Origin of the sequence: Rufibacter roseolus (assembly GCF_017916365.1) — a bacterium.
GTDB classification, from domain to species: Bacteria; Bacteroidota; Bacteroidia; order Cytophagales; family Hymenobacteraceae; genus Nibribacter; species Nibribacter roseolus.
This window is the reverse complement of the sequence record NZ_JAFMSU010000003.1, coordinates 1-57343: the sequence shown is the minus strand read 5'-3', so window position 1 is coordinate 57343 and position 57343 is coordinate 1. Positions and strand designations below refer to the sequence as shown.

Below are 57343 nucleotides of genomic sequence, written 5' to 3'. Positions count from 1 at the left end.
ACAACCGGGGCGGCGTGACCACGGCCGCCTGGCATTTCTCCAACCCTGTGTCTAAGGGCGGATTCTACTGGGTAGACTCTCTTTCTTTACCGGCGGTGAAGTACATTATCCCCGGCGGCGAGGCGCATGAGCAGTACAAGGAGATTCTGCGCGGCATTGGCGATTGGGCGCACAGTGTCAAAGGCGCCGACGGTAAACTGGTGCCCATTATTTTCCGGCCTTTCCATGAGTTTGACGGCGGATGGTTCTGGTGGGGCAAGCCGCACACCAGCCGCGAGGAGTTTATCTCATTATGGCAGTTCACCGTCTCTTACCTCCGCGACAGCCTGGGGGTGCACAACTTCATCTACGCCTTCTCCCCAGATAACAGGTTCCACTCTGAGGCCGAGTTCCTGGAGCGTTATCCCGGCGACAAATACGTGGACATGGTGGGCATGGACAATTACGGTGACATGGGCCGCGACCGCTACGCCATTGATACCGCCGCCTACAAACTCAAAATCCTGTCTGATTACGCCCGCAAAGCGAATAAACTGGCTGCCTTCACCGAGACCGGCCTGGAGTCTATCCCCAACACCACCTGGTGGACGAACACTTTGCTGGCGACCATGAAGAAGTATCCCATGCGTCTGTCTTATGTATTAGTCTGGCGCAATGATACCAGCAGCCCCACCCACTACTATGCCCCCTTCCCCGGACAGGTGAGTGAGCAGAATTTCCTAAAGTTCTACCAAGACCCTTACACCCTGTTTGAGAAGGACCTGAAGAACATCTACAAGCGACGAAAATTCCTGGGCGTCTTCTAGTCACCCACGCTTGTCATCAAAGAAAACCCGTTTAAGGGCCGTTTTGAAGAAATCGGCCCTTAAACGGGTTTTTTGTTTTCTGCCTTAAAGGAAAGGGGGAAGGAGATTTGGTGAGCAGAATTCAACCGGCAGCGGGCCACCGTTCCTTTGGAGTTCCAGAACCCGTATTTTGACGGCATCCCTTCCATCATCATCATCGGGCTAATCCTGATCTCCATTTCCGTTCTGCTGGCCAGGGAAAGCCGAAGCCTGTTGATGGGCGAGAGTGCCGATGCCGAGAACCTGCAGGCCATTGTAGCCCTGGTAAAAGCCGATGAGGCCACCTGGAAGGTGGACAAACCCATGTCTATGTATATGGCCCCGGAATAGAATATTCTGCTGCTGCCCCTGGTATTTCAGGAGAACATCTTCAGCGACGAAGTCTCCGGCACCATCCAAAGGTTGAGGGAGAAGATCCAGGCGCAATTCCCGGCGTACAAGCAAGTCTTCTTCCAGCCCGAGGTAAGAGGTTCCTAGGGAAGACTCAAGTGCCTTTCCTTTTTAGATACGTTTTGCTTAAAACAGCCTCAAAATAGAGCTTGCTATACTCCGCTTAATCACAGAATTGGTAGGCTTTGGAGCGTTCATTGGTTTTGCCCGTGGATACAATCAAGTGCTCCTGCGTTTTCTGGCCGGCCAGTACACTATCCAGAAAATCAACTAAAATCTGCTGGTTCTTGTGGAACAGTTCTCCGCTGAACTCGTGACCGCCGCCACAATAGGTAACCAGGCGAGTGCTGCCGTTCAGTTTCACCAGATGCTGATAGATAGAGTAGGACCCGTGCAGCAAAAGCCAGTTAGAAGCGTTGGTAGGGCAGTAATGGTGGGCGGCGGTACCGTAGGGCACCACGGGATCGGCGTTGCCATGGAAGAAAAGTGCCGGTATCATGTTCTGGGGCGTAATCAGGTTCAGGTCCATAAGCGCCCCGGACCCGGAGATAAGGCCTTTGTATTTGAAGTTGGCGGGCAGCGGGTTCTTGGGGTACAGGTTCATGGTTTTGTAATCCCAGAAGGCGGCGTGGAGGGCGGCCTCGGCCCCGGCGCTGCTGCCGGCCAGGAATATTTTGGAAACATCCAGGTTGTATTTGTCAGCGTTCTGGAGAAAGAAGGCAGTGGCCAGCCAGAAGTCATTGGCCCCGTATTGGAAAGCTTTGATCTTCTCGGGCAGTTTGCCGTCGCAGCCGAAGTTCTTGTTCTTCATGTACAACGTGTAGGTGAGCGTGGCCGCGGCGTAGCCCTTTTCTGCCAGGTAAGCGCTGAAGCTGTGCCCGCTGCTGCGCTCCCCACCCGAGAAGCCTCCGCCGTGCTCAAACAATACCAGCGGCAATTTCTGCTTGCCTGGCTTTTTGGGCAGGAAAAGGTCCAGTTCCAGTTTCAGGGTGTCATCCTGGTAATAGGTGAGGGTGGTGAATTTCTGGTTCTGGGCTGTAGAAACCAAACCGGTTAAAAGCAGGGCTAGGAGCAGCAGGGCAAATCTCATGTTGTTTATAGGGCATTTTTTTAAAACCAGGCCCTGAACGGTAACAAAAGACGCCACCTTCGGGGAAGCGCCGGCATTTTTCGATCAGTGCGACGTGCCAAGATATAAACTTTTGCGGGGTTGGCCTTATGTTCTTCTGTTGTGGCAATGGGTTTGGCTTTGAAACAAAAAGGCGGCTACCCATGGGCAGCCGCCTTTTTATCTTATAATGACCTTTCCCCTTAGATAAGGGTTGGGTCTTTGGTTAAGCTGTCACTGTCGCGGTCTGTGTTGGTGAAGCCGGTTCCCGTGGCACCATAGCCTTGACCAACCCCAGTACCAGTGCCAGTAGTACCGGTACCGGTTGTTCCAGTGGTGGTATTGGTGGTAGTATCAGTAGTGCCGGTGCCGGTACGGTTGCGGTCGGTGTTCCGGTCATCCACGTCTACCTCGGTGGAGCGTACGGTGTCTCTGACCACTTCATCGCGTTCCTCTACCTCTTTGCCCAGGGAAACTTCTTCTACCACGCGGGCTTCTTTGTTTACCACAGGCACTTCGGCATGCTCAGTCAGTTCAATGTCTCCTTCTCTGAAGCTGTTGAAATCTGCATCTGAGGCCGGGCGGTCCACAGAGCGGCGTTCTACGCGCACGTGCTCAGAGCGGAGCCGCAGGTGTTCTTCCACGGGGCGTTCCACAATTCTGCTGCGCAGACGGGCGCCGCCGGTTTCTATTTCGCGTTTGCCTACTTCCAGGTTTTCCTCAATGATGGGAATAGAGGTGCCTGAGTTGAGGTCATCGCGAGTTGTATCTGCGTAATCAGAACGCGTGGTGTCTGTATACCCTGTGCCGGTGTCTGAAAGCGCAGTGTTGGTAGTGGAGCCGGTATAGGTGGCATCTGAGCCGCCGCCAAAGGTGCCGCCTGAACGGTAGCCGTACTCATTTGCGCGCTGGTCTACGTCAACAGAACCGTATTGGTCCAGGATGCGGGCTGCGCGTTGGGCTTCCTCAGAAGACTGGGCATGCACGGTCACAATGCAATCGCTGTGGCGGGCCACGTTGGAGTAAGTACTGGCGTTATCGTCATCGTCAGAGAACAGAGACCGGAAAAATCCGCCGATACCATCGTATTTATCACTGTCACGGTCTCTGGTGGTGGTGCCACTGGTATATGTAGAATCGGAAGTGGTGGTGCCGCTTCCGTATGAAGAGCCGGTTGTGTTGCTGCCTCTGGATATATCAATCCGGTCATCACTGATACCCAGCGATTTCAATTCTGATACCGCGCGATCAGCTTCTGTTCTGTTGTCGAAAATTCCTATTACTGTTTGTGCCATAGTTTTAGATGTGTGTTAGTGAATGTTTGAATTTTAGGTTATAGGGGTGTTGTAGAGGGTGTCAGCTCTGGGCTGGACCCTGCGGGGTGGACTGGTCGGCAGAAATGCGCTCCACGCGTATTTCCTCTTTCCGGAGATTCACTTGCTGCACGTCATGCGTCTGCACCCGGTTTTTGGTGATGTGCAATTCCTCCACCACCATGAGCCGTTTTTCTACCACCATCACCTCCTGTACAATAGGAATGATCATGGTATCGCCTTCGTACCGGATGGGCGGGGGTGGGGTATCTACGTATTGGTTCACGGGTACCCGCTGAATGTCATGTTCTTCCTGGATCAGGGGAATATTCACCGGGACCTCCTGCTCATTAACCACTTTGATAATGCGCACACTGCCTTTCTCCACTACCTGCTTGTCTAAGTGCACGCGTTCCTCAATGACCGGAATGGTCATGGATTCTCCTCTCTGGGTGTTAACTGTGCCTTGCGGCCTGGGATTATTGGGGTCGTATGAACCGGTATTCAAGTCTCTCGTCTGATCCATAGGTCTGCTGTTTGGTTAGTAACCGCGGTTGGGACTATAGTAAACGGGCCTGGGGTGGTGGGGTTTCTGAAAATGTGTTAAAAAATTGTATTCTTTAAATCTGTGGCCCAAAAAGAGGAAGTGGGTTTAAACAGGGGGTGTCAATAAAAGCTTTGGTAAAAAGCTGAAAATCAAAATAATTAAAAATTTAAACGGGATTTGAATCTATTTGTAGCTGTATGTAATAATTATAATATAGTAAGAAGATGATTTCTGAGTATTTGGCTGTATGCAGCGTATTTAAGAAGTTTATTCGTTTAAGATCCTTAAACCGAAGGCTGAAGAATGTTTTTTTACTCAGAAGGTACACGCTGTGAGAGACTTGGTTTTGAGAAACCTGTTCTTGTATCCTGCTTTAGTTATGACTTTTAAAGAAGGTCAATATCTTGATAGGTCTTTTACAAGTCAACAAGGCTTTTCAGTTGCTGAACCAAGATTACTTCCTTTCTTGTTTTCGGCTGATTTTCATAAAAACGGTCCTAAACTGTCTTACTTAGCGCAAAAATAATTTTTCAGAAGCTATTGAATTCCATAGGCAACTATTAGGCTCCTTTTTGTTAGTCTGCTTCTGAAAAAAATCAGCTATGAGACAAAGCTGTTGTTTCTGGCTCAGGTTTGTCTCATAGCTGAGTAAAAAGAATTGACCTTAAAAATGTGAGTTCCCTGGCGGGTTGGTCCGAGGGTTGTCATTTCTCAGGTCCTCAATCTGGATTTCGGTTTTCTTGACGGTGTCCTGGATAATCTCTTCCCGTATTTCTACATCCTTGCCAATGGTAATCTCTTCCACCACGTTGGCTACTTTGGAGATAATGGGCACCTCACCGTATTCTTTCAGTTCAATGACGCCATCCTGGAAACTGCGGAAATCTACCTCGGTGGCGGAACGGTCCACGGGAATGCGCTCAATCTGGATGTGTTCTTCCTGCTGCTGCATTTTCTCCTCCAAGGGTCTTTCCACCCTATGACTATGCGTTTGGCCGGTTCCCACTTCCTGTTTGTCAAGGTGAGATTTATCCTCTACCACCGGAATGGTAGTAGCATCCTGGGAATACGCCCTTGCTGGGGATTGCTCTAAGGCTCCGTCCGTTAAGGGGGAAGCTGGTGAGGCCCTCTCTACCTGAATATCCAGTTCTGAGGTGGGTGGGGAGTCTAGCAAGTGGGCGGCGCGATTGGCCTCGTCTTGGGAGTAGGCGTGTACCACTACCAGCGCATGGCTGTTCTGCATCTTAGCCTCATGTGCTCTTGCCTCCTCGGGGCTGGCGAAAAGGGAGTGGAAGAACTGCTCGAAATTAGGGGAGGAGTCACCCTGCTGATTGCCCTCGCCGTGCCGATAGGCCACTTCAACGGCCTCTTCAGGAAAGCCGCTATGAAACAGTTCCTGCGTTACCCGTTGCGCACTAACGGCATCCGGAAAAAGCCCGATCACGTTCTTGGGTTTACGGTTTCGGTAGAGGTTGTTCTGGTTGAAATGCTCGTTGCTGTAAAAGTCAGTCGTTTCCGGGTGCCGGGCCGGAGAAGTACCGTGCACATGGTCGCCCACAAAGATCCGCTGTACAGCCCTTTCAATCTCCTGGGTAAGGTTATGCTTGTCATAGGTAGGCAGGGCCTGCAGCTGGGCTGGGGAAATGGATGGCACCATCACCACATCGTCGGCTTCATGCAGTTCTGCCAGCCCAATAGGGATGAGAATATCGCGGGACTCCAGGTCCAGGACGTTTCCTTCCAGATCAACGATGAGGTAGCGCACCTTAAGGGCCTGGGGATCACAGAGCAGGTCCTTTACCTTGCCCAGGATGTTGCCAGTTGAATCATTTACTTTCCAGCCCCTGATGTCTGAATCACCTTTGGCCACCGTGAACCGGCTGTCGCCTAACTCTTTCAGATGATAGTTTGATGCAGGTTGATCTCTTCTTTCCATAGTTAAAGGTCGTTAGGCCGTTGGGTTGACATTGCGTTTCTTGGGCAACCTTAACCGAGACTGCTCAGCTAAAGGTCACCACCTGGTAAGGTACACTGGTAATGACCAATGGCCCACAAAAGGTATTGAAGTTTACGTTCCCTCCGGAGAGATGTTAGAGCAAGCCTGTAACTCTCATGTCTGTTGTTAACATTTTAGTTTACTGCTGATTACCGCAAACCTGAATTAAATAATACAATTTAAAGTGAAGAATTGAGGAAGTGTATGATTGGAAAAATTATATATATCCTTTGTTGTGTTTTATTCTATTTTGATAAAAACGTGCTCTAAACCTTTAAATGACACCTTGTTGTTGAATGATCATACTTATGGTATTAAATAAATACTTTTTTGGTTTTTAAATAGTATGATATTTAGCTACGGTTTACCCTATTTGTATTGTGGTAAATACTGTAAATGGTTGATTAGTAGTATTTTTCCTTTTGGTTTTGGAATTAAAATCTCCTAAATTGGTTTGAACGTGTAAGCAAAGAGAGCAAACTATATGGAGAAAAAGATACCTTTAGAAACGGTGCTTCACATCATAAGCAAGGCAGATTTAGTGGCTTGCTCAGACGCTGTAGACTTCATCAATAGTCTGGATTTTTACCTGTACTCACAGGATGAGCTTAAGGTCATCAGTGACACCTTGAGCGAGCGGATTACCATGCTCATTCGCCTGGAGTTGAAATCTAACCGGTACGGCTATACAGCTTAAGCCCTGCACTGCGTTTCACAGCCTTTTTTTCATATCTGGCTTGAAACAATCCCCTAGAACTTAAGAAAGCCAACCCTTCGCCCAAAGGCGGTAGGTTGGCTCCCAGATGTGGTTCAGTTTGGTATTACTTAAGGGTGGCGGCTAAGGAAACCGTATTGGAGACCAGGCCATTGCTGCGGTTGTAGTGGCCATAGCGTAATTCCAGCGTGTTCAGTTTTTTAATCCCGAAAACCCCATCCACTGAGGTGATCCTGAAGTTGAGGCCGGCGTAATGGCTGGTGAACTTGGACAGATCATAGTCACTGGTGTAGCGCCGCTCACCGGGCGAGTGCTGCTGGTAGCCGGCAAAATAGTCGGCGGCGCTTTGCGCGTAGAACCGATAGTAAGGACTCAATGAGATAAAGGGCGTGACCTTAAACGGGGTCTCCAACTCAGCGGTATGCGCCTTGATTCCCCAGTTGTCTGAGTAGAATCGGTAGAAAGACCGCAGTATAAGTTTGTCGGTGACAAAGTAATGCGCCCTTACGCCCACCGGAACCTTGAACCGGGAAGAAGGCAGCCGTTCCACATCCAAAGAGTTATCCTGAAAATACACCCGCTGATACAGCGTGCCCAACTGGCCTTGCTGGTAGGTAAGGTCCAGCAAAAGCGAAAGCTGCAGCCGTTTATTGATGACCTGGGCCAGTGACAGCGAGGTGTTAAAGGTGTTGCGCGGTTTGGAGCCGTGCGCCTCGGGGTTGTCCACGCGGGTGCCGTTGGTTTCTATCGTGCGCAGCTCAATGGGGTAGATCACCGTCCAGGTGTCCAGGTAAGCGCTTAACCCCACCCCAAACTCGCGGTTATTGTCTTTGGAGAACTTCGCGAAGTTCACGTTGGCCCCTTTAGAGAAGTAGTCATACTCAGTAGACAGAGAAAGCCCGGCACCCACGGCGTAATGCTTCTCCTGGTCCCGCATAGACCACTGCACCGATGGGTAAATGCGGTTATCGGCTGCCGAGGCCGAGGAAATGGTGGTAGGGTCAATAAGGTCTGACGAGGCCGAGGAATAATGGTCAAAGCCCACGGCCACGTTGAGCGTATGCGCCCGGTTTTTGGCGTCTGACCGGGTGAAGGTCAGGTCAAAGTTGGTGGCTACATCGGTGAGTTCCTCTGTGCCGATGCCGCCTGTCACCGCCGAGTTATTTCCGTCCTGGGTATAGTAACTGGATACAAAGTTGACTTCCTCCAGCTTCAGTTTGCGTCTTCTGAAAGTGGTGGTGTCTTTGGGCGTGGCGGTCTGGGCAAAAGAACCCAGGATGGAGAGAAAGAAGAACGAGGCGCTGAGGTAAATCTTCTGCATGGTGGCTCCGCTTGATTAGTTACAGCCACATCCTCCGCCCGAAGTACCGCCGTTGGCCCCCGATGCGCCCTCGCGGTACTGCATGAAGCTCATCTCGGTCTTCTGCACTTTCCTGGCGGAGAGCACCATCTCAGAGTCATTGAGGTACATCTTGTTGTACTCCTTCACCGATTGGCAGGAAGCCAGGCCCGCCCCCGTGACCAGCAGCACCAGGATTTTACTTTTAAGGAAAGTCATACGGTTAACCTTATGTTGTCTGAACAATGCACGTTGTTGTGGTCATCTATCATCACGCAGGCAATGCCTTTCATTTGGTTGATCAGGTTCAGGCCCACTTTTACGCCCATCACCATCATTGGCGTGGCCATGGCATCGGCGAGTTCTGCGTTGGGGCAAATGATAGTGGCGCTTTTCACTCCTGTAACGGGTAAACCGGTCTTTGGATTGATGGTGTGGCTGTATTTTTTTCCGTCTATAACGACGTACTTCTCATAGTTGCCCGAGGTGGCCACGGCCATGTTGGTGATGTTGAGCCGGGAGAAAGGCTGGTGCGCCGCCTCCGGATCGGCGATGCCGATGGTCCAGACCTCGCCGTTGGGCTGCAAACCCCAGGCAGTGAGGTCACCGGCCGCGTTCACGATGCCGCTTTTCACGCCTATTTTCTGCAAAACGGCCTTAGAACGCTCCGCGGCGTAGCCTTTGCCAATGCCCCCAAATCCGATGCGCATGCCTTTCTCCCGCAGAAAAACACTGCGGTCCTGAGGGTTCAGCACCACGTTTCTGTAGTTCACCAACCGTACGGAGGCTTTGGCTACCGCCGGGCTTGGCAGGGCTTTCATGTGCAGGTCAAAGTTCCAGAGGCTTTTGTCCACGCCGCCGTAGGTGATATCGAAAGCGCCTTGGGTTAACTCTGAAAGCCGCAGCGACCGCACGATGAGGTCATACACTTCCGGCGAGGTTTGTACCGGCGCTATGCCCGCCATGGCGTTGATCTGGTTTGTGAGGCTGTTGTCTGAAAAAGTAGTAAGGGCCGCCTCTATGCGCTGGATCTCCGCTACGGCGGCGTCCAGGCAAGTGGCGGCCCTATGCTCGTCCTCGGCCAGAATGGTTAACTCAAAACGGTTGCCCATCAGTTTCTGGACACGGCGGTAGAGTTTTTCCCCGGTTCTGGGCGCAAGGTCTGGGTTCATTATTTGCTAGTCTGTAACAGGGCAATGAAAGCAGTTGCTTCTTTGGCCGGAATGCCTTCCCATTTCCTGATCACGTTCCCGTTGGCGTCTAAAAGCAGGGTAAGCGGGAAGATACCGTTTTGGTTGTATTTCTCGGCCAAGGCCTCATTAAGGGCGGTTTGGCGCTTATCCAACTGGTTTTTCTTCAGGCGCGGGAAATCGGCGTTCACCAGCACCAGGTTCTGGGCCGCGTACGCCTGGAAAGCCTCGTTCTCAAAGATGTCTTTCTCCAGTTTGATGCAGGGGCCGCACCAGTCTGAGCCGGAGAAGTTCAGCAATATGGTCTTGTGCTCTTTTTGCGCCAGGGTTTTGGCTTGGTCAAGTTCCTTCAGCCAGGTAGGGGAGGAGAAGGACAGTAACGCACTGAAAAAAAAAACCAGGAAATTCATAGCGTAAGGTAGTTTTAAAAACCGAAAAGAAGGAAAACAGGATCTTGGCCTCCGCCTAAGACCATTTTCTTTAAGACTGTTTTAAGCTTTGTTTGGTTCCGGTAGGGGTGTTTAGAGCCTGTTTTCCCAAAAAACGGGTTATTGCGGAAAAGCGGAAAAGAGAATTAGTTAAAAACAAACCCAACTTGCCCTCGTACAAAATTGAAAAGTAAAAAGCTGTGGTTTAACAGCTTCCATGTTTCATCTATAAAATCTTTAATTCTATGTGGCAACCCATCACCCGGCCCATGCACGGCATTGCTGAAGTGGCCTATATTCCCGCAGTGGCCTCGGCCCCAGAATCTGTGGGCTTTACCGAAGAAGAAACCGCAACCACGCTTTGCCGCGCCATTGCGGGCGGTACCCTAGTTTCTGCGTTAGTTACCAAAGCCGAGTGGGGCGCCGTGCAGGTGATGCCTTACAAAGCGCACCTGGCCATTGACTTTGCCACCAGTGTCTTCTCTCTGGCTGCCCCCTGGATCTTTGGGTTTGCCCAAAACACCAAGGCGCGCAACACATTCCTGACCATGGGCTTGGTGGGTTTAGTGGTAGGCACGCTCTCCAGACCAGAGGAAATGGAGCCAGCCCGGGTGAGAACCCTTAGAAGAAGAGCCGGTTCCCATCCAGATTTATAAGATCAGTTTTTCTCAAAGCTAGACTTCAGCTCCCGTTTAGGGCCGGTTCTTAGGAAAACGGGCTCTAAACGGGAGTTCTCTTTAGCGCCCCACCAGTATGTGATGCTGGTTTCTGGAATAAGGCTTATAACTGAAAGCATAAGGCGTTGTGTGAAAACCGGGTGGAGAACATCTGAGTTTAATTGATAAAAACTTATAAACTATTGTAAAACAACCTCTTGATAAAGGCGTAAGCGGATAAATACCAACTCTTAAGGCTATGAAATCATGTACTTATACTAAGCTGGCATCGGCGGTGCTGGTGCTCGTTTTTCCCTTGGTCACTGGTTGCGCTATCTTGCCGGGAAATAATTACTCCAGTGACCCCATAGTGGCAGAGCAGCAGCGCCAGATTGAGAGCCTCAAAGCCGAGTTGAAAAGGGCCGAGCAGGATACCAACGATGCCAAGCAACGGGAAAAAGCCGCCAAGAGCCGCCTCAAAGCCGCCCAGGATGAATTAAAAGTTATGCAAACCGAAGCCAAAAGGAGAGCCAGTTAGATTCTATGAAGCAAGACCTGCTATTAGGTTTTTGCTGTGCATTTACCATTGAGGTTTAGGTTTAAAATGAAGCCCGGCCCTGTTTTTTGTTGGGCGTGTAAAAACCCTGCGGTTTCTTTAGGCAAAAGAAACCGCAGGGATTTTTATGTCTTGCAATTTGCTTCTGATCTGTAAAACTGAACAGCGGCGCCTGCCACACGTAAACTTTACCCGTACCAGGGGGAGGAACAGAAATCTGCCGTACCTTGGTAGGGAAAGGCTTTCTTTCCGCACCACAATTGGGAGTTAATCTCTTGACAGAGGACCATGGCAACATACGCACGAATCAAAAATACCGGTAAACCAAAGGTAGTCATCATAGGCGGCGGCTTTGCCGGTTTGGAACTGGTGAAATCCCTGAGACACGCCGATGTGCAGGTCATCCTCATTGATAAGCAGAACTACCACACTTTCCAGCCGCTCATGTACCAGGTGGCCACGGCTGCCATTGACGCGGAGTCCATCATTCACCCCTTCCGGAAGGTATTTGAGGAGCAGGAGAATTTTTATTTCAGGCTAGCTGAGGTGCAGTGCGTGAACACCCAGGAACAGCTCGTGGAGACTAACATCGGGCTCATCCGGTACGATTACCTGGTCATTGCCACCGGCGCCACCACCAATTACTTCGGGGATAAGCAGATGGAGCAGAATGCCCTGTCCATGAAAAGCGTGGAAGATGCCAACTGTCTGCGCAATACAATCCTAAGCAACTTTGAGAGTTCCCTGCAACTAGACGACCACGAACAACTCAACAGCCTCATGGACTACGTGATAGTGGGCGGCGGTCCCACCGGCGTAGAACTGGCGGGTGCCCTGAGCGAACTGCGCAAGCACGTGTTCCCCAAAGATTACCCGGAGCTGGACTTCAAATCCATGGACATTCACCTGATCCAGAGCGGCGGCGAGTTGCTCAAAGGCATGTCTAAGGAAGCCTCCCTTAAATCACAGCAGTTCCTGGAAGAGATGGGCGTGCAGATCTGGCTTAACCGGCGCGTAAAATCCTACGATGGCTACACAGTAACCCTGGACAACGGCGAAACGCTCATTACCCGCACCCTGATCTGGGCCGCCGGGGTTACGGGCAACCCGGTTTTAGGTCTGAAGCCGGAAAGCCTCCTCAAAGGCAACCGCCTGCAGGTGGATGCTTGCAACCGGGTAGTGGGCTATGAAAAAGTCTTCGCCATTGGCGATATCGCGGCGATGGTCACCCCCGAGAATCCGCAGGGGCACCCCATGTTGGCCCAACCGGCCATGCAGCAGGGCGAGTTGCTGGGCAAAAACCTGGTGCGGCTGTTCAAAGGCGAAACGCTGCAGCCTTTCGTGTACAAAGACCAGGGCTCTATGGCCACCATCGGGCGGAACAAGGCCGTGGCAGACCTCAAACTTTTCAATAAGGAAATCAAGTCGCAGGGCTTTGTTGCGTGGCTTATCTGGATGTTCATCCACCTGGTGTCTATCATCGGTTTCCGGAACCGTTTGACCGTGATGGTGAACTGGTGCTGGAATTACTTCACTTACAACTCCGGCAACCGCCTTATTGTGGGCAAAAAACAGGAAAACATTCCCATCACCGAAACTATTTCCCACAAAGCTGTTATTTAGGCAGAAGAGGAAGGCTTTATGCCTACCCCAGAATTATTCTCCACCCAAACTAACTTCCACGCGGATAACTGCCTTCCCTTCTTGGTGCACGCATATCGTACTCCTTGAGCGTTGGGGATGATTATACCTGCATATCATGGCGTACCCGCAATGTAGAGGCAATCCCTTGTGGTTGCCTTGAATATGTTGCTTAGGCTTTTGATGCCTAAATCCACCTACCATCCTGCGCCCTCAAAAGATCCACTGTTCACGGCCCAGCCCTATCAAATTCTCAAACACCTGAATTCTTCAATATCTGGATTTTACAAACGCGGGGTCTGGGGTAAGTCTTCAATCAGTACAAATCAAACCCTGGGTAGTCTCTATGAAAATCCACCCAGGCTTATTTTATTAAAACCGAAGTGAAGTATTGGTCCAAATCTTCAACTAAATGAAAATGAACTCGTTGTAGATATAGTATAACTTATTATTAAAATTATGAAAAACTATGTACTCACTCTTTTTCTGGTGATGGCTGTAGTAGGTAGTACTATGGCTCAGACCGTATCTCCGCCGCAAACCACCGCTCCCGTGCAAGCCACGGCTATAAGACAAGGAAACTGGATGATCGGCGCCGATCTGGCTTCCATTGGACATAACTTCAGATCTGAAACCTTTACCCTTGATGTAGAACCACGGGCTGGTTATTTCATCAGCGATAACGCAGCCATCGGGGCCCAGGTACAACTGGGTTTGCAGCTTTATGACGGAGGCGAAACCTTCAGCTATGGCTTAACGCCTTTTGTGCGGTATTACTTTCCTGAAGGCGCCGCACCTACCCACCGCTGGTTTGGTGAGGCGCTGGTAGGTTTTGCCGGAAGTAACCTCAAAGACAATGAAGGGGATGCTTTCTTTTCTACCGTGTATGGCGTGCGGGCCGGCTACGCGCACTTTGTGGCCACCAACGTGTCTCTGGAGGGTACCCTTAACCTGGTGCGGAGCCATGCCAACATTGACGTAGACTCAGGTACCACCGGCCTGTCTTTAGGCTTAGGGTTCCAGATTTACCTGCCTTCCCGGGCTAACAGGTAATCCACTCTTGAATACCTCTGGTGGATAAGGGAAGCTGTGCTTCATAGCTGCGAAGTGGGATTTGAGATAAGCGATGACTGGAAACTTAAAAGTAATTTAAGATTGAATTTGGGCAGAAAGCCTGTTTTGGTGCTGTTTTGATATAAACGGCACCAAAACAGGCTTTCTGGTTTTGGCAGCGGGAAGAAAGCCATTTTGAAAGGAGGCAAGCCCTCATAAAAAGAAAGAGCCCTCCCCAGATCATTAACTGGAGAGGGCTCTTTTATGAAGTAAATGGAATACTCGTGTATGAAGTAAATGGAATACTCGTGGCCGGAAATGATCAACCGCCGTGGTACAGCACTTTCAAGGCTTCATCGTTACCTATTTTCTCGGCCATTTCCAAGGCGGTAAGTCCGCGGCTGTCTCTGATGGTCTGGTCTGCTCCGTATTCGGTGACCATTCGCATGAGTTCATGGCGGCCGAACATAACGGCAAACATCAGGGCGGTGCCGCCGCTGTAGTTCTGGATGTTCAGGTCGGCGCCGCGCGCAATCAGCAGCTCGGCAATATCGGCGTAGCCTTTGAAGCAAAGACCCATTAAGGCGGTATTGCCGCTCAGGTCCTGTGCATTTACATCTGCCCCCGCATCTAAGAGTGCTTTGGTGGCCTCATAGTTTCCCTCATAAGAAGCCAGAATCAAGGGCGTGAAGCCTCTTCCGTTCTGTATATTGATGTCTACCCCTTCGGCAATCAACTCCTGAATGGTCACGACATCTCCTTTCCGGGCGGCGTCAAACAGGATATCCTCAATTCTTGTTGATGTAAAGTTCATGTTATGGCTTTGATTGAAGTACACTCACTTTTGTCCATACGTAAAACATTCAGGATTGACTATGTTTTACGGCTTCTTCATTCGTTCTCTCTGATCCTTAGGCCGAAAAATTTACGTTATTACGTTTTCGACCGGTTTTTAGAGCCGGTTACGTCATAAAAAGAAGATGTTTTCTGGAAAACAGACCATAAATAAGGTGGCTTCTTCCTTGAAAAGGGCTTATATGCTCATCTTTTCTGAAAAAGCATGGTCAGGATCCTGGGGATGTTGGTGGAGTCATTGTCGTCAAAATACTCGTTCAGGTCTGCCAGGCCCAGGCCGTGCCGTTTGGCAGTCTGGGTGAATTCAGAGACCGGGTGCACAAAGCATTCCACTTCCTGCCTGCCATCCAGGGTATCAAAACGGGCTTTGGTGCCCATGTACTGTTTAAAGGGATGCAGCTCGCCCACATACACGTACCCGCCCCTGAGAAGGCTGGCCGCGGCTTGTTCAAAGGCGTGGTCCAGGTATTGGATATGCTCCAGCACCAGGCTGAAGGTAACCAGGTCATAGTGGCCGTTCCGGAAAGTCCAGTCGGCCAGGATATTGGCCTGGGTGAAATGCACGTGGGGCGCCTGCACCTTTTCTCTGGCTTTACTGAGCATTTCCTCAGACAGATCAATGGCCGTAACGTCACGGGCTTTCTGGGCCAGGAAGACCGTGTTCTTGCCGGTGCCGCAGCCAATCTCCAGGCATCTTGGAAAAGAAAGCGGGCTCAAGGTGTTGCGCAGTGCCAAGCCCTCCAGATCGCGGGTGCGGTTCTGGTTAGTGTCATACTGGGCGGCCCAGGTGTTGTAGGCTTCTCTTGTATCCATGCGGGTGTTTTAAGGCCGAAATGTAGGAAACAGGCTTAAACCATGGTGTTGAAACGTTTCTGCGTCATTTCCCACCTTTTCACGGGTTGCTCAAAATTGATCCAGCCCGGGGTGGTGGTGTACTCCTTTACCAACTGGAAACCCGCTTTCTGCAGGGTTCTGTGGGGCGCGGGGTTCAGGGCGTAAGGCTCAGCGTAAACCATCTGTAACCCTAGGTTACGGAAGAAATAGGGAAGGGTCATTTTCACGAAGGTGGTGCCCATACCCTTTTGCCGGAGTCCGGAAGACCAGAGGTGCAGGTGCATAGAGGCTTCCTGGCCGGGCACTATCTTGTTCACGTTTGAATGTCCCACGGCCTGGCCATCGGCTTGCCAGATGATGCAGTAGGAGGGTTTTTCATGTAACGGGGTTTGCACCTGGCGGAGGAGTGTTTCGCGCCATTCTGCCTTGTCCGGCATTTTGGCTAAGTCAACGCCCATGCCTTCTAAAAAGGCTTTGTCAGCGCTAAACCAGTAATGCATGAGCGCGTCTACATCCTGCTCCTCCAACTCCCTCACTGATAAAACCAGATTCTCCATAGATGCCAGGGTTAAGAAGAGAAAGGTAGCAAAAGCCTCTGGTATGGCTACCTGGAAGGGGACTCCCCTAAGTGGCCATACCAGAGGCTTATGAATCTAAAGACAGGAAATTATTCTCCCCTTGATTTAGACTCCCGCTTCTGCTGTTTCTCCGCCCTTTTCTCTTTCAGGCTTTTGGTAGGTTCTTTTTTGCCGGTCTCTTTTGAGGGTGACTTTCCTTTGGCCATAGTAGTAATGTTTAAGTTGGAGTACGTGATTAAAGATAAAGAATTATGCAGAAATTCAATACATTAGCTAAACTTAGCTTTAAAGTCAGATACGTTTTTATTTCTGTGAATGAGAAAGGACTGCGCAAGGGCAGCCCTGGAGAATGCTGGAAGGCTCTGTTAAGGTGATGCCCTTTCACGCCCTGTTTTTAAGAAAACACGGTATTCTTATCCTGAGGTAAACCAATTGATAAGTGTTATCCCGAGGGCGGAGCTGGAGAGAGTTACCTGCTGGGATAAAGATCAGTTGCTGTAACTGCGCAAGCCAATAATGTCTAAAACCTTTTCGCGGGTGAGCGGTTTCCGTAAATAAGCCGAAACACCAAGTTCCTGGGCGCGCTCCTGGTACGTTCTGTTGGCGTAGTAGCTTAAAACCACCACCTTGGGCTCAATATGGCGTGGAAGGTTCAACTGGTGCAGTCTTTCAAGAAAACCAAAGCCGTCTATGCCGGACATCTTTATGTCCAGCAACAGCAGTTCCGGGAAACGGTTAGTGCCCCGGCGGCTCTCAAGAATCTCCAGCGCATCCAAGGCGGTAGAGACCGTGGTGACTTTGGCGCCCATGCCCATGGAAGTGAGCAAATCCTTAATGAGGAAAAGGCTGGAGGTGTCGTCATCAATCACCAGGATTTCCCCGGTGTCTTGGTAAGTGGTGATAAGTTGGTGGGCCTCTGACATAGCTGTGGGGGAATAGCTTTTGGGTGGGTTCTACATAAAGGTACTATTTATTTCTTGCATTGTCCAGAACAAAATTCTGTCAGATACCTATATATAGCTTCATAAATACATTTATAGTGCAGTTTTATACCTACTACGGTTTTGTTAGCCGGCTCCTCTGAAATGGAAAATACATCAACTGGCCTGTATGCCGCCCTGCTGGAGCGGACCGCCGAGACCTTTAACCAAGCCTATTTTATTTACCACCTCGGAAACCACCAAGTGTTGTATCTGAACCTGGCCTTTAGCCGCATTTTCGGTATATCCAGGGAAGATACCCTGCTGGATGCCTCCCAACTGCTGCAACAGGTGCACCCAGACGACCATGACTTTTTGTTGGAACAGTACCATAAACTGTTGGCCAAGGGTTCGCAGAAGGGGATAGAGGTAAGGTTGACACTGCCAGGTGAAGACCTCAAATGGGTTTGTCTGTCTGCTACGGTGCTGGAGGAGGCCGGGGAACGCTTCCTCTGCGGCTATGCCGAGGATGTGACCCTACGGAAAGAGTACCAAAACAACATCCTTAAATTTAACTCAAAAAAGAATTCTACCCTGGAGATCCTGTCGCATGACCTGGCGGCGCCCTTCCAGAATATCCAGGGCATGATGGACATGCTGGAAACTGAATTGGAGGCGGCCAGCCCGGCCACGGTAGAGCTCATGGAATACATCAAAGAAAACGCGAAGAAGGGATCAGACATGATCCGTGACTTTGTGGACAATGAGTTCCTGGAGTCTTCGCAGGTGGTGTTGCACAAAGAGCGGGTGAACATTACCCAGAGACTCGCCATCATGATGGACAACTACCAACACCTGGGTGGCGCCCTGCTGGAAAAGAACTTCGTGGCCCAACTGCCTTCTGAACCGGTGTATGTCTACCTTGATGTGATGAAGTTCATGCAGGCTATCAACAACCTGGTGTCAAACGCCATAAAATTCACCAAAGACACTGGCACCATCACCACCACCCTGGAAGACCGTGACGATACCGTACTCATCAAGATCTCTGACGACGGAATTGGTATTCCAAAGGATTTGCAACCCATATTGTTTGACAAGTTCACCAAGGCGCGTCGTGAAGGATTGCACGGCGAAAAAAGCGTGGGCCTGGGTATGTCCATCATCAAGAACATAGTAGAGCTGCACAAAGGCAAAATCTGGTTTGAAAGCCAGGAAGGCCAGGGTTCCACTTTCTTTGTGGAAGTACCTAAAACCTAAGGCCCTAAGCCGCTAGTTTAGGCCTTCTTTCCTGAGAACAGGCCAGAAACAGCTGTTGCCGTATGCATTCTGCTGTTTCTGGCCTGTTCTCAGGAAAGAGAAGATTGAGGTTAACTCAGCAGAATCACTTTGTCGTTGCGGTAGATGTCTATTCCCACGCGGGTGAGATGCTTAATGCTGATCCTTACTTCGTATTGGACCATTTCTCCCTCCTCTTCCCGCTCAAACCGGTGGTTCTCGCCCAGCAGTGATTTCTTCTCTGATACAATCTCGCCGTTGTACTTAATGGTCTCCTTGCCGGTGTAGGAGTTGTCTACTTCTATTCTTACCGTGTCTGACAAATTAAGGGTGAGCACGTTCATGGCTATTGCTTTTATTTAAAGGTAAAGGCTGAAATTTAAGTGATGTCTCTCCTTGAAAAGAAGGAATTCACGCACACCTGCATTAGTCTGCATGACCTTAGATTTATTACAGCCTTGGTGCCGGTCTTTTGCTGAAAGCCGCTTTTGCTCTGGGTATTTTTGCTGAATGAAACCCTCTGTTTACAGCTCCTTTTTCACAAAACAGGCCAAAAACTGTGTTGCGTTTTTTTGCCTTTTGTACAGACAGATTCCTCAAAAACAGAACCTTTCTTTTCCAGAGTTATTTGTAAGCAGGGGAGAGGTTTGGATAAGTCTCAAGCCGAGCCTTTATGGTTATTTAACCTGGAATTCACCCTCTGCGAAGGGCTCTTCATAGTATCGCCTGGCGATGTTCCATTTAACCGAGGCGATGTTGCTGGTCACCAGGGTATCTGTGTAGAAGCGGGTTTGGGAGGTGTTGTAAGAGGAGGCGGCGTGCTGCATTTTAAGCTCTGTGAAGCACTTGCGCCCTGCGCCCTGTAATTGGCCCGCCTTTTTAATTACTTTCCCTTGTTTGGTTTTGATCACCAATGAATAAAGCCCTTCCACTTTGCCGGAGAAACACATCTCAAAAGACTTCTGGTTTACTACCTTAAACGAGGTCATTTGCACAGAAGAATTCTGGCCGTTGGAGCAGCCAAGCAGAAACAGAACCCCTAAGAAGCTGAGCAGCTTTATTTTCATGATATAGAAATTGAATCACATGCTTTTCCCGGAGGCCGGCGCTGGAGCTCAGCCCAGAAAAGCGAAGCCAAAGGTACAGATAACTTCCCGTTCCAGGTGGTGAATGCTTTGGTTAAGATAACAATGGGCAAAAGAAAAAGCCAGTTGATACAAACCAATGAAGGTTCACATCAACTGGCCATCTATGATGAACAGCTTTGGCAGCAAGAAAATATATGGAAGGAATAGTTTCCCAGAAGCTACTTCAAGGATGGGGCTTATGAAATTGTACGTTGTTTCAAACGCTTTCCTTAGCTCGCTAAATTACTCGTAGTCCTCGGTTTCAACCGGAACGGCTCCCGCCGAGGTGCCGTTCAGCAGAAAGGTAATAACCGACTTGCCAAACCAGAGCCCATCCTGCACACCACCCGCTTCAATCTCTTGCTTCGCATTTTCCAGCATCTTGGACAGGAATACAATGCGCTGGTGCGACTGCTCTCCTTCTGCCGTGCTTTCTGAAAGATGCTGAATGATGCGACCGGTTTCCTGGAGTGATTCCAAAATGGAGGGTATTGCCTCCTCAGATTCACTTGTGGTTTCTAGGTCCTCTAAAATATCTTGTAACTGCTGAGCAATCTCTTCCCTTATTTCCATAAAATATCTATCCTTCTATTTAACCTGATCTAAGTTCTCTATACTAAAAGCGCCTTTGGGCTTTTCAATTGAAGCTCCTATAAGGAATGTCACGCAAGGGAGCTTGTCTATCTTCTCTTTTAGTACAATTAAATCAAAATCTGTTTAACCTCCAGCACTAAGTAGAAATAAATAAATAGGTAATGTTTATTTACGAACAAGAAAGCCCCAGGTTGAACTACGCAATTGTAAGAACAATTTCTTGAAAAGCACAATGTTATGTCTCATTATTTTAAACCTATAGTTCCTTTAAAGTCACTTTCTGTCAAGGCTTTTCTTCTTCCCAGGCGTTTTGGTGGCATTTATCAGAAGAACCTGTCTTAGTAAAACCTGAGGGTTAGGCAATTCTTCTAAAATATGGCTTCGGCAAAATCGGGGCAAATCAGGCAAGTTCTCCTCAGTGGGGGACTGATGTTACAAATTGTCCTATTGACAGAAAGAAGTTGTAAGGCAGAATGACCCTAAAGGTTAGTTGCTTAGGGTTTAGGGTTCAGGATCTTATCCAGGGTGGCATAAAATTGCTGGGGCTGTTCATACATAGGGAAATGGCCGGACTTATCTATCCAGTGGAGGTGGGCTTTGGGCAGCAGTATCTTGAGCTCGTAACTGACAAATGCGCCAGGGTCCTGGCTGCCTGTTATGATGTGGATTGGTTTGGTGAACAGGAGAAGTTTGCGGCTCAGGTCGAAGCCTTTCTTTGACAGGTCCTGGAACATGAGTCCGCCCATCTTAGGGCCCAGGGCTCCCTTATTGATTTTGGTGATGAGCGTGTCTACCTGGGTGCGGTCATACAGCACCGGAATGAGCTCCCATTTGTAGTACAGCTCCTGGTCTGCCGGGGTGGCGTTGGGAGAGCGCACCTTCCGGGAAACCTCGGCCAGGGCTTGCCTGTCCTGCGGGTTTAGTCTGGCTTCCCGGTTATGGCTGTACGTCTCGTTCACGGCCCGGTCCAGCTTGAACGGACCTGGGTCAACTAGCATCAAGGATTTCACCCGGGCCGGATAGGCCGTAGCGAAACTCATCGCCAGCATGGCGCCCCAGGAGTGGCCCAGGAAATGGGCCTGTTTGAGTTTAAGATGATCCAGCAGCAGGTTGAGATCTGAATGGGCGGCGCGTAGGTTGATAGTGGAGGTATTAAATGGCTGGGGCATGGAGCGCCCGGTTCCCCTTTGCTCCAGCAAGATGGCCCGGTGCTGTTTCTTGCCAAGGTTTACTGCCACCTCCTCTAGCTGTTGGTAGTTTGCCCCGGGGCCGCCCGTCAAGACAATAATGGGCTCCCCGGATCCGTAGGTATGGAAATAAAGATAGCCGTGGGCATACTTGATGGAATCCATTCTCTGCGCCCTGGCACCAGAGAAAATCAGAAAAGAGAGGAGAAGTAGTAGACCTGTTTTCATAGAGATGAATTTAGTTTTTAGATGTAGTCCATTTCTTTTTGTTCCTGGCATTTTCCTGCAGAAAAGCTCCGTTTTACTAAGGGTGTCCAGTTTCCGTGGTGTCTGTTTTCTCTGTTGCTTCTGAAAACCGGACTTACAATGTCAGGAAGCGCGAAGCTTTCACTTGGCGCTGTTGACTGATAGTAATAGGTTTATAACTAATACTTCCTGGCCCAACAACCTCCAACACTTAACCATTAATAACCCGTAACCCAGTTCAGGATGGCCGGTCCCCAGTAGTGCAGGGTGAAGAAATAGGTGCCTATGATCAGGAAGCCGGTGGCGCAGAGAAGCAGGAAAGCGGCTGCCAGCCGGAGGGCGGCAGGAGCCCTGTATTCGCGGGCCCTGATGAATAGCTCGGCAACCAGCAGGTTGGGGAGGTAAAAGAAAAAAGCCATCAGTTTGTCAAAGGTGCCGTTGAACTGGGGCGTGTGGCCTATGCCATCGGCGAAGCCAATCCAGAAGCCGTAGTCCATACGGTAAAGCCAGGAACCAATGGCCAGCGCGAACAGCCGGAGAGCCCAGGCCCGGTGTTTTTCCAGCCGTCTGGCCACCGCATGCCGGTACGTTTCAATGGCGGAGATAAACATGAACACCCCATACCCGGCAAACCCGATGTCCATGACGGTGCCCCCAATAGTGCCTTTGAGGAAGATAAAGGCCAATCCGCCCGCAGCCGCCAGCAGGGAAGAAACAATGTACAGACGGCCCACCCAGCGGTGCAGGGCCGGGTACCGAGTACGCACCTTCTCCAGAAGTTGGAGGCTGCCCAGCAACAGGATGATGCCACCCATAGCAAAGTGCAGCCCGATGCCGGAAGTAGTGGCCACCGAGTCTTTCTCGTACAGGCCGGGTAGCACGTTGTTCCAGCGTTCCATGTTGCGCTCATATAAGGCCGCCGCGTAGAAAGCCAGGATGTAGAGCCCAAACAGTGCGGCACTAACCCACACCGTGGTGACCAGCACCCTCGCCGACCAGCGCATGGCTAACAGACTCACCCGCTCCAGCCGCTGAGAATCCCTTTCAGGCTTTATTTGTTTCGTTAAGCTTTTGCACATGCTGGCTACCCTATGGAGGTTAAGAACTAGGCAAAACTGCTTTAAGCGATCAAAGGACTATTTAGGAGCCGATTTACGTAAAACGGGCCTAAAATGGGCTGGCGAAACTTCCGTGAGAAAACGGGGGGTAGGTCTAATGAAGGAGGAGAACCAACCTGGCATCCGGTAATTGTGTGCTAAGCTGGTTAGTGGTTAGGCAGTGCTAAGGGCAGCTATAGGAACGTGGATAAGTGTTGATTGCTAACATTGTTATCAACATTGGTCTTTTTGTATATAGATTGGCTGAATATATTAGCAATGTTCTTGGGGAATAAATCGGGGCAGGTACCAAAAGCTAAAAGGTGCTGGTAGCAGGTCCGTTTCAATTACCTTTTCCTAAGTTACAATAGTGGAAGGTGAGAGGCAACTGTCCTTTTAAAGGTAGAAGGTTAACTCTTCTTTTCTGCTTAGTCTTTATAGTTTAGGCGGATTTAAGCCTGTTTTTAGGGCCTTTCTGCTCCTTCACTATGGCATTGAACAAGGCCAACTGTTCTGGAAAAAAATCCCTTTTGGGTACTATGTTGGCAACCTGTGGGGTTAGCCAGATCAGAATCCAAATTTTGGTCTCGGTGACACTGTATACCTTATCCCAGCTTAGTTTCGATTCAAAAGAATCTCCCTTTATCTGGATGTTGTCTTGGGCAATCTGGTATAACATGGGCTCGCTCACCCTTTTGTTCTTTCGGTAACCTTTCCTGGCGGCAAAGTAGATCTGAACAGGAAGCCCAAAAGTTAGGTAAAGGCCGAAGATCAGGCCTATACAGGGAACCTCCTCCAATGCACCCGTCAGGAACAGAAATAGTCCGCTCAAAAGCGCAAGAATACCTATCCCGAAGGTGAACTTGCTATTCCACTTCTTGAAATAAAGATAAAAGTTGGCTTTGATGAAGTCCTGCTCACTCAGTTGGGTAGAGAGGGTAATCTTATTCATGAAGGGAATTGAAAGGTAATGATGGATTTGCTTGCTAGAGTTTGAAGCCCTTTTCAGGAAAACAGCCTCAAAAGCTTTGATGTCGGGGAAACGAGTATTTAAGTAATGGGTTAAGAAATACCCGCGCCTCCTAAAATCTCCAGTACCTGGCCTTTTTCTGGTTTGCCAGCCAGTAGGGGCATGGCTTGGGAAATCAATTCCCGTACCCCAAGCACTTGCAGCGAATTGTCCTGGTCTTCCTGGCTATCCCAGACCTCAGTGACCCAAACGGCGTCTTCCAAGGTTTTGTCTATACTGACCAGGTACAGGTGGCATCCTTTGGCGGTGGAAACTAGTTGGGCCGCTTCCAGAAGAATGGCAGCAAGTTTTTCACCGTTTCCGGCTGATGCAGTAAGCTTTCCGTAGAGTCCGTATTTGTTCATTGATGATTATTAAGTTTTTGAATATTAATAAAGGGCCAACATTAACATTAACTAGTAATATTGATAATGTTGTTAAAAGAATATTAGTTTATTTATCAGATTTTTCTTTACAAGTCATGCGTATATTCTTTTAATTAGTGTTACTCAACTTTTGAAAAGAATGTAAGACTTGATTAGTGTTTTTATCCTTAGGACAGAGAAAACATGCTTGCATAAATGGTTAATAGTAAATCTGATACTATAATTAAAATTTATGGAGCCTCACAATACAAGCCTAAAAATCATTTACTCTCTCATAGAAGAAAGCTCATTATACTCTTGAACTAGGGCTGGTAAGTTGTCATAGGTAAATCCTTTTTCCATAATTTTTGACTGAAGAGTTGGAAAGTCAACAAAGAATTTAGCTATATCTTCTTTTTGGTTTTTTATTCTCCAGATTGTTAAGCAGGTTTCATCGCTTTTGTAAATCACATAATTATTATGCTCATATGCATACCTTCCGTCATGGCTTGAACTTCTATGCATCGCAAGGTTCATGCGACCTGTAATAAGTACCTGGACAAAATCTTTTGGAAAAATCCCAGCATAAAGATTGTTGATCTTTATATTATGTGCAATTGTAAAACTATCAGTGCCTATTACAAAGGATGAAATATCGTTAGGAGTAAGCTTTATCGCTTTAGAATCTAAGTTCTCTTTGAATTTTATATCTGAGGGACTATTTCTGAATAAATTATAAGCTGATCTTCTGAAGTTTATGTGACCTTCAACTTTCTTACCATCAAGGGTGAAGTAATAACCTTTTAAAAATGGGTTTGCTAATAACGATGTTGTAGAAAGGAGAAATAAGAATAATGAGATAGTTAAATGTTTCATTTAAAAGTTAAAGATGATTTTAATGTTTAATTGTTATTATTAATTGCACACCTGAAAATATAAAGTGAAATTTTCATCTTTATTGAAAGGACGCTTTTGACCATTATGCTTTCTTTCTAGGTTAATTAACCATACTTGATTGAAAGTTATTCTAATCCATTACAAGATATGTAAAAACTATATACAAACTAAGATTGGAATAAAACAGAAAAGCCCTCTCAGCTCAAACTGAGAGGGCTTTTCTGTTTGGTGGCCACGCCTGGAATCGAACCAGGATCGAGAGCTTCGGAAACTCCAATACTATCCGTTGTACTACGTGGCCCGGAATTGCGATGGCAAATGTAGGAAACGGCTGCCAAGAAAGAAAGGGGCTTTCTGCGTTTTTTGCTTGTTTCAGGAAAAAAGGCCCGAAAAACGGAAGCGCAGGAGGGGAGGTCTCTAACATTTTAGCCTTAGAACAGTTTACACAAGAACACCATTTCAATTACCAAAGCTTAAACCTATGAAAAGATTGTATACGGCGGAGGTTACCGCCACCGGGGGCCGCAATGGCCAGGTAAAGTCAACTGACGGAATCATTGACATGCCCGTGCGCGTGCCCGAAGGATTGGGCGGCAAGGGCGGCGCCACCAACCCAGAGCAGCTTTTTGCGGCGGGCTACTCGGCCTGTTTCCAGAGTGCCTTGATGTTGGTTGCCGGCAAGCAGCATATCAGGTTAGATGAAAAGTCTACCGTTACCGCGCACGTGGGGTTAGACCAGTTTGAAGACGGTCGTTACGGTCTGGCAGTGCAATTAGACGTGAAAGTAGATGGCGTAGACAAGGCCAAAGCCGAGGAACTGGTGGCCCAGGCCCATGAGGTGTGCCCATACTCCGTAGGTACCAAAGGCAATATTGACGTAACCCTCAATGTGCTTAATTAAGCCCTTTTGTTTTGGGCTTGTTTTAGTCATTATTTACCCAAAACGGGAGCAGCCAAAATGGTTGCTCCCGTTTTGTTTTAGGAAAAGCGGATGTGTGGCCCAGTGGCGGTCAGCGGTATTCTCTTGTGGTAAGTTACCTCCGGCAGGTTCTGCAACAGATTTCTATAATCCATCCTCCCTTAAATCAATTACTTCACCTTAGGGTAAAAATCAGAGATGGAGTGGGTGTAGGTCATATCGGTGAGGTGTCTTATGCGCTGGAAGACAGTGAGGTTCCTGGCGCCTTGGGGAACCAGCATGAGACTGCCCGGTACGCGGTCATCGGTGAAACGGTTGTCCAGGCGAGTGTCAAAGTAGAATAGGTAAGGGGCTACCCACGGGAAGTATTCTGAGGCAGTGGTGCCGGAGAAGGAAACCACGCCTACACCCGGCGTTCCTTTGGCCAGCGCCTGCTGCAGTTCTACCGCATTGATGGGGGTGCCATTGAGAGTAGGAATGACATCAAACTGCCCGTCTACCATCACCCACTTTTTCAGGTCGCGCAGGTACGCCTCGGCCACTACGTGCCCAGCCCCGGATTCTACGGTATCTGCGTTCTCCATTTTAAGGGCCAGCGAGCGGGCCGGGATGCCCAAAGAATTCAGGGCGCCGTTCAAAACCATGCCGTACTCCACGCACCGGAATTTCTTACCCGTGGCTGCTTCTTCCAGAATAGAGATAGGGTCGTTTTTAAGCGGGGTGTTAGAGCCGTTGTGGTCCCATTGTTTCCGTACCCAGTTGCAGACAGCTTTCACACGTTCAAAATCGGTTTTCTGGCCAGCTACCACTTTCTCTAACTCATACCTGGTACGCAATTGGGTGAGGTAAGCATCTTGCGGGGCACTTCTTACAAAAGTGGGTTTCACCTGGGGTGCCTTAGCGAACTGGATCGTTTTTACCTCCAGGGTTTGGGCTTGGGCCACCAGGGAGCCTGATAAAGAGAGGGAAACCACCAACGCCAGAAGCGCGGAGGGTTTAAAAGGTTTTTTCATAGTAGGGTTTAGTATAATAAGGTTTAGGAGAAGAGCTATAAAGAAGGCGAATGGTTGCACCAGGGCACAAAAAAAGACCCTTCTGTTTCCAGAAAGGCCTTTTTCTTATCTAAAGCGTTGCGCTTAAACTACTTCGGCTAAAACGTCTTTCACTTTCTGAGCAGCTTCTTTCAAGGCTACGGCAGAGTACACTTTCAGGCCAGACTCGTCAATGATACGAGCACCTTCCTCAGCGTTGGTTCCTTGCAGACGAACGATGATAGGCACGTTAATGTCCCCGATGTTTTTGTAAGCCTCTACCACACCGTTGGCAACGCGGTCGCAACGCACGATACCCCCGAAGATGTTGATCAGGATGGCTTTCACGTTAGGATCTTGCAGGATAAGACGGAAACCAGCTTCTACGGTTTGCGCGTTGGCTCCACCTCCTACGTCCAGGAAGTTAGCCGGCTCACCGCCAGAAAGCTTAATGATGTCCATGGTCGCCATGGCCAGACCAGCACCGTTCACCATACAGCCTACGTTACCATCCAGCTTTACATAGTTCAGGTTGCTCTTGCTCGCCTCAACTTCCAAAGGATCTTCCTCGGCTAAGTCGCGCAGGTCAGCCAAGTCTTTGTGACGGAACAGGGCGTTATCGTCCAGGTCCACTTTACCGTCTACAGCCAGAATCTTGTTGTCTGAGGTCTTCAACACCGGGTTGATCTCAAACATAGAAGCGTCTGTGTCCAGATAGGCGTTGTACAGGCTGTTCAGGAATTTGGTGAACTCTTTGAAAGCTTCGCCTTGTAAGCCAAATGCAAACGCAATCTTGTTGGCCTGGAACGGACGAAGACCAACTGCTGGGTCAATCCACTCTTTGAAGATTTTCTCAGGAGTGTGCTCAGCCACTTCTTCAATGTCCATACCGCCTTCAGTAGACGCCATGATCACGTTCTGCCCTTTGGCTCTATCTAATAAGATAGAAACATAATATTCTTTAGGCTCAGAGTCGCCGGGATAGTATACATCCTGCGCCACCAGCACTTTGTTTACCTTTTTGCCCTCGGGGCCGGTTTGGTGCGTTACTAACTGCATGCCAATAATCTGGCCCGCAATTTCTTTCACCTGCTCCAGGTTTTTAGCCAATTTCACCCCGCCGCCTTTACCGCGACCGCCCGCATGAATCTGGGCTTTGATCACGTGCCAGCCAGTGCCGGTTTCCTCGGTTAAACGCTTAGCGGCCGCTACCGCCTCTTCTGGGGTCTCCGCCACAATGCCTTCCTGAACGCGAACGCCGTAGCGTTTCAGAATGTCTTTCGCCTGGTACTCGTGTATATTCATGAGGTTAGGTTGATGTTTTTAGGTGCACGAAAGTAAGGTATACGGCTAACTTTTCAAAGCAAAGGCCGCAGAGCGGCCAGTCCTGGGTTCTGAGTCTTTAGTCCTGAGTCATATCTGGCGTTCACGGCCAGCTGTTTTAAGCCCCTTTATAAATATTAAGGGTAACGCCGCAACAGTTAACTTTAAATTGGCTGCTCCGTTTCATGCAAACGAGCGAACGGTTTGCAAATGCCGTCCCTTCCTTATTGTTTTGTAGTTCATGAGTATAGAGAAACCAGTTTTGTTAGAGGCCCGCGGGCTGTTTAAATCATACGGGAAGCTGCCGGTCTTAAAGGGGATTGACCTGACCATAGGGGAGGCAGAAGTAGTTTCCATTGTGGGCGCCTCAGGGGCGGGTAAAAGCACCCTGCTGCATCTGCTGGGTACCCTGGATGCGCCCGATGCCGGTGATGTGTTCCTGCACGGGCAGAAAATCTCCGGCATGAGTAACAAAGAGGTGGCCCGGTTCCGGAACCGGAACATTGGTTTCATCTTTCAGTTCCACAACCTGCTGCCCGAGTTCTCTGCCATGGAAAACGTCTGCCTACCGGGTTTCCTGGCCGATCGGCCCGAAAAAGAAGTGGAGACGCGCGCCAAAGAACTCCTGGAGATGCTGGGCCTGGGGCACCGCCTTGACCACAAACCCTCTGAGATGAGTGGCGGCGAGCAGCAGCGCACGGCTGTGGCCAGGGCCCTTATCAACTCCCCCAAGCTCATCTTTGCCGATGAACCCAGCGGGAACCTGGACTCCAAGAACGCCGAGGAACTGCACCAGATCTTCTTCAAACTACGCCAAGACCTGGGCCAGACCTTCGTGCTGGTCACCCACAACCCCATCCTGGCCGACATGGCTGACCGTAAACTCACCATGAAAGACGGTTTCCTCCTGCAGCCCTAAGAAGCGTAGAACCTCAGTTACTTTTCACAATACAAAAGCCGATTAGGGCCTGCTTTCAGAAAACCAGGGCCTAAACGGCTTTTCATGTTATCGTCAGAACTTCCTTCCTAGCTCACTTGCCTTAACTTCATCACCACGCCCATAGAAACCAGGGTAAAGACTGTGGCAATGATGCCCACGGTGCCAAAGTGCAGCAATTGATTGGAGCCAGGTACATTGGAAATCACCAATCCAGATAGGAAAGCCGCCAACCCAGAGGCGAGTTGCTGTACAGATGAATTCACGCTCATGAAGGATCCCCGCAGGCGCGGTTCAATGCTGGAGGTGATCAAAGACATTGCGGGCACAAACCGCGCCCCGAAGAAGATAAAGAACAAAGTAGTAACCACAAAGGCCTGCCAGTGGGGCACGCGGGACAGGTGCGTGACCACCAGAATAGGTATAATAGACAATAGGGCGGCAATCATGAAGACTTTCTTCTTTCCGTATTTATCAGACAATCGGCCGGCCAGTTGCGACGTCACCACCGTCGCCAATCCCCCGAAAAGGTAAATGTAACTCAATTCGGCCTCCTCAAATCCCACGTTGGCTACCATATACGGGCTCAGGAACGGCACCACGGTAAAACCAGCCAAAGACAGCGTCACCATCAAACCGAAAGCCCAGAGGCAATTGGCCCGGCTGAAAATGGTAATCAGTACCTGCGCCGGATGCTGGGGAAAATGGTGAAGGAGATGCTGCCGCATGGGTGGGAGCATGCGCCAGGTCAGGAACAGCACCACCACGCTCAGGCCAGTAAGCAGGTAGAAAGGAGCGTGCCAACTGGCGTGGCTGGCCAGGTAAAGCCCCAAAGGAATTCCCCCGATAGAAGCCACCGAGAAAGCCGCCATAACCTTACCGGTCGCCGCACCCCTTCGTTCCTCCGGGATAGAATCCCCGATGATGGCCAGGACCAAAGCCCCCAACACGCCACCGAAGGCGCCCGCCAGAACCCGAGCCACGAGCAAAAAGGTGAAGGTAGGAGCCAGCGCGCAGGCAAAGGTGCCCAACGTGAAGCCCAGGTACAAGCCCAATAGAGCATATTTACGGTCGAACCGGTCTATAAAGAAAGCGCTCAGCAGACCCGAGATGGCCGCACTGAACGTATACGCCGAGACCAGGAACCCAAACTCCCGCGGACTGATTTGGAAAACGCGCATCAGCTGCGGCCCCAGTGGCATCATGATCACAAAGTCCATGATGTGCGTAAACTGGATGGCCGCCAGAATGAATAAGAGCCATTTCTCGCTCAGGGCCGGGGCAGTGGTTTGGGAGGTGACAGGAGATGATTCCATAGTTTTCAGGGCCGGTTGCACAGGTTGAAAAAGACTTTACGCCCTGAAACTACGGATGTTTGCCTAAATTCATCTTAAGCGCAAACCCTTTTGACAGAACATGTAAACCAACAAGGTAGGAATGGCAAAACGCATCAGGAAAAAGGAGGAGAGCGCCGATCCGGTTTGCGCGCTCTGTGAGCGGGAGGTGGGCTTCACCACCCTGCACCATCTTATTCCCCGGGAGGAGGGAGGCCGCCACGGACCCACTGCGCCTCTCTGCCAACCCTGCCACAGTACGGTCCACCTCACCTACAATAACAAAGAACTGGCGGTGCTCTACAACTCCATCCCGGCGCTGCGTGCCTCAGAGGGCCTGCAGAAATACCTTAAATGGGTGCGCACCAAACGCCTGGATAAAATCACCAACCGCCGCGGGAAAAGGAAATAAATCATAGGTTTGCGTTTAGAGGCTGTTTTACCTAAAATGGCTCCAAAACGCAAACAGATAAATGACCCAGGGAAACCATTTTCCCGCAAAGCCTCCGCCATCTCTGCCCATGCACGCCTACACGTATCTTCCTTTTCCCCAGGTAAAATCCCAGCCCGCCGTGGTGGTGGACAGTTTTCATCCCAATGGTTTGGTGTTGTCGCATTGGCGCGAGGCGCCCACGCCCCCGGAACTGAGGGAAGACACAAGCGCCGGGATGGTGCTGCGCGCCTTAAAGCAGAATTACCCAGCCCTGCAGCAGTACCGCTACGTCACCGCCAACCACTTTGACATTGATGCGCTGGTGGGTGTCTGGGCCCTGCTCAATCCTGCGCTGGCTTTGGAGCACGAGGAAACCCTGCGGCAGATGGCCATCATCGGGGATTTCAGGGAGTTGGATTTAGCGGCTCCTTTTGCAGAAACTGCCCTAAAACTGGTTTGCTGGATGAATGCCGAGGAAAAGGCCCGGTTTTACCCACCCTTCGGGGCGGAGGACCTGGAGGAAAACGAAGTGATTGCCTCTATCCCTAAATTTCACTATTTTCTGGAAGCATTTGAAGAGGTGTTGCTTAATCCTGCACTATTCCAACAGGTTTGGGAATCAGAGTATAACCAGGTTTTAGAGGGTTACGCCCAGGTGTATGGCCCGGAGTCTAAAATAATCCAAAACCCTACCTTAGGGCTGGTGGTGGTGCAGACCTCGGCACCGGTTCATTACTACGCCTTGTTCAGCCCCACGTCCGGGTATGACATAGTTGTGTCCTGCTACCCAGAGAACCGCTACGAAGTAGAATGTAAGTACACCACCTGGGTGGATCTGGAAAGCCGACCCACGCTGCCCCGGCCCGATTTACGCCTGGTGGCCCGAATGTTGAACGCACTGGAAATGTCAGGACTGACCTGGGTGGCTGATGGCGTCACCGATACCGGTCCTTTGCTGCGCCTCCAGGCCGGCAAACTCAGCAAGGCCCAACGCTACGGCAATCCGCAGGAACGGGAATTCTATTCCTCCACCATTGAACAGGATGCATTTCTGCAGATTTTAACTAATTATTTACATAATACATTTTCAGGGGCAGTGCCCAAAAAAAGATGGACCTGGGCAGAAGCAAAGGCTTTTAACCTTAGAAATAATAAAATTTGATGTTTTAATTTGTGATTTGGGAAACACTTTTTAACTTTATAAAAAGAAAATTATCTAATATTTCATTTGCCTCTCTCCGGTATCCCCCGTCCAGGTAGTGGTGCATCTGCAGAAATGTTTGACGCTGCTATGGTAAAAATTGCCCACACCCCGTTCTACCAGATAAAAGTAGACCAGGGAAAAAATAGAATCATATTAAATATTAAAGGCTGCTGGAACACGCCAGAGGAAGTGCCCTTCTATACCATTCACCTCAAAGAGGCGCTATCCTTGGTGAAACCCGGGTTCTCTATTCTGACGGATCTAAGAAAACTGGATGAGTACTCGCCGGTGGTGCGCCTCATGCATATTGAAGCCCAGAAGTTGACGGTGGCCGCCGGTATTTACCAGTTAGCCGAGGTGCACGACCTTAAGAAGCCCGTGAACCTGCTGTCTATAGGCATGGCCGAGGAAAGCAAAATCCCGCTTAATATCTTTGACTCTATGCAGGATGCCCAGGCTTGGCTGGAGGAGTTGAAACCAAGGTAGATCATCCGTAGGGGCAGGAAAGTATAACCAAAACCCTATATTCACGTTTTGTAAGTTAGAGGCGCGGGCAAAACCGCGCCTGATCTAGACTTACAGTACTATGAAAAAGATTCTTTGCCCGGTAGATTTTTCCAAGACATCTAACAAGGCAGCGGAGTATGCCGCCCAGATCGCGCAGCGAACTGGTGCTTCGCTTACGTTGCTGCACGTGATTCACCTGCCCATGATGGATACCACTGAGTCGGCTTTGATGGCCAGCCAGGTATTGGATGAGCAGCGGCGCATTGCCGGTGATAAACTCCATTCCATGTCACTGCACCTGCAGAACTTGTCTGGTCAGGCGGGTGGCCCCGGTTATATGGCTGACGTAAAAGTAGTGGAAGCCTTTTTGGCGGATGCCGTAGAGCGCCTAGTTCATGAAGAGGGCTATGACTTTGTAGTATTGGGCACCACGGGTGGCGGTAACACCCTGGAGGAAATCATGATTGGGAGCAACACAGAAAGTGTGATCTCCCAGGTGAAATGCCCGGTGCTGGCCATCCCGGCGAAAGCCACTTTCCCAGACATCCACCGGATTGTCTACGCCTCAGATTACCATCCTGATGACACCCGGGCGCTGCGGCAGGTGCTTGATCTGGCCGCCGTGTTCCAGGCCGAGGTGGAGGTGGTGCACGTGACCCCGCATGCCGGGGCAGACGGAGGCAAGGCCGCCCAGGAGTTTATCCAGCGGCTGCGTGCCGAGTTTGGGGGCATGAACATCCAGTTCAGAGAAGTGGAGAACGAAAAGAAAGACGTGGGACTGAAGGATTACCTGAGCCGGACCCACAGTAACATGCTGGCCATCCTAAAAAAACGCCGGTCCTTCTTCAAGAGCTTATTTGGGATGAGCCTGGCAGAAAAATTAACTTATCAGACAAAACTTCCCCTGCTGGTGCTGCACGCAGACGCCGATTAATTACGTATGCAATCAACTTCTTCTTCCGGGGCCCCGGCTGCCGGATGGCTTAAAATCGCGGCCTTTGCCGCGATTTACATTATCTGGGGTTCCACCTATCTGGCCATTGTATTCGCCATTGAGACCCTGCCGCCTTTTCTGATGGCGGGCCTGCGGTTTATGTTCGCGGGCGCCATCCTGTTCACCTGGGCACGCCTGCGCGGGGCAACGGCCCCATCTGGTCTGCATTGGCGCAACACCGCCGTCATAGGCGGCTTACTGCTCTTAATAGGGAATGGAGCCGTGGTTTGGGCGGAGCAACGGGTGGCTTCCGGCATTGCGGCTTTGCTGGTCACAACTGAGCCGTTGTGGATCGTGGTCTTGCAATGGCTGGGCAAAGCCAAAAAAGCACCGTCTGCTGGCGTGATTGTGGGCCTGGTGCTGGGTGCTGTTGGCATGGTAGTGCTGGTGAGTCCCTGGAAACTGGAAGGCGGCGTGGATTTGCTAGGCAGTACGGCTATTTTCCTCTCGGCGGGTGCCTGGGCTTGGGGTTCCTTGTTTTCTTCGCGGGCCTCACTGCCATCTTCACCCGTGCTTACTACCGGTATGCAGATGCTGTGCGGCGGCGCGCTGCTGGCTTTGGCCGGCACTATCTCCGGGGAGTGGCAAACGGCAGATTGGTCCTCGGTAAGTCAACGCTCCTGGCTGGCGTTGGGCTACCTTGTGGTTTTCGGGTCGCTGATTGCTTTCTCAGCCTACAGCTGGCTCACCAGGGTGGCGCCACCCTCGCAGGTGTCCACGTACGCGTATGTGAATCCTGTAATCGCGGTTTTGCTGGGGTGGGCCTTTGGGCATGAAGAGGTTACCGTGCAGACCCTCATCGCTACGGTGTTGCTGGTGGCCGCGGTTGTCATCATTACCCTCAAGGTCAAACATTAGTAGAAGGGTAGGAGAGATTCCCGTCTCAAGTCCTTTTTTCCTGGATGCCTGTAGTTGACTCCTGTTTTAAACCTTATTTTCTTAAAACAAGCCAAAAAGGCCCTACTGTTTTCCTTAAAAAATGGGATTACGGTAGGGCCTTTTACAGCATCTAAATATTTAGGTTATTTAGGTAGTCTGATGCTCAGGCCCCCGCCGGCGAATATTTCATGGGCATGGGAAGCGACACCAGTGCCTACAATAGCATCCAGTTGCAGATTGGGTAATACTAAGTACTGAATAGTGCCATCAATGTGGTTCTCGGCGTGGCTGCCTTTGGGCTTTTCACTGAAGAACTCTACGCCCAAGGTGAGTTTGTCACTCAGTTTTTCACTCAGTGAAGCCGAGTACTCCAGTTTGTTTTCCATGTGGTCTTCCTCGCGCTCGCGCTGAAATCCGGCATTATACTGGAGCTTGATTTTATCGGTGAGGTCATTGGAAAACAGGAGCAATACTTCTGGCGCCACTTTCTTCGGCTCAAAGGCGTCTTGGCCCAACGGCAATTCCAGCATGCCCAAGACGGTGACCTGGGGCACTGCTCCCTTCGCCTCCACCACGTTCACCTTGGTGCCCACCCGCACGGTGCTCAGGCCTTTTTCCTGCGTAAGCAAAGATTCCCCCAAACGGTAGTCTTCCCGGCGGTAAGTGGCCTCCACCCTCAACTCGGCGGCTTTGAGCACGCCAACCCTTAAAAGAGCCTGCGGGTAAAGCCACTGTTTGTTTTCAATGCCTTCCTTTTTCTGCTTCAGGTACTGGAAGCCGGTCTCCAGCTGAAAAAACCCGCGGGGAACCAGGCTGGCGGCCTCGGTGCGGGTAGGGCGGTCTGTTTCAAATTCGGGGTCAGATTCCTGGGCCCAGACGCCCAGTTGGCAAAGGGCGAAAAATGCAATAAGTATAGTATTCTTCATATGATTTTCTAAATATGCCTTTTGGGTACGGGTCGGCTTGGTTTTAGTTGAGAAGGCGTCTCTTGGTAAGGGCCAAATCTGGAAAAACACGCCATAAACCGTATTTATTCTCCTGGCTACAAAGCAACCCCAAAGGCAGGTAAGAGTAAAAAGCAGGAACTATCCACCAGCCGTTATGCCAATCCAACGTGACCGCCTCTACGCCGATGTCCAATTCCTGACCACCCTTGACCCACCACGCAGCATTGGGCACCCAGAGTCTTTGAAAAAAGCGGCCGCTTATATTGAGACCCAGTTCTGCAAGCTAAGCGGGCGTGTCAGCAAGCAGGACCTGCACCAGGGTTTCCAGAATTACATTCTGTCTTACGGACCCCAGGACGGACCGCGCGTGATTGTGGGGGCGCACTATGATGCCTGCGGCGAAACCCCAGGCGCCGATGACAATGCTAGTGCCGTGGCTGGTCTGCTGGAGTTGGCCCGCGCCTTGCACGAGGAGAAGCCTGAGGTGAAACACCGCATTGATTTTGTCGCTTACAACTTTGAGGAGCCACCCTACTTTGCCACCGAGAAAATGGGGAGTGCCGTGCACGCCAAATCCATGAAGCGCGACAAAGTAGATGTGAAGCTGATGATCTGCCTGGAGATGATCGGGTATTTCACAGACAAGCCCAACTCCCAGGAATATCAGCATGAGTCTCTCCGGAAGCTTTATCCCAGCACCGGGAACTTCATTGTGGTGGTGGGCAGAGTCGGGCAGGAGAAAACGGTGCAGCGGGTGCAGCAGTTCATGAAGGAGCATTCGCGCATAGACGTGCAGTCCATCGCGGCTCCACCGGAACTACCTGGGGTAGGCTTGTCAGACCACCGCAACTACTGGGCCCAGGGCTACCAGGCCGTCATGATCAACGACACCTCTTTCCTGCGCAACCCACATTACCACCAGAAAACCGATACCATTGACACCCTTGATTTCGCCCGGATGACCGAAGTTGTGCGTGGCGTCTATGCGGCTATGTTGAATTTTTAGAAGAACGTGAACTGGCTTCATCGCCTTGACTGCCAATGTTATGCGTGGTTTGGTATGCGTAAAGTGAAAGAAAGATTCCAAGTGACAACCATACCCGTATTCCCAGGTTTAATCATGAATATTTTATTTCTTCTATATAAATGAGCGATTAGGTTGCTTTAGTGAGGTAAGCGATAGATGAATTTCAATTGTTTAATCTGGAAAGAAAAAACAGAAAATATGTTTTGCAATATTTTATTAAAATTTTGTACTTCGCAGAATATAAAATATTGTTATTCTTTAGTTATGAAAAAAGGTACCCCCCTATTATTAATAGGTTGTTTTTGTTTAGCCTCCCATTTTTCCTTTAGCCAAACCAAGCTGAAACCCCTTGCCCTCATGAAACATGAGGAAAACCTGATGTTCCAGAATGCGGTCTTCTCCCCAGACGGAAACCAGTTTGTATCGGTGGGGAACCAAGGAATGCTGTATCTCTGGGACGTAAACCAATCTTACCCCGTAAGCTTCAAAAAGGTGCACGAAGGAGTAGCCCTGTCCTGCGCCTATTCCAAAGACGGCAAGTACATTGTGACCGGCGGAGAGGAAAAATCCATTAAGATAATCCAGGCCAGTGACCTGAGCGTGGTAAAGACCATTACCGGTTTGCCTGCCAAGGTGCGTGAGTTGGTGATGTCGGGGAACAGGCTGGTGGCTTTGCTGCAGAACAATGAAATCCAGGTCTATAACACTGATACCTGGCAGCGCGTGGGCAAGCCCCGCTACGCCGCCAAAGACTCCAAGATTGTGTTCAGCAACCGCGGAGATCGGTTCTATGTGTGGTTCTCCAGCCGCATCAACATCTTCTCCTCCAAGGACGGGGAATTGATCAAGGTCTTCAATACAAACTACGCCACCCCTACAGACATGGCCCTCAGCCCTGATGACCTTTTCCTGGCGGTGGGTTTTGGTCAAGCCGATGACATCATCCGGATCTATGACACCGATGATTTTAAGCAGGTGAAAGCCGTGAAAAAGAACGGGTCCGGCGATTTCGCCAACGGCATGTCTTTCTTCAACAACAGCAACAAACTGTTGTACAACTCCAATGCGGGTAATTCCACGGTGAAGGTTTTTGACCTGGAGAACGGGAAGGACACCCCGGTCTTAAAAGGAACCTCCTCTAACCGCATCTCCATCTCCAAAGACGATTCCAAAGTGATCCTGGGTCCCAAAGCGTCTAATTCTATCCAACTGATGTCTGTGATCTAAATGGATTCAGGGCTGTTTCTGTAAAAGGAGCCCTAAAACAGCGAAGCCGACCTTTTTGGGTCGGCTTCGCTGTTTTAAAGAAATATGGAAGTTGGAATAACCTAAGCGCTGGTGTTCTCCAGGCTGGCCATGTCAATTACAAAACGGTATTTTACATCGCCGGCCAGCATGCGGTCATAGGCTGTGTTGATCTGGTTGATGTTGATGACCTCAATGTCTGACAGGATGTTGTGCTCAGCGCAGTAATCAAGCATTTCCTGGGTCTCCGCTATGCCACCAATAAGGGAACCCGCAATTCTGCGGCGCCCGAAGATAAGGGTACCGGCGTGCAGTTCCGGGGCTTCCGGCGGAACACCCAGCAGGATCATGGTGCCGTCGCGGCGCAGGAGGCTGGCGTACATATCAAGGCTCACCTTGGCAGAAACCGTGTTGATGATGAAATCGAAATAACCGGTAACCTGTTTCAAGGCCTCTGGGTCTTTGGTTACCACAAACTTGTGGGCTCCCAGAGACTGGGCATCGGCTTCTTTGGAAGGAGAGGTGCTTAGAACGGTCACCTCGGCGCCCATGGAGGCAGCCAGTTTTACGGCCATGTGTCCCAATCCGCCCAAGCCTACCACGGCCACGCGGTGGCCCTGGCCTACATTCCAGTGACGTAGCGGCGAGTAAGTGGTGATACCGGCGCACAGCAGCGGCGCCACGCGGGCCAGATCCTGGTCTTCTCTAATTTTTAGAACGAAGTTCTCTGACACCACAATAAGGTTAGAGTATCCGCCGTAAGTTGGGGTGTCTAAACCACGCTCCGGGCTGTTGTAAGTGCCTGTAAAGCCCTTTTCGCAGTACTGCTCCAGGCCATCGGCGCAGCTGGGGCAAGATTGGCAGGAGTCTACCATACAGCCAACCCCGGCCATTTCACCCACGGCGAAATTCTGTACGTGGTCGCCTACTTTCACAATGCGGCCCACTATCTCGTGGCCGGGTACCACCGGGTACATGGCGCCACCCCATTCGCCTTTGGCGGTGTGCAGGTCTGAGTGGCATACGCCACAGAACAGAATTTCAATCTGAACATCGTGCGGACCCACGTCCCGGCGCTCAAAGTTAAACGGAGCCAGCGGCGAGTTAGGGTCAAAAGCGGCGTAACCTTTGGTTTCTATCATAATCTTATTTTTTGTGTTACGGATGGATGAGGTGAATTTAAAGATACGGGAAGAATGCCGCAGAGATTTGTTCCTTTTTGAGTTCAGCTAGCCTGAGAAGCCAAAAGCCTGCTACACAGGTGCTGTTCTACAGTAAACCAACTTACTGGAAAGCCGATGTTTCAAGGCGTTTAGGGCCTTTTTTCTTAAAGCGGCCCTAAAACGGTAAGTTGCCTACGTCAACATTTCCCCCGGATAAAATCACCCCCACTTTCTGCCCGGCGTAATCTTCCTTGTTCCGCAACAGGGCGGCCAAAGCCACGGCGCTGGAGGGCTCCACCACAATCTTTAGGCGTTCCCAGATGAGCCTCAGGGCCGAGATGATCTCTTTTTCCTCTACCCTGATGATCTTTTCCACGTGTTGCCGGATGATGGGGAAGTTGATGTCGCCTAGCTGGGTTCTGAGGCCATCGGCCAGGGTGTGGGTGGTGTCATTTGATTCTATCTGCCCGCTAATTAGGGAACGGTACGCATCATCGGCTTCAAAAGGCTCACCGCCAACCACCTTGCAGTCTCTCCCGAAGAAATGAGCCGCCAGCGCCGTGCCGCCAATGAGTCCGCCGCCGCCCACCGGAGAGAAGATATAGCGGAGATCAGGTTGTTCTTCCAGCAGTTCCATGGCCGCCGTGCCCTGGCCCAGAATCACGTCTTTGTCATTAGACGGGTGAATGAAATAAGCCCCGGTCTCTTTTTCTACCTGGGCGGCCACTTCTTCCCGCGCGATGGGGTTGGAGGCGCATTCAATGATCTCGCCACCGTAGCCGCGCACCGCGTCTTTCTTTACCTGCGGAGCATTCTCTGGCATCACAATGTAGGCTTTCACGCCAATGCTCTGGGCCGCCAGCGCCAAAGCCTGCGCAAAGTTACCGGAGGAGTGGGTGACCACGCCCTGTGTTTTCTGTTCCTCAGAGAGCTGCAGCACGGCATTCACGGCGCCCCGCATTTTGAAAGCGCCCATCCGCTGGAAATTCTCACACTTGAAAAATACCTCTGCGCCGGAGATTTCATTAAGCAGTCGGGAGGTAAGGACCGGGGTCCGGTGGATAAGGGGTGTTATTCTGGCTTGCGTGGCAAGCAGATCTTCTTTCTGCATATAGGGTAGGTGATAGGTTCTCTCTGCAAAGGAAACAAAAGCCGGTAAAAGGAGAAGGTTTTTGGGCAAGGATGTTCGGCTTGACATGAGAACCCACCCCTGCCTCTCACAGGAGGAGAATTCCGGCAGAGTGGGCTTCCACGCATTGGGGATGTTTAGGCTTGTTTCCCTTCCCATACCGTTCCCATAGCCCATTTTGTTTCTTAATCCTTAGCCTGTCCCCTGATAGGCCAAAGATTAGAAGGCTGGCTTTCAGTTTGTCTTTCGGTCTGTAAAGGGACAGACCGATGTTGAGTATAACTCTATATTGAGGAAAACTATATAAATATAAAGCAGAGCTAGGCCCTTTACTTTGTAGAAAAATTCCCCTCTTGGGGGTAGGCGCACGCCAGGAGATGGCAGGTTTGAGTTTCACTCCGCCTGAAAAAATAAACGGCCACCTACAAGAGGTAGCCGTTTTTGACCTGAATTTCAAAAAACAGATTAATAAGGATCTGCCGGATGTGACACTTGTTTGGCTTGGTCTATACCTTCCTGAGGAGATATTGCCCCGATCGGGCCTTTGTCATCCTGGGACTTGGTAGTTTTGGCCAAGCCTTCCCGTACTCTGCGGCCGTAATCTTCGTCGGCGAGGGTGAAGTGCTCAATCATTTTGTCCTGGATGCGCTTATCGGCGGTAGCCAGGGTGTTCACCAGGTTGGTGATAAGGTCGTCGCGCTCCCAGTCCTGGAAGTTGCGGTAGGTATCGCCGGCCTGCTTGAAGTCGTTGGTACGGTCAATTTTCTGGCGCACCAGGTTGGCTTCGTAGCGTGGTTGGTAATCTTTGCCGGCTTTAGGGGCCTCCTTGATGTTGCCCAAAGTAGAGGGCTCGTAGTTGATGTGCGGATTCTGACCTTCGCCAAAATCAGTGTGGAAAGACATCTGGCCGCCGCGCTGGTTTGTGGCCACCTTGGCTTTTGGCGCGTTGATAGGCAATTGCAGGTAGTTTGGTCCTACACGGTAACGCTGGGTGTCTGAGTAGGAGAAGGTACGGCCCTGCAGCATTTTATCATCTGAGAACTCCAGCCCGTCTACCAGCACACCGGTCCCGAAGGCGGCCTGCTCTACTTCGTTGAAGTAATCCACGGGGTTGCGGTTCAAAGTCATCTTGCCCACTGGCAGGAAGGGGAACTGCTCAATTGGCCACAGTTTGGTGTCATCCAACGGATCGAAGTCCAGTTCTGGGTGCTCATCGTCGCTCATGATCTGCACGCACAGTTCCCACTCTGGGAAGTTGCCCTCTTTGATAGCATCAAACAGGTCCTGGGTGGCGTGGTTGAAGTTTTTGCCCTGGATTTCCTGGGCCTCAGCTTGGGTCAGGTTCCGGATGCCTTGTAACGGCTCCCAGTGGTATTTCACAAGAACGGCCTCTCCGTTGGCGTTCACCCATTTGTAAGTGTTCACGCCTGAGCCCTGCATCTGCCGGTAGTTGGCCGGAATGCCCCAGGGCGAGAACAGGAAGGTCGCCATGTGGGTGGACTCAGGGGTGTTGGCGATGAAGTCAAAGATGCGCTCGCCGCTCTGAATATTAGTTACCGGGTCTGGTTTCTGGGAGTGGATCAGGTCTGGGAATTTCATGGCATCCCTAATGAAGAAGATCTTAAGGTTGTTGCCCACCAGATCCCAGTTTCCGTCCTCGGTGTAGAATTTAACCGCAAAACCGCGGGGGTCGCGCAAAGTCTCCGGCGAGTGACCGCCGTGACCTACTGTAGAGAAACGCACGAATACATCGGTTTTCTTTCCTTTTTCCTGGAACAGTTTGGCACGGGTATATTTAGCAATAGGCTCTCCGCCTACAGTACCATAGGCTTCAAAAACACCGTGGGCTCCGGCGCCTCGGGCGTGCACAACACGCTCAGGAATCCGCTCCCGGTCAAAATGGCTTATTTTCTCAATGAAGTGATAGTTCTCCAGCGTAGCAGGGCCACGGGCACCTATCGTCCGGAGGTTCTGGTTGTCTGTAACCGGATGCCCCTGCCGGGTAGTGAGGTTTTGCCTCTCCTGACCGTTGCTGGCATGGTTGCTTCCAGATTGACCATTGGATTGATTTTGATCTTTTTCCATAGAATGACTGGTGATTAAGGATGATAAATAATATTAACGCGGTACAGATGAGTAAGTTTTGCCAAAAGGGATCTCTTTGCTAACCTCCTGCAAGTAAAACACCCAAGATTGTAGGTCTAAAGGTCCCGGATTGGCCTTTATTTATCAAATTGATAATAGCTATTACTTTATAGGAGGCATCTATAATGGGTGGCAAGTCGCTTGTAAAAGAGCAAAGGCGGATAGGGACATGGCAATACCCTGAAGGATTTGCCAAGCCGATGGCTGTCCCTGGTGTGTTACCAGGAATTTTATCTCACTGGCCTTAGAATAGACCAGAATGGGAATAGCGTTTCAAGGCTGTTTCGGTGAAATCAGCCTTGAAACAGAAAAGGTGTTTGCTGCTTGTTTTTAAGAAAGGCCGGGTGGCTAGAGCACCTTGAGCTCAGAAGCCGAGGTTTCCAGCGACTCTTCCTGCATCTGGGGCATGAGCTCCAGCAGTTCATCAAAGGTGGAGAGTAGGTTCTGGTAGCTGTCGGCTTCAAGGGCTTCTTCGCACTTTTTCAGGAAAACCTCTTTGGGCTTCAGGTCAGCCAGGTCCTGCTCGGGTTGAACCTGCTGGTCCAAGGTCTGGGTGTCAATGGTGCGCAGCGGCCGATGGATGAGCAACTGAATCTGGGAATGCTTCGCGAAGACCTCCTGGAGTTTGCCGGTGTGGTCGTGCAGGTTGTGCTCGTACTGGAGCTGTACCTCGGCCCAGGCCGGGTAAGGACGGTCGGCGTTGTCATACGCGATCACCTTGGGCAGCACCTCGTCAATGGTGCCTTTGAACCGAACCAGTTTGCGCCAGCACGGAATCTCTATTTCCCGAATATCGCTGAGCTGGCCATCTTCAAAATCAAGGACCACCACCTGCTTGCGGTCGGTGATTTCAGAGAAGCTCAGCGGAATGGGCGAGCCGCTGTAGCGGATGTGCGGCATCTTGTTCACTACCTGCGGACGGTGCAAGTGGCCCAAGGCAACGTAGTCAAACTCGGCGGGAAACTGGTCGCCGCAGATCTGGCCCAGGTTGCCCACGTGGATTTCCTTCTCGCTGTCTGAGGCGCTGCCGCCGGCGGCAAACAAATGGCCTGTGGCCAAGACCGGCACGCCCTGCTGCTTGAACTCCTGGATAAGCGGTACCAATTTCTGGTAATGGTCGCAGATACCCTGCTTGAGGCGGGCTTCCCGCTCTTCGCCGGTCTCACCGGGTACCGAGAGGCGCACGTCTTTGTCTCTTAGGAAAGGAACGGCGCAGACCACGGCTTTGGGTTGGTTTTCCTCATCGGATAGCACAATGACTTGGTCCTGGGGCTGAGCGGGGGCACCGCCTACCACGTGCACGTTGAAATGGCGCAGCAGTTCGGCCGGTGCGTTAAGGGTGGAAACGGAGTCATGGTTTCCGCCAATGATGACCAGCTCGCGGCAGCAGGTGCCTTTTACTTCGCGCAGGAAATCATAGTACAGTTTTAGGGCCGTGTTGGAGGGGAAACCTGTATCAAAGACATCGCCGGCAATGAGTAGGAGGTCAATCTTCTCTTCGCAGATAGTCTGGCAGAGCCAGTTGAGAAAAGCCCGATGTTCCTCGGTGCGTTCCTGGTTGGCCAGGCGCTGGCCCAAGTGCCAGTCTGCCGTATGTAATACTCTCATCTTGCCGCGGTTCCTCTCTTGCATGGTAGCCCGAAGATACAAAAGCGGCCACAATTAAAAAGACCCCGCTGACAGGAAAAACCTAAAATACATTGTGCCGCCCTTTCCCGAAAAACAGGCCATAACCGTATAAGGGTTTGGGTGAGAACCTGTATCACAAAGCCGGGCCAGCGTAACAATTCATCCTGAAGGATGGATGCATGCAGCCTGGCAAGGCGCCTGGCAAAAGTTGGATTGCCGTATTTATCGCCTTTGCCGCAGAAGCCTGGAGGGTGAATACCGCTTGCGTGTGCTTCTGCCGGAAGCGTTTGAATAAATGACCGCCAAAGGAAAGTGCCCGAATGCTGCTTTTGGTGATTATACTCTTGGAAACAAAGTAATTGAAATCCTGAGCCACCCTGAAATGCAGGAAAAAGAAGACCTGTTTCTGACCTGATTTTCAGAAAACGGCTATAAAAACGCCCGCCTGGGCTGGAGGCATTTGCGGGGAAAGCACCCGCCAAATAGAAGCGCCTGCATGGCTTCTTGCGAAAAGTACTTATATTAGCCCCTTCAAGCCTTTTACAAAGCGAACAACAAACAAACTATTCCCTAACTTTTACGCATTTTATGGCAAACCAACTTTTCGCTAGGAAGTCAATTGACAAGCTTAGCGCTGACGCCTTTAGTGAAGGGGCGCACAACCTGAAAAGAACCCTTGGTCCGGGTAACCTTATCGCCTTAGGGGTGGGGGCTATCATCGGGACGGGTATCTTCGTGTTAACGGGTAGTGCGGCTGCACAGTACACTGGGCCAGCCATTGTGCTGGCATTTATCCTGGCTGGTTTAGGCTGTGCTTTCGCCGGTCTTTGCTACGCTGAATTCGCTTCCATGATTCCGATTGCCGGTTCTGCCTACACCTACGGCTACGCCACCTTGGGCGAGTTTGTGGCCTGGATCATCGGGTGGGATTTGATTCTGGAATACCTCTTCGGGGCGGCCACTGTTGCGGTGGGTTGGTCTGGTTACGTGGTGTCTTTCCTGAGAGATTTGGGTGTTAACATACCGCCGCAATGGAGCAGCGCTTCTGGTGTGGAGATGGTGTTTATTGAAAAGAACAATGCCTGGGTTAGAATAACCGAGCAATTAACCACTTCTCTGGCCTCTGAAGGCGTGGATATTGCCACTTTGCCGCACGCAACCGGTATCTTCAACCTGGTGGCAGCCATTGCCATCACGTTGGTAACTATTTTGTTGGTGCGTGGCATGAGTGAGTCTGCCAAGGTTAACAATATTGCAGTTATCATTAAAGTGGGGGTTGTGATCCTGTTCATTCTGGCCGGGGCCAACTACCTGTTTGGTCACTCAGCTGAAGCTTCAGAAAACTGGACTCCTTTTCTTCCTGAGAACAAAGGTGGTTTTGGAGAGTACGGATGGAGCGGCGTAATCAGAGCTGCCGGGGTAATCTTCTTCGCCTACATTGGGTTTGATGCCGTTTCTACAACTGCCCAGGAAGCCAAGAACCCGCAGAAAGACATGCCAATTGGGATCTTAGGTTCACTGGTTATCTGTACTATTCTTTACATTCTGGTATCTGGTATTTTGACTGCCATGGTGCACTACAGCCAGCTGAACGTAGCTGAGCCTATTGCCATCGGTATTGAGAAAACTGGTTACACTTTCCTGCGTGATTTGATCAAGATTGGGGCAATTGCCGGTCTTTCTTCGGTGATGTTGGTGATGTTGATGTCTCAACCACGTATCTTCTACACCATGGCCAATGATGGTCTTTTACCTCCTATTTTTGGTAAACTGCACCCAAAATTCAGAACTCCGCACGTGAGTACCATCTTAACCGGCCTTATCTGTGCCTTGGTAGCGGGTGCTTTCTCCGTGGATGAACTGGGTCACCTGGTGTCCATCGGAACGCTGTTGGCCTTCGTGATTGTGTGTGCCGGCGTTTGGTACCTGCGCGTGAAAGAGCCTAACCGTCCGCGTCCGTTTAAAACCCCGTTGGTGCCGTTGGTGCCTATTCTGGGTATTCTGGTTTGCCTTGGCATGATGGCCGGTCTTCCTGCCGAGACCTGGTACCGTCTGCTGGGCTGGATGGCCATTGGTATTATTATCTACTTTGTTTACGGAAAGAAAAACAGCGTTATCCGGAAAGAACAAAACCTGTAATAAGCCTCGTTTTCATACTTTCAAAAGCCCAGTCCAGCCATGGACTGGGCTTTTTGTTTGTGCCAACCTCAACTATTCCAACAGCTTTTCAGGTGTTCTGCAAAAGCAATAGCATTGATTTTGGGATTGGTGTTAGGGGAAACAGGTTTATTCTCTGTCTGTACAAGAAATCCAATCCTCATTCTTCCCGCATTAAGCCCTATGATAAAAGAACTTTACAAGTCTCGCAGACCGCTTGGGTTATTCATTTTGATGCTAGGTGTGCTTTTCCTTTCCGGGGAAAACATTAGTGCGCAGACCTGGAACCCACAGGAACTCTACAAACTCAGAAAGAGCGGGAAAGCCTCCCTGCAAGTGCAAAGGGATTTCTCTCAACCTCAGAATTTGCCCTTTGCAGATGCTCTGATTACGCCTTCTTCGGCAAACTTCAAGAATATTGAGGTAGAGGGTGACCAGTTCTGGAGTGAGAACTATGGCCTTAGCGGGACAGATGGAAATATTATAAGCGTTCTGGAGGTAGGAGATAAAATATATGCAGCCGGTGAGTTCACCACCATAGGGAATGCCAGGGCCAGGAATGTGGCCATGTGGGATGGTCAGAAATGGCACCCAGTGGGAGACGGGTTTAATGGCCCCGTTGCTGCCTTGGTTTGGCACCAGGGCCAGTTGTATGCCGGAGGTTACTACAAGGCAGTAGGCAAAGTAAAAGCATACGGTATAGCCAGATGGGATGGCAACCAGTGGCACCCGGTCAGCAACAATCCCCAGAGCCCTGGGCTTGCCTCTGGTTTTGTGCAAGATTTTATATCAGATGAAGAGAACGGTAAACTGTACATATCAGGTAGTTTCACCAACGTGGACGGAGTGGAAGGCACCGGCAACATTGCGGTTTGGGATGGGACGAAGTGGGCGGGTCTGGCCGGCGGTTCAGACGGAGGCGTATCTGCCTCTTTCCTGCACGGCGATAAGCTTTTCATAAGCGGGGTTTTTAGCCAGGTTGGTAGAAAAGCTTTGAAAAACGTAGCCTACTACCAAAACGGGGAGTGGCACCAGATGGGGACCACTGACCAAGGCGCAGATACCCCAATTTTCCATTTCGCTTTGGAGGAGGAAGGTGGTAATACCTTATTGGCCGGCGGTATGTTTGTAACCATAGACGGGAAGACACTCAATGGATTAGCCCGTTATGATATAGATTCTAAAACCTGGTCTGCCTTTACCAATGGGGAGAACATCGGGATTAAGTCTGGCGTAGAGCGCGGCGAGGTGAAAATCATCAAGGTGGTAAATGGTTCCATCTATATTGGCGGGCAGTTTGACAATGTGGTGGGCACAAAAGCAGATGGAGTGGCAGTCTATACGAAGGATAAAGATTTTAGACCAATTGGTACTGGACTGGCTGGAGTAAACGACTTGCTCATCCATGAAAATGAAATAATGACGTTTGGCGGTTCGGTTACCGCCAATGGAATGGTGCATGGCGAAATAGACGGTGAGTTCACTCTTTTTGCGGGAGATTCCGTAATTTACGGCATGGCGCGCGCGCCTTTTGATCCTGCAAACCCCACCTTAGACTTAAAATGGCGTACCTTTTCAGGGAAGCCTTTCTTTGCCGCTAATGGTTACATCAGAAAGTTTCTGGTGCACAAAGGGGAATTGTACGTGGCCGGGTCATTCACCAAAATAGGGCACGATAGGGTAGAGAACATTGCCCGCTGGAACGGCAAAAACTGGGTACCCCTTGCCGGCGGGTTGAATGGCGCTAATATCAATGATATGGTAACTATTGGCGATGACCTGTACGTGGGCGGTTCTTTTAGCGTCACCGACGTTGATGATTGGTCGGTTGGTTCCCATGTGGCTCGGTGGGATGGCCAGAAATGGCACGCATTAGGAAGGGGAGTAGGTGGTTATCAGAACTCAGAAGTATACACGCTGGCAACTGATGGCACTAACCTTTATGTAGCAGGAATCCTTCTGGAGCTGGCTGGCAACTCCAACGGAACCGACTTGCAGATTGCCAACATCGCTAAATGGGATGGTCGGGCCTGGAGCTCTTTGGGCCCCGGACTTGATTTGAACGGCAGGGTTTATAGTCTTCTGTACCATGAAGGAGCGCTCTATGCCGGGGGAGGCATACGGCTGCCCGGCAATGATACCCAGATGTCTGATCTGTCTAAATGGGATGGTCAAAACTGGAGCAGTGTGGGGCAATTCAATCACATGATCCGGAGTATGATCTGGGATGAGGATAACTTCTATGTGGGAGGTTTGTTCAACGGAGTGAATGGGGTAAGCACGGGTGCTTTGGTAAAAGGAACCGGTGATGGAAAGTGGGAGGGAGTGGGTAATATAAGTGGTGGTACCGTGGTAGGCGTTACCAATGTGTATCGGCACAACGGGCTTCTATTTGTGGGAGGGATTTTCCAAAACGCCGGAGATCTTACTGGGGTAAACGGGATGGCTTATCTGAACCGGGCAGGTGACTGGAAAGCCATGGGCAGCGGCGTGAACGGATCTGTGTACAGCATGCTGGGTTTGGAAGACCAACTTTGGGTAGCCGGGGGCTTTACCTTTGCCGGAGGCAAAACTGCCTATGGATTTACCACATGGCGCGATCCGGGCGTGATTAGATCGGCGCCCCTGGAAGAGGGAACTTCCTCTAAACCAAAGATGGTCCGTTTGTTCCCTAATCCTGCCACAGATAAGGTGAACGTAGTGGGCCTGCAAAGCAATATCACCGGGCTAATCCTGCATGATTTAAGTGGAAAAGTAATTCTTAACCAGCAGTACTCTCCAACCATGGAATTGCAGCTGTCCATCGCCAACCTGGCTCCGGGACTTTACATTTCCGAGATCTACACGAACAAAGGCAAACAGGTGGAGAAACTGGTGGTGAGATAATCATTTTCAGACAGCGGAGGACCCCCAGAAGAGCTTTGTTTTAGGCCGGTTTTTGATAGAATAGGTCTAAAACATGTTTGGCCAAGCCTTTAATTGTAAGTAGATACTTATTGGTTGGTAACCAGAGTAGTTGGCCTTCGTGCCTGTAAGTACAGGGCCTAGAGATATAGATTGACAATTCAGTAATAAGGAGAAGATTTAACATCCTAAGCAAAAGCCCGGTTCATAATTGGATCGGGCTTTTTGTTTGCGAATATGATTTTGTTTTAGGCCTGTTTTTGCGATAATATCAAAGAAATAGAATATGTGTTGATTAGCTTTTTTTAAGGGTTTGTTTTCTTTATTTTTCCTCTTCCATACAAACACAATCTCACAAACAAACCCTTATTCAAGCTCCCATGAAAAAAGTATTTCTCTCCGTGCTAGCGGTGGCGGCCTTGTCGCTGCAGAGCCGGGCACAGGAGACTTTCCCGCGCAATGGGGTGTATGATGAGCGCTCCGGACTGCGGGCCTTCACCAATGCCACCATTTTCGTGGATTACCAAACCAGGCTGGAGAACGCCACCCTGGTTATCAAAGACGGCAAAGTGGTTGCCGTGGGTACCAAAGTAGCCGTGCCCCAGGGCGCCATGGTCACCGATCTGAAAGGTAAGACCGTGTACCCCGGTTTCGTGGACCCATTCACCAGCTACGGGGTGCCCACGCCGCCGGCCCGTTCGTTCAGCTTCAACAGCCCGCCGCAGGCCGAGTCTAAAAAAGAAGGCGCTTTCAACTGGAACCAGGCCATCCGCCCAGAGACCAATGCGGTAGAACTATTCAAAGTAGACACCAAAGCCGCCGAAGAACTGCGCAAGCTTGGTTTTGGAGCCGTTTTGACCATCCACCAGGACGGAATCGCCCGCGGCGCTGCGTCATTGGTGTCTTTGGCGAACAAAAAGGAAAACCAGGTTATTTTGCTGGACAAAGCCGCCGGTGCTTTATCGCTGGACAAAGGTTCTTCCACTCAGGAATACCCCAGCTCCATCATGGGTTCCATCGCCCTGCTGCGCCAGACCTACCTTGATGCTCAGTGGAATGCCAAAAACCAGGACAAAGAGCAGAACATCTCGCTTAAAGCTTTCAATGAATTGAACCGCCTGCCGCAGATCTTTGAGGTAAGCAACAAACTGAACGCCGTGCGCGCCGACAAAGTGGGTGACGAGTTTGGTTACCAGTACATCTTCAAAGGCCAGGGCGATGAGTACCAGATGCTGCCCCAGGTCAAAGCCACCAACGCAGCCTACATCCTCAATGTGAACTTCCCCGATGCCTACAACGTGGAAGACCCTTATGATGCCCGCCGCGTGGGTATTGAGGAAATGAAGCACTGGGAAATGGCACCGGCCAACCCGGCCATGCTGGTGAAAGAAGGAGTTGCCATTGCCTTCACCACCGCTGACCTGCGCGATAAAAGCAAGTTTCTGCCTAATCTGCGCAAAGCTACTTCCTACGGGTTGTCTGAGCAGGAAGCCCTGAAAGCCCTTACCTTCACGCCCGCCAAACTGCTCAAAGCCGATAAGTACGTGGGTACGCTGCGTGAAGGCATGCAAGCCAACTTCCTGGTAGCTTCGGGTAACCTGTTTGATGCCTCCACGCTGCTCTTGGAAAACTGGGTACAGGGCCAGGGATACAAAATCAGTGAGACGCCCGCCGATTTCCGGGGTGTCTACACGTTGAAAGTAGCCAATCAGCCAGAGCGCCGCATGCTCATCTCTGGCACGCCTGAGAAACCAGAACTGAAAGTAGTGGCCCAGGATACTCTGAAAGGCACTCTTTCTTTAAGCGGTGAATTGCTCACCATGACCTTTGCGCCCGCCAAAAACGGGAAAGAAAGCATCCGGCTCACCGGCTGGTACACTGGCAAAGGATTCCAAGGCGAGGCCCAGTTGCCAGATGCCCAGATGGTGAAATGGACTGCCCTTCTCTCCGAAGCCGCTACCCAGCAAGCCAAACGCGACACCGCCCGTTCCCGCTCTAACGAAGCCCTGAACTTGGGTAAACTTACCTTCCCGTTTGCGGCCTTCGGGAGAACCGAACTGCCGAAAGCAGAGACCGTCCTCATCAAAAACGCCACCGTCTGGACGAACGAGAAAGAAGGCAAATTGCAGAACGCCGATGTGCTGCTGAAAAACGGCAAGATCGCGCAGGTAGGTAAAAACCTTTCTGCTAACGGGGCCAAGGTCATTGATGGTACCGGTAAACACGTAACCCCGGGTATCATTGATGAGCACTCGCACATCGCCCTGGATGGCGTGAACGAAGGCACCCAAGCCGTGACTTCTGAGGTGCGCATGGCCGATGTGGTGAACCACGAGCAGGTGAACATTTACCGCCAGTTGGCCGGTGGGGTGACCACTTCCCAGTTGCTGCACGGCTCGGCCAACCCCATTGGAGGACAGTCGGCCATCATCAAATTGCGTTGGGGTCAGGCGCCGGAGAAACTGATGTTTGAAGGCGCAGATCCGTTCATCAAATTCGCCCTGGGTGAGAACGTGAAGCAGTCTAACCGCTCGCCGCAGTACAACGTGCGCTTCCCGCAGACCCGTATGGGCGTAGAGCAGGTAATGGTAGACGCCTTCCAGCGCGCCAAGGAATACCAGAAAGCTCTCGCTGATTACAACAAGCTCTCCAAATCGCAGAAAGCCAAAACGCCGGCCCCGCGCCGCGACCTGGAACTGGACGCCCTTTCTGAAATCCTGAAAGACGAGCGCTTCATCACCTGCCACTCCTACGTGCAGTCTGAGATCAACATGCTCATGAAAGTGGCTGACCAGATGGGCTTCCGGGTGAATACTTTCACCCACATCCTGGAAGGGTATAAAGTAGCCGATAAGATGAAGGCCCGCAACATCGGGGCTTCTACCTTCTCTGACTGGTGGGCTTACAAGATGGAGGTGAAAGACGCCATTCCGTACAACGCCGCCATCATGCACAATGTGGGCGTGACCACCGCCATCAACTCAGACGATGCCGAGATGGCCCGCCGCCTGAACCAGGAAGCCGCCAAAACCATGAAGTACGGCGGGGTTTCTGAGGAAGACGCCTTGAAGATGGTGACCCTGAACCCAGCCAAACTTCTCCACCTGGATGACAAAGTAGGTAGCCTGAAAGCCGGGAAAGACGCCGATGTGGTGATCTGGAATGAGCATCCGCTGTCTATCTATGCCCGTCCGGAGAAAACCTTCGTGGACGGTATCGCTTACTTTGATGTGGAGCAGGACAAGCAACTGCAGGCAGAGCAGGAAAAAGAGCGCTTGCGCCTCATCAACAAAATGCTGGCAGCTAAATCCCGCGGAGAGCGCACCCAGTCCGCTGCGCCATCGCGCCGGGGTGCAGACCAGGTGCTCCACTGCGAAGACCTGGGCACCGGCTCTGAAGAAACGTATCAGGAATCTGAGTATCATCAAAAATAAGGAGACCACTTTATGCAAACGTTAAAGAATACAGTGGTAAGCCTTACCTCTAAAAACATGCAACATCGTCTTTTGCTCGCGGCGGCCTTGTTCGTGAGCACCTCCGCTGCCTGGGCCCAGGTGCCCGTACCGGCGGCCAGGCAATCCAAAGCCACCGTGCTCACCGGGGCCACCCTGCACGTGGGAAACGGCCAGGTGGTGGAAGGTGCAACCGTCGCTTTCAACGAAGGGAAAATCACTTATGCCGGTCCGTCCTCCGGGTTCAATGCGGGTGGTACTGCCTATGAGACCGTCAACGTCAGCGGCAAGCACATTTACCCAGGTATGATTTTGCCCAACAGCCAGATCGGGTTGAACGAGGTAGAATCTGTAAGGGCCACGCTGGACCAACAGGAGGTTGGTTTGTTCAACCCCAACGTCCGTTCAGTGGTGGCGTACAACACAGATTCAGACATCACGCCTACGCTCCGTTCCAACGGTGTGCTTATGGCGCAGATCACTCCGGTGGGCGGCATGATCTCGGGGTCGTCCTCGGTGGTGCAGCTGGATGCCTGGAACTGGGAAGATGCCTTGGTGAAAGCCGATGCCGGTATCCACCTGCGCTGGCCCGCCATGGTGCAGCAATCCGTTGACAATTCTCCGCAAGTGGCCCAGCGCCGCCAGGCCCGGCAGACCGGATTGCAGGAACTGGAAGCCCTGCTGGCAGAGGCGAAAGTCTACAAAGACCAGAAGAACGACCGCCAGAACCTGAAGCTTGCTTCTTTGGGTGGCTTGTTTGATGGTTCCAAAAAGCTTTTCATCCACGCTGATTATGGGAAAGAGATTGTGGAGTCTGTGCGGTTCGCGCAAAAAGCAGGCGTAAAACAGATGGTGATTGTGGGTGGCGGTGATGCCCTGGTGGTAGCCGACTTCCTGAAGGAAAACAGCATCCCGGTGATTTACTCTGGGGTGCATGCTTTGCCAGCCCGAGCCGGCGATGATGTGTACCTGCCTTACAAAATGCCGGGCATGTTGCAACAGGCCGGAGTTTTGTTCTGCCTGGACTACGACGCCAGCCTGCATGGTTCCAGAAACCTGCCGTTTATTGCCGGCACGGCCGTAGCTTTCGGACTGCCCAAAGAGCAGGCGATTTCTTCTGTGACTCTCAATGCCGCCAAGATTCTGGGCGTAGACAAACAGGTAGGCTCGGTGGAGGTAGGCAAAGACGCCAGCCTGGTGGTTTCAGAAGGCGATATCCTGGACATGCGCACAAACAAAATCAGCCATGCCTTTATCCAGGGACGCCAGTTGAACCTGACAGACAAGCAGAAGTACCTGTATGACAAATTCAACGGTAAGTATCAGGGAGAAAGCAAAGCTGATATCGGGAAATAGCCCTGTATATTTTTGATGTACAAGAAAAGCCACCTTTTAAGGTGGCTTTTCTGTTTTTAGCCATTATTTCTAAAAATAACGATAAAACAGGGCTTGTTAAACTAACTAAAACAAAATATTCCTGGTTTAAGATAAAATTTGCTTTAATCAGGTAAGTAAAGGTAGGTTTATAGTATTTTTCAATGTGTAAATATCTATCTCACTTATAGTTGACGGGTCTAATTGAAATTATCTAAATGTGGCGTACTTTTGTCTGAACCGTGCCTTTCGTAATATGAGAATACTGCCGGTGTGAGTTAAATCCATTTTGGTAAAAATGGATTTTTAACTTATGGATGCCTACAAGATGAACGACCATTATAAAATTAGCCAGGAAACAGAATTGCCAAGATCTACCTCTTCACCACTAGACTTTGAGTTGATGTATGCTTTGGCTGAATATAGCCATGAACCTATGATGCTGGTACAGCAAGACGGGACTTTCCTGTTTGTCAATTCTGCCATCTGCCAGTTAGTGGGGCAAACAAAAGAGTTTCTTTTAAAAGAAGGGCGGACGGGATTAATTGATTTAAGTGATGACAGGTGGGAATTTGCGCTCAAAGCCAGAAGGGAGCATGGGCATTATAAGGGCGAGGTGAACCTGGTACACAAGTCGGGCATAAAGATTCCTGTTGAACTGGGTTCCAGAACGTTCTCCACCTCTAAAGGTGCTCAATTTGTGAGTGTGCATGTACGCGACCTCAGAGCCGAGAAGGATTCTCAGGAATGTATTGAAAAACAGCAGCAGGAACTGAAAAACACGGTTCGTGAACTTCAGTTGGTTCTGGACTCAACCGCAGACTTTATCTGTACTTTTTCCCTGGATGGCTATTTGTTGCATGTAAATCAGGCCTGTCATTCTATTTTGGGATATACCCCGTCAGAAATGATAGGGAAGCACTGTACTGAATTCATTCACCCAGAAGATGTCGCCAAGACGGCAGATGACGCGAAAGAGGTGATTAAGAATTCCTCTACTCTAAACTTCAAGAACCGGTACATTCATAAAAATGGGTCAGTCATTTACTTCTCCTGGTCCTCCTCATTAATAAAAGAAGAAAGCAAGGTTTACTGCATCGGACGCGACATCACCAAAGAGGTACTGAATGATTCAAAGGACCGGGAAAATGATTATCGTCTGCAGTCCTTGCTTCAGGAAGGGCATGACATGGTTTGTATCCTTGACCAGGAGGGCACCTACACTTTTGTGAGTGGCAGCGTGCGGCACGTCCTTGGCTTTGAGCCCGAGGAACTGCTGGGGTACAAAGCCTTTGATTTTATCCACCCAGACCATATCCCCGAAATCCTTTCCGATTTTGAACAAGTCATGGCTGGGGTAGACCTTAAAACAAAACCTTTCCGTTTTAAAGCCAAGTCTGGTGAGTGGCGCTGGATTGAGACCAAAGGTGTGAACTGCTTCCATCATCCGGCCATCAATGGCATCATCATCAATTCCCGGGATATTACCGATCGCCTGGAAGCCCAGAATCAGTTAGAGCGCAGCGAAAAGCTGTATAAAGCGCTTTTTGAGAACAATCCAGATAGCGTTTACTCGCTTGATAAAGAAGGCAACTTCACATCGGTGAATGCTACTACAGTGGCCTGCAGCGGGTACTCAGAAGAGGAACTGCTCAAAATGAACTTTGTGCAGATGCTGCACCCAGATTGGGTAGAAGAAACCCTAGCCGATTACGAGGAAACCTTGGCTGGGGTGTCTAGCACTTCAGAGACGGTTATCTTAACGGCCCAGGGTGAAAAGCTGAACCTGGCCATCACTAAAGTACCAGTGATTGTAGGAGGTGAATTAATAGGTATCCACGGAATTGCAAAGGATGTAACTGAGACCAAGCAGCAGCAGCGGCTTTTGAAAGAAACTGCCAGGCGGTTAAACAGTATTCTGGAGAGTATCAAAGATGCTTTCTTTACTTTGGACAAGAACTGGTGCTTTACCTATGTGAACAACAAGTTTGAAAGTTCGCTGGGGGTGAAGAGCCATGAATTGCATGGTTTGGATGTCAGGGAGGTGTATCCGCCGGAGAAGTTCGGCAAGTTCTACGCTAAGTTCAAGCGCGCTATTGACCTGCAACACCCCGTACACTTTGAGATTTTCTATGATGGCCTGAATAAATGGCTAGACGTTAGTGCCTACCCCTCTGAAGAAGGCTTGTCTGTATTTATCAAAGGCATTAGCGCACGCAAGAAAGTAGAGGCAGAGCTGAAGAAACTCTCGCTGGTGGCCAGTAAAACCGTGAACTCGGTCTACATCACAGATGAAGAAGGGCGTATTGAATGGGTGAACGAAGGATTTACCAGGGTAACAGGGTATACCCTGGAAGAAGTAATAGGGCGCAAGCCGGGTGATCTTCTGGCGGGACCGGAAACTAACCCGGAGAGAGTATCCATGATCAGGAAGAAGCTGGCCTATGACAAACCGTTTGTGCAAGAGGTGCAGAACCGCAGTAAGACAGGAGAGGTCTACTGGTCCAAGCTGGATGTCACTCCTATTATAGATGATGTTACCGGGGGCAGGAAGAAGTTCATTGTTATTGAAACAGAAATCACTGAACAGAAGAAGGCAGAAGAGGAGCGCGCTAAACTTACCGAGGAACTTCTCCGGCGGAACCGTCACTTAGAGCAGTTTACTTATATAGTGTCCCATAACCTGCGTTCTCCTGTAGCCAACATACTTGGGCTGACCTCGCTGTTAAATACTTCAGATAACAAAGAATTTCAGGAAGGCATTACTGCAAGGCTAAAACAGACTGCCCAGAACCTGGACTATATAATAAGAGACCTGAATGAAATGCTAAGCCTCCAGGCCGGATTCATGGAAGAGCGGGAGCGCATTTTTCTGCCTGAGATAGTAGACCAAGCCATCCAGTTTTTGCCAGCCGACAGTTATGAAAAAGTAGCGGTTGAGTTGAACGGCATTGAAGAGATTGGTTCGATAAGGAGTTATGTGAGTAGCATCTTAAGTAACCTGTTAACCAATGCTGTGAAGTATAAATCACCGGACCGGCCCTTGATTCTAAGCATTAAGGCAGAACTTCATGAACAGGACGAGGTGCTCTGCCTTTCTGTTAGCGACAACGGTTTGGGCATAAATCTGGAAAAAGAGGGCAAAAACCTATTTGGGTTGTACAAGCGGTTTCACTTCCATGTCTCTGGAAGAGGCTTAGGCCTTTATTTAGTAAAAACACAAGCCGAGGCATTAGGCGGATATGTAACGGTGGAAAGCCAACTAAACATAGGCTCTACATTCAAGGTATGGCTGAAAAACTACAAGTAATCTAATTATCTGTGAATGTTTATTGTATAATAAGGATTGAAGGTTAAGGGGAATAAGGCAGGGTGGAGCTCACCTTGCCTCGGGGTAAGGAAGCAAGGTCAGGCGCAGGCGCAAGCTAGTTGAGAAATCCTCCAATCACCCTGCAGAAAATCTACCCCATCTTGGAACTTCCCGGCACCCCTGGATAGTTCTTCCCCAGGCACCGGCCGGGAGCCGTTCTCCAAAGAAGTGGAAGTAAAAACCTTCCTCCATGGGAATTTCCTGGTGCCCCAAAGTAGTTCTAGCCCAGGTTCCAGCAGGGGCTCTTAGCCGAAAGGTGTCCATTGAGAAAAAATTCACGAAGGGAACTCCTTAGCCCTGAGCGGGGTTACGCCTCAGGCTCCGGCAGGGGACGGCAAAAAGGGACCTTCTTCCGAAAAAAAGGCCTTGGAAGCTGAAAGAGTTCTGCTACCTTTGCAGCCCGCTCAACCGGAGGGGACACAGAACTTAGGGTAGACGCAAAAGGAAAGAAAAAGTTTTCCGCATCTATTGCGGAT

The 57343-nt window shown here is 50.4% G+C and carries 50 protein-coding genes and 1 tRNA gene (1 of these 51 cut by a window edge); 22 read left to right on the top strand and 29 right to left on the bottom strand.

Annotated elements, in window-relative coordinates; all coding sequences use genetic code 11:
- Both J3P35_RS16165 and J3P35_RS16160 read left to right on the top strand, forming a co-directional pair.
- Positions 1 to 806: the 3' portion of a glycoside hydrolase family 26 protein gene (locus J3P35_RS16165; RefSeq protein ID WP_210465710.1), read on the top strand. It extends 331 nt beyond the left edge of the window; the window shows 806 of its 1137 coding nt (coding positions 332–1137); its start codon lies beyond the left edge, outside the window; it ends in the stop codon at positions 804 to 806.
- 147 nt (positions 807 to 953) lie between these two features.
- Complete coding sequence (locus tag J3P35_RS16160; RefSeq protein WP_210465709.1) at positions 954 to 1175, top strand: hypothetical protein; 222 nt, start codon at positions 954 to 956, stop codon at positions 1173 to 1175.
- A 223-nt stretch (positions 1176 to 1398) separates the two neighbouring features.
- Here the strand turns inward: J3P35_RS16160 and J3P35_RS16155 are convergent, their stop codons facing one another.
- The 4 genes from J3P35_RS16155 to J3P35_RS16140 all read right to left on the bottom strand — a co-directional run bounded on the left by J3P35_RS16155 (position 1399) and on the right by J3P35_RS16140 (position 6139).
- Positions 1399 to 2325, bottom strand: coding sequence for an alpha/beta hydrolase (locus tag J3P35_RS16155; RefSeq protein WP_210465708.1), 927 nt, complete (start codon positions 2323 to 2325; stop codon positions 1399 to 1401).
- 221 nt (positions 2326 to 2546) lie between these two features.
- Positions 2547 to 3638: a YsnF/AvaK domain-containing protein gene (locus J3P35_RS16150; RefSeq protein ID WP_210465707.1), complete on the bottom strand. Its 1092-nt coding sequence runs from the start codon at positions 3636 to 3638 to the stop codon at positions 2547 to 2549.
- Between the two features lie 61 nt (positions 3639 to 3699).
- Positions 3700 to 4182: a YsnF/AvaK domain-containing protein gene (locus J3P35_RS16145; protein WP_246850328.1), complete on the bottom strand. Its 483-nt coding sequence runs from the start codon at positions 4180 to 4182 to the stop codon at positions 3700 to 3702.
- Between the two features lie 685 nt (positions 4183 to 4867).
- Complete coding sequence (locus J3P35_RS16140) at positions 4868 to 6139, bottom strand: PRC-barrel domain-containing protein (RefSeq protein ID WP_210465706.1); 1272 nt, start codon at positions 6137 to 6139, stop codon at positions 4868 to 4870.
- A gap of 571 nt (positions 6140 to 6710) precedes the next feature.
- On the opposite strand from J3P35_RS16140, the gene J3P35_RS16135 reads away from it, so the two are divergent.
- On the top strand, positions 6711 to 6896 hold the full coding sequence (locus J3P35_RS16135; protein WP_210465705.1) for a hypothetical protein: 186 nt from the start codon (positions 6711 to 6713) through the stop codon (positions 6894 to 6896).
- A gap of 124 nt (positions 6897 to 7020) precedes the next feature.
- Here the strand turns inward: J3P35_RS16135 and J3P35_RS16130 are convergent, their stop codons facing one another.
- The 4 genes from J3P35_RS16130 to J3P35_RS16115 are packed head-to-tail and all read right to left on the bottom strand — an operon-like array spanning position 7021 to position 9853.
- Complete coding sequence (locus J3P35_RS16130; protein ID WP_210465704.1) at positions 7021 to 8235, bottom strand: DUF3570 domain-containing protein; 1215 nt, start codon at positions 8233 to 8235, stop codon at positions 7021 to 7023.
- A 15-nt stretch (positions 8236 to 8250) separates the two neighbouring features.
- Positions 8251 to 8472: a DUF4266 domain-containing protein gene (locus tag J3P35_RS16125; RefSeq protein ID WP_210465703.1), complete on the bottom strand. Its 222-nt coding sequence runs from the start codon at positions 8470 to 8472 to the stop codon at positions 8251 to 8253.
- Positions 8469 to 9425: an FAD:protein FMN transferase gene (locus J3P35_RS16120; protein WP_210465702.1), complete on the bottom strand. Its 957-nt coding sequence runs from the start codon at positions 9423 to 9425 to the stop codon at positions 8469 to 8471. The genes J3P35_RS16125 and J3P35_RS16120 overlap by 4 nt, the downstream gene beginning before the upstream one ends.
- Positions 9425 to 9853, bottom strand: a complete 429-nt coding sequence (locus J3P35_RS16115) for a thioredoxin family protein (protein ID WP_210465701.1) — start codon at positions 9851 to 9853, stop codon at positions 9425 to 9427. The genes J3P35_RS16120 and J3P35_RS16115 overlap by 1 nt, the downstream gene beginning before the upstream one ends.
- Before the next feature lie 263 nt (positions 9854 to 10116).
- Here J3P35_RS16115 and J3P35_RS16110 point away from each other — a divergent pair, with 263 nt between their 5' ends.
- From J3P35_RS16110 to J3P35_RS16095, 4 genes are all read left to right on the top strand, one after another.
- Positions 10117 to 10527, top strand: a complete 411-nt coding sequence (locus tag J3P35_RS16110) for a hypothetical protein (RefSeq protein WP_210465700.1) — start codon at positions 10117 to 10119, stop codon at positions 10525 to 10527.
- Between the two features lie 259 nt (positions 10528 to 10786).
- The gene (locus tag J3P35_RS16105; protein WP_210465699.1) at positions 10787 to 11065 is read left to right on the top strand and encodes a hypothetical protein; all 279 of its coding nucleotides are present in this window, start codon (positions 10787 to 10789) and stop codon (positions 11063 to 11065) included.
- A 306-nt stretch (positions 11066 to 11371) separates the two neighbouring features.
- Entirely contained in the window at positions 11372 to 12706 is a 1335-nt protein-coding gene (locus J3P35_RS16100; RefSeq protein ID WP_210465698.1) for an NAD(P)/FAD-dependent oxidoreductase, read from the top strand.
- A 477-nt stretch (positions 12707 to 13183) separates the two neighbouring features.
- Positions 13184 to 13777: a hypothetical protein gene (locus tag J3P35_RS16095; RefSeq protein ID WP_210465697.1), complete on the top strand. Its 594-nt coding sequence runs from the start codon at positions 13184 to 13186 to the stop codon at positions 13775 to 13777.
- 322 nt (positions 13778 to 14099) lie between these two features.
- Here J3P35_RS16095 and J3P35_RS16090 read toward each other — a convergent pair whose 3' ends face one another.
- The 4 genes from J3P35_RS16090 to J3P35_RS16075 form a co-directional block, all read right to left on the bottom strand.
- A complete protein-coding gene (locus J3P35_RS16090; protein ID WP_210465696.1) occupies positions 14100 to 14591 on the bottom strand; it encodes an ankyrin repeat domain-containing protein in 492 nt (163 codons plus the stop codon).
- Between the two features lie 227 nt (positions 14592 to 14818).
- The gene (locus J3P35_RS16085; RefSeq protein ID WP_210465695.1) at positions 14819 to 15445 is read right to left on the bottom strand and encodes a class I SAM-dependent methyltransferase; all 627 of its coding nucleotides are present in this window, start codon (positions 15443 to 15445) and stop codon (positions 14819 to 14821) included.
- Positions 15446 to 15480: 35 nt separating this feature from the next.
- Positions 15481 to 16023, bottom strand: a complete 543-nt coding sequence (locus J3P35_RS16080) for a GNAT family N-acetyltransferase (protein ID WP_210465694.1) — start codon at positions 16021 to 16023, stop codon at positions 15481 to 15483.
- 509 nt (positions 16024 to 16532) lie between these two features.
- Positions 16533 to 16967, bottom strand: coding sequence for a response regulator (locus J3P35_RS16075; protein ID WP_210465693.1), 435 nt, complete (start codon positions 16965 to 16967; stop codon positions 16533 to 16535).
- A gap of 162 nt (positions 16968 to 17129) precedes the next feature.
- Between J3P35_RS16075 and J3P35_RS16070 the strand changes: the two genes are divergently transcribed.
- Complete coding sequence (locus J3P35_RS16070; protein WP_210465692.1) at positions 17130 to 18224, top strand: sensor histidine kinase; 1095 nt, start codon at positions 17130 to 17132, stop codon at positions 18222 to 18224.
- Positions 18225 to 18334: 110 nt separating this feature from the next.
- On the opposite strand, the gene J3P35_RS16065 is transcribed toward J3P35_RS16070, so the two are convergent.
- The 9 genes from J3P35_RS16065 to J3P35_RS16025 form a co-directional block, all read right to left on the bottom strand.
- Complete coding sequence (locus tag J3P35_RS16065) at positions 18335 to 18586, bottom strand: hypothetical protein (protein ID WP_210465691.1); 252 nt, start codon at positions 18584 to 18586, stop codon at positions 18335 to 18337.
- Positions 18587 to 18919: 333 nt separating this feature from the next.
- Positions 18920 to 19309: a hypothetical protein gene (locus J3P35_RS16060; RefSeq protein WP_210465690.1), complete on the bottom strand. Its 390-nt coding sequence runs from the start codon at positions 19307 to 19309 to the stop codon at positions 18920 to 18922.
- A 303-nt stretch (positions 19310 to 19612) separates the two neighbouring features.
- Positions 19613 to 19849, bottom strand: a complete 237-nt coding sequence (locus J3P35_RS16055; RefSeq protein ID WP_210465689.1) for a hypothetical protein — start codon at positions 19847 to 19849, stop codon at positions 19613 to 19615.
- Between the two features lie 608 nt (positions 19850 to 20457).
- Entirely contained in the window at positions 20458 to 21378 is a 921-nt protein-coding gene (locus J3P35_RS16050) for an alpha/beta fold hydrolase (protein WP_210465688.1), read from the bottom strand.
- Between the two features lie 236 nt (positions 21379 to 21614).
- Entirely contained in the window at positions 21615 to 22400 is a 786-nt protein-coding gene (locus J3P35_RS16045) for a DUF2306 domain-containing protein (RefSeq protein WP_246850327.1), read from the bottom strand.
- A 535-nt stretch (positions 22401 to 22935) separates the two neighbouring features.
- On the bottom strand, positions 22936 to 23445 hold the full coding sequence (locus tag J3P35_RS16040) for a YcxB family protein (protein WP_210465686.1): 510 nt from the start codon (positions 23443 to 23445) through the stop codon (positions 22936 to 22938).
- 110 nt (positions 23446 to 23555) lie between these two features.
- Positions 23556 to 23867: a putative quinol monooxygenase gene (locus tag J3P35_RS16035; protein WP_210465685.1), complete on the bottom strand. Its 312-nt coding sequence runs from the start codon at positions 23865 to 23867 to the stop codon at positions 23556 to 23558.
- A 285-nt stretch (positions 23868 to 24152) separates the two neighbouring features.
- The gene (locus J3P35_RS16030; protein WP_210465684.1) at positions 24153 to 24743 is read right to left on the bottom strand and encodes a hypothetical protein; all 591 of its coding nucleotides are present in this window, start codon (positions 24741 to 24743) and stop codon (positions 24153 to 24155) included.
- 247 nt (positions 24744 to 24990) lie between these two features.
- Positions 24991 to 25065, bottom strand: a tRNA-Arg gene (locus J3P35_RS16025).
- Between the two features lie 180 nt (positions 25066 to 25245).
- Here J3P35_RS16025 and J3P35_RS16020 point away from each other — a divergent pair.
- Positions 25246 to 25665: an organic hydroperoxide resistance protein gene (locus J3P35_RS16020; protein ID WP_210465683.1), complete on the top strand. Its 420-nt coding sequence runs from the start codon at positions 25246 to 25248 to the stop codon at positions 25663 to 25665.
- 188 nt (positions 25666 to 25853) lie between these two features.
- Here J3P35_RS16020 and J3P35_RS16015 read toward each other — a convergent pair whose 3' ends face one another.
- Together J3P35_RS16015 and sucC are read right to left on the bottom strand one after the other, a co-directional pair.
- The gene (locus J3P35_RS16015) at positions 25854 to 26696 is read right to left on the bottom strand and encodes a transglutaminase-like domain-containing protein (RefSeq protein WP_210465682.1); all 843 of its coding nucleotides are present in this window, start codon (positions 26694 to 26696) and stop codon (positions 25854 to 25856) included.
- 123 nt (positions 26697 to 26819) lie between these two features.
- Positions 26820 to 28019, bottom strand: a complete 1200-nt coding sequence (gene sucC / locus J3P35_RS16010; protein ID WP_210465681.1) for an ADP-forming succinate--CoA ligase subunit beta — start codon at positions 28017 to 28019, stop codon at positions 26820 to 26822.
- A gap of 259 nt (positions 28020 to 28278) precedes the next feature.
- Between sucC and J3P35_RS16005 the strand changes: the two genes are divergently transcribed.
- A complete protein-coding gene (locus J3P35_RS16005; protein ID WP_210465680.1) occupies positions 28279 to 28956 on the top strand; it encodes an ABC transporter ATP-binding protein in 678 nt (225 codons plus the stop codon).
- A gap of 107 nt (positions 28957 to 29063) precedes the next feature.
- On the opposite strand, the gene J3P35_RS16000 is transcribed toward J3P35_RS16005, so the two are convergent.
- Positions 29064 to 30290 carry an MFS transporter gene (locus J3P35_RS16000; RefSeq protein ID WP_210465679.1) on the bottom strand — a complete coding sequence of 409 codons (1227 nt, stop codon included), beginning with the start codon at positions 30288 to 30290 and terminating at the stop codon, positions 29064 to 29066.
- 121 nt (positions 30291 to 30411) lie between these two features.
- Here J3P35_RS16000 and J3P35_RS15995 point away from each other — a divergent pair, with 121 nt between their 5' ends.
- The 5 genes from J3P35_RS15995 to J3P35_RS15975 all read left to right on the top strand — a co-directional run bounded on the left by J3P35_RS15995 (position 30412) and on the right by J3P35_RS15975 (position 34304).
- Positions 30412 to 30720 carry an HNH endonuclease gene (locus tag J3P35_RS15995; RefSeq protein WP_246850326.1) on the top strand — a complete coding sequence of 103 codons (309 nt, stop codon included), beginning with the start codon at positions 30412 to 30414 and terminating at the stop codon, positions 30718 to 30720.
- A gap of 61 nt (positions 30721 to 30781) precedes the next feature.
- Positions 30782 to 31903 carry a DUF6687 family protein gene (locus J3P35_RS15990; protein ID WP_246850325.1) on the top strand — a complete coding sequence of 374 codons (1122 nt, stop codon included), beginning with the start codon at positions 30782 to 30784 and terminating at the stop codon, positions 31901 to 31903.
- Positions 31904 to 32032: 129 nt separating this feature from the next.
- Positions 32033 to 32431, top strand: a complete 399-nt coding sequence (locus tag J3P35_RS15985; protein ID WP_210465678.1) for a hypothetical protein — start codon at positions 32033 to 32035, stop codon at positions 32429 to 32431.
- A gap of 100 nt (positions 32432 to 32531) precedes the next feature.
- Entirely contained in the window at positions 32532 to 33386 is an 855-nt protein-coding gene (locus J3P35_RS15980; RefSeq protein WP_210465677.1) for a universal stress protein, read from the top strand.
- A 6-nt stretch (positions 33387 to 33392) separates the two neighbouring features.
- Positions 33393 to 34304, top strand: a complete 912-nt coding sequence (locus J3P35_RS15975) for an EamA family transporter (protein ID WP_210465676.1) — start codon at positions 33393 to 33395, stop codon at positions 34302 to 34304.
- A 164-nt stretch (positions 34305 to 34468) separates the two neighbouring features.
- Here J3P35_RS15975 and J3P35_RS15970 read toward each other — a convergent pair whose 3' ends face one another.
- Entirely contained in the window at positions 34469 to 35251 is a 783-nt protein-coding gene (locus tag J3P35_RS15970; RefSeq protein ID WP_210465675.1) for a transporter, read from the bottom strand.
- Positions 35252 to 35426: 175 nt separating this feature from the next.
- On the opposite strand from J3P35_RS15970, the gene J3P35_RS15965 reads away from it, so the two are divergent.
- Both J3P35_RS15965 and J3P35_RS15960 read left to right on the top strand, forming a co-directional pair.
- The gene (locus tag J3P35_RS15965) at positions 35427 to 36278 is read left to right on the top strand and encodes a M28 family peptidase (RefSeq protein WP_210465674.1); all 852 of its coding nucleotides are present in this window, start codon (positions 35427 to 35429) and stop codon (positions 36276 to 36278) included.
- Positions 36279 to 36656: 378 nt separating this feature from the next.
- The gene (locus J3P35_RS15960; RefSeq protein WP_210465673.1) at positions 36657 to 37526 is read left to right on the top strand and encodes a WD40 repeat domain-containing protein; all 870 of its coding nucleotides are present in this window, start codon (positions 36657 to 36659) and stop codon (positions 37524 to 37526) included.
- Between the two features lie 101 nt (positions 37527 to 37627).
- Here J3P35_RS15960 and J3P35_RS15955 read toward each other — a convergent pair whose 3' ends face one another.
- From J3P35_RS15955 to J3P35_RS15940, 4 genes are all read right to left on the bottom strand, one after another.
- On the bottom strand, positions 37628 to 38686 hold the full coding sequence (locus J3P35_RS15955; RefSeq protein ID WP_210465672.1) for an NAD(P)-dependent alcohol dehydrogenase: 1059 nt from the start codon (positions 38684 to 38686) through the stop codon (positions 37628 to 37630).
- A 196-nt stretch (positions 38687 to 38882) separates the two neighbouring features.
- Positions 38883 to 39818 (bottom strand): pyridoxal-phosphate dependent enzyme, encoded by a 936-nt coding sequence (locus J3P35_RS15950; protein ID WP_210465671.1) that lies wholly within the window; start codon positions 39816 to 39818, stop codon positions 38883 to 38885.
- A gap of 483 nt (positions 39819 to 40301) precedes the next feature.
- Positions 40302 to 41921: a catalase gene (locus tag J3P35_RS15945; protein WP_210465670.1), complete on the bottom strand. Its 1620-nt coding sequence runs from the start codon at positions 41919 to 41921 to the stop codon at positions 40302 to 40304.
- 408 nt (positions 41922 to 42329) lie between these two features.
- Positions 42330 to 43589 (bottom strand): exonuclease SbcCD subunit D C-terminal domain-containing protein, encoded by a 1260-nt coding sequence (locus tag J3P35_RS15940; RefSeq protein WP_210465669.1) that lies wholly within the window; start codon positions 43587 to 43589, stop codon positions 42330 to 42332.
- 609 nt (positions 43590 to 44198) lie between these two features.
- On the opposite strand from J3P35_RS15940, the gene J3P35_RS15935 reads away from it, so the two are divergent.
- The 5 genes from J3P35_RS15935 (at position 44199) to J3P35_RS15915 (ending at position 56807) form a co-directional block, all read left to right on the top strand.
- Positions 44199 to 45749 (top strand): amino acid permease, encoded by a 1551-nt coding sequence (locus tag J3P35_RS15935; protein ID WP_210465668.1) that lies wholly within the window; start codon positions 44199 to 44201, stop codon positions 45747 to 45749.
- A 201-nt stretch (positions 45750 to 45950) separates the two neighbouring features.
- Complete coding sequence (locus tag J3P35_RS15930; protein ID WP_210465667.1) at positions 45951 to 48653, top strand: T9SS type A sorting domain-containing protein; 2703 nt, start codon at positions 45951 to 45953, stop codon at positions 48651 to 48653.
- Between the two features lie 398 nt (positions 48654 to 49051).
- Positions 49052 to 52105 carry an amidohydrolase family protein gene (locus tag J3P35_RS15925; protein WP_210465665.1) on the top strand — a complete coding sequence of 1018 codons (3054 nt, stop codon included), beginning with the start codon at positions 49052 to 49054 and terminating at the stop codon, positions 52103 to 52105.
- Positions 52106 to 52162: 57 nt separating this feature from the next.
- On the top strand, positions 52163 to 53479 hold the full coding sequence (locus J3P35_RS15920) for an amidohydrolase family protein (RefSeq protein ID WP_210465663.1): 1317 nt from the start codon (positions 52163 to 52165) through the stop codon (positions 53477 to 53479).
- A 331-nt stretch (positions 53480 to 53810) separates the two neighbouring features.
- Positions 53811 to 56807: a PAS domain-containing sensor histidine kinase gene (locus tag J3P35_RS15915; RefSeq protein WP_210465661.1), complete on the top strand. Its 2997-nt coding sequence runs from the start codon at positions 53811 to 53813 to the stop codon at positions 56805 to 56807.
- Positions 56808 to 57343: the final 536 nt, after the last annotated feature.

Bases quoted from the DNA above. Each gene is read 5' to 3' on its own strand.
- J3P35_RS16070 (WP_210465692.1), top strand. From the start codon at position 17,130: ATGGAAAATACATCAACTGGCCTGTATGCCGCCCTGCTGGAGCGGACC.
- J3P35_RS15920 (WP_210465663.1), top strand. From the start codon at position 52,163: ATGCAACATCGTCTTTTGCTCGCGGCGGCCTTGTTCGTGAGCACCTCC.
- J3P35_RS15945 (WP_210465670.1), bottom strand. From the start codon at position 41,921: ATGGAAAAAGATCAAAATCAATCCAATGGTCAATCTGGAAGCAACCAT.
- J3P35_RS16095 (WP_210465697.1), top strand. From the start codon at position 13,184: ATGAAAAACTATGTACTCACTCTTTTTCTGGTGATGGCTGTAGTAGGT.
- J3P35_RS16105 (WP_210465699.1), top strand. From the start codon at position 10,787: ATGAAATCATGTACTTATACTAAGCTGGCATCGGCGGTGCTGGTGCTC.
- J3P35_RS15995 (WP_246850326.1), top strand. From the start codon at position 30,412: ATGGCAAAACGCATCAGGAAAAAGGAGGAGAGCGCCGATCCGGTTTGC.
- J3P35_RS16100 (WP_210465698.1), top strand. From the start codon at position 11,372: ATGGCAACATACGCACGAATCAAAAATACCGGTAAACCAAAGGTAGTC.
- J3P35_RS15915 (WP_210465661.1), top strand. From the start codon at position 53,811: ATGGATGCCTACAAGATGAACGACCATTATAAAATTAGCCAGGAAACA.
- J3P35_RS16040 (WP_210465686.1), bottom strand. From the start codon at position 23,445: ATGAATAAGATTACCCTCTCTACCCAACTGAGTGAGCAGGACTTCATC.
- J3P35_RS16155 (WP_210465708.1), bottom strand. From the start codon at position 2,325: ATGAGATTTGCCCTGCTGCTCCTAGCCCTGCTTTTAACCGGTTTGGTT.
- J3P35_RS15925 (WP_210465665.1), top strand. From the start codon at position 49,052: ATGAAAAAAGTATTTCTCTCCGTGCTAGCGGTGGCGGCCTTGTCGCTG.
- J3P35_RS16035 (WP_210465685.1), bottom strand. From the start codon at position 23,867: ATGAACAAATACGGACTCTACGGAAAGCTTACTGCATCAGCCGGAAAC.
- J3P35_RS16015 (WP_210465682.1), bottom strand. From the start codon at position 26,696: ATGAAAAAACCTTTTAAACCCTCCGCGCTTCTGGCGTTGGTGGTTTCC.
- J3P35_RS16090 (WP_210465696.1), bottom strand. From the start codon at position 14,591: ATGAACTTTACATCAACAAGAATTGAGGATATCCTGTTTGACGCCGCC.
- J3P35_RS16000 (WP_210465679.1), bottom strand. From the start codon at position 30,290: ATGGAATCATCTCCTGTCACCTCCCAAACCACTGCCCCGGCCCTGAGC.
- J3P35_RS16145 (WP_246850328.1), bottom strand. From the start codon at position 4,182: ATGGATCAGACGAGAGACTTGAATACCGGTTCATACGACCCCAATAAT.
- J3P35_RS16075 (WP_210465693.1), bottom strand. From the start codon at position 16,967: ATGTCAGAGGCCCACCAACTTATCACCACTTACCAAGACACCGGGGAA.
- J3P35_RS16140 (WP_210465706.1), bottom strand. From the start codon at position 6,139: ATGGAAAGAAGAGATCAACCTGCATCAAACTATCATCTGAAAGAGTTA.
- J3P35_RS15930 (WP_210465667.1), top strand. From the start codon at position 45,951: ATGATAAAAGAACTTTACAAGTCTCGCAGACCGCTTGGGTTATTCATT.
- J3P35_RS15990 (WP_246850325.1), top strand. From the start codon at position 30,782: ATGACCCAGGGAAACCATTTTCCCGCAAAGCCTCCGCCATCTCTGCCC.
- J3P35_RS16130 (WP_210465704.1), bottom strand. From the start codon at position 8,235: ATGCAGAAGATTTACCTCAGCGCCTCGTTCTTCTTTCTCTCCATCCTG.
- J3P35_RS16065 (WP_210465691.1), bottom strand. From the start codon at position 18,586: ATGAACGTGCTCACCCTTAATTTGTCAGACACGGTAAGAATAGAAGTA.
- sucC (WP_210465681.1), bottom strand. From the start codon at position 28,019: ATGAATATACACGAGTACCAGGCGAAAGACATTCTGAAACGCTACGGC.
- J3P35_RS15985 (WP_210465678.1), top strand. From the start codon at position 32,033: ATGGTAAAAATTGCCCACACCCCGTTCTACCAGATAAAAGTAGACCAG.
- J3P35_RS16125 (WP_210465703.1), bottom strand. From the start codon at position 8,472: ATGACTTTCCTTAAAAGTAAAATCCTGGTGCTGCTGGTCACGGGGGCG.
- J3P35_RS16080 (WP_210465694.1), bottom strand. From the start codon at position 16,023: ATGGAGAATCTGGTTTTATCAGTGAGGGAGTTGGAGGAGCAGGATGTA.
- J3P35_RS16110 (WP_210465700.1), top strand. From the start codon at position 10,117: ATGTGGCAACCCATCACCCGGCCCATGCACGGCATTGCTGAAGTGGCC.
- J3P35_RS15960 (WP_210465673.1), top strand. From the start codon at position 36,657: ATGAAACATGAGGAAAACCTGATGTTCCAGAATGCGGTCTTCTCCCCA.
- J3P35_RS15955 (WP_210465672.1), bottom strand. From the start codon at position 38,686: ATGATAGAAACCAAAGGTTACGCCGCTTTTGACCCTAACTCGCCGCTG.
- J3P35_RS15950 (WP_210465671.1), bottom strand. From the start codon at position 39,818: ATGCAGAAAGAAGATCTGCTTGCCACGCAAGCCAGAATAACACCCCTT.
- J3P35_RS15965 (WP_210465674.1), top strand. From the start codon at position 35,427: ATGCCAATCCAACGTGACCGCCTCTACGCCGATGTCCAATTCCTGACC.
- J3P35_RS15980 (WP_210465677.1), top strand. From the start codon at position 32,532: ATGAAAAAGATTCTTTGCCCGGTAGATTTTTCCAAGACATCTAACAAG.
- J3P35_RS15975 (WP_210465676.1), top strand. From the start codon at position 33,393: ATGCAATCAACTTCTTCTTCCGGGGCCCCGGCTGCCGGATGGCTTAAA.
- J3P35_RS15970 (WP_210465675.1), bottom strand. From the start codon at position 35,251: ATGAAGAATACTATACTTATTGCATTTTTCGCCCTTTGCCAACTGGGC.
- J3P35_RS16085 (WP_210465695.1), bottom strand. From the start codon at position 15,445: ATGGATACAAGAGAAGCCTACAACACCTGGGCCGCCCAGTATGACACT.
- J3P35_RS16150 (WP_210465707.1), bottom strand. From the start codon at position 3,638: ATGGCACAAACAGTAATAGGAATTTTCGACAACAGAACAGAAGCTGAT.
- J3P35_RS16120 (WP_210465702.1), bottom strand. From the start codon at position 9,425: ATGAACCCAGACCTTGCGCCCAGAACCGGGGAAAAACTCTACCGCCGT.
- J3P35_RS16030 (WP_210465684.1), bottom strand. From the start codon at position 24,743: ATGAAACATTTAACTATCTCATTATTCTTATTTCTCCTTTCTACAACA.
- J3P35_RS16005 (WP_210465680.1), top strand. From the start codon at position 28,279: ATGAGTATAGAGAAACCAGTTTTGTTAGAGGCCCGCGGGCTGTTTAAA.
- J3P35_RS16060 (WP_210465690.1), bottom strand. From the start codon at position 19,309: ATGAAAATAAAGCTGCTCAGCTTCTTAGGGGTTCTGTTTCTGCTTGGC.
- J3P35_RS16115 (WP_210465701.1), bottom strand. From the start codon at position 9,853: ATGAATTTCCTGGTTTTTTTTTTCAGTGCGTTACTGTCCTTCTCCTCC.
- J3P35_RS15940 (WP_210465669.1), bottom strand. From the start codon at position 43,589: ATGAGAGTATTACATACGGCAGACTGGCACTTGGGCCAGCGCCTGGCC.
- J3P35_RS16050 (WP_210465688.1), bottom strand. From the start codon at position 21,378: ATGAAAACAGGTCTACTACTTCTCCTCTCTTTTCTGATTTTCTCTGGT.
- J3P35_RS16045 (WP_246850327.1), bottom strand. From the start codon at position 22,400: ATGCGCTGGTCGGCGAGGGTGCTGGTCACCACGGTGTGGGTTAGTGCC.
- J3P35_RS16020 (WP_210465683.1), top strand. From the start codon at position 25,246: ATGAAAAGATTGTATACGGCGGAGGTTACCGCCACCGGGGGCCGCAAT.
- J3P35_RS15935 (WP_210465668.1), top strand. From the start codon at position 44,199: ATGGCAAACCAACTTTTCGCTAGGAAGTCAATTGACAAGCTTAGCGCT.